Source organism: Natrinema sp. H-ect4 (genome assembly GCF_041894845.1).
In the GTDB taxonomy this organism is placed as follows: Archaea; Halobacteriota; Halobacteria; order Halobacteriales; family Natrialbaceae; genus Natrinema.
Map to the genome: position 1 here is coordinate 282,962 of NZ_JBHDYC010000003.1, position 43,593 is coordinate 326,554.

Genomic DNA, 43,593 nt, shown 5'->3' on the forward strand with positions numbered 1-43,593 from the left:
TCTACGCGGTCAGCGACAACGACGCTCGCTGGTTCGGCATCGAGCACGCGAAGGCAGTCCTCGGGTACGAACCGAAGGACAACGCCTCGGAGTGGGACAGCCCGCCGGCCCCCGACGACGAGTGACCGAATCGGTACGACACTGGATCGCCAACGGCACGCGATGGTTGCGATCCGCGAACTATCGACCGAACGGCGAGTAACCGCGGGTACGAACCGAACTGTACCGGCCGTCTCGTTCGCTCGAGCCCCGCCGAGAACGAGTCGACGCCGTCGGATTACGCCTTCCTCGCGATCACTTCGATTTCGTCGTTACCGTCGCCGGGCCGTCGAACCGGAGCAAGACCGATTGTGCGATGTCGCCGAACAGCGCCTTGCCCGTCGGCGACCGCTTCCGTCCCGAGACGAACACGTGATCGCAGTCCTCCTCGTCCGCGACCTCGATGATCTTCTTCGGCAAGCTCCCCGCCGCACCGAGCGTTCTGACGGTCACGTCGTCGCTGAACGCCCGCTCGGCAACCGCCGTCGCGTCGGCCTTCGCCTCCTCCTCGATGATGTCGATGGTCGTTGCCTGGTTTCCCTCACGCGCGTCGTTGCGGGCGTCCTGCTGGTACTGGTCCCGGTCGATAAACATGCAGACGACGAGCTCGGTATCGGTGCCGGTCGCGTACCGGTTCGCGGCGTCTAGCAGCCGTTCATCTCTGTCTTCGTCTTCGTCTCCGTCGGTTAGCACGACTAATGCGCTGTGCATAGTGGCAGTTCGGCCGTTAGTCATAAAAATCTACGTTTCCGCTCACTGTCGGCTCGACCGACGGATAGCCGGGAACGGGACGCCTCACTCGAATACGTTCCCGCCAACGTTTACGGTGAGTCTCAACATAGCAGTCGGTATGAGCACCCGACGCAAGACGGACAGCTGTTCCTCCTGGGACAACGCCGAGTGCGAGGGAACCCCTCACTGTCCCCCGCGGTGTCCACGGTTTACCGACGGGCGGGGCGTTCCGTCACTGGTTCGGCCGTACCGGGCGACCGATTTCGAGGCGCTCGCGGCGATGTACGAGGAGTTCGACGAGTCGGTCTCGACGATGGGACTACCCCCGCTCACCCGGTCCCGGATCGAGGACTGGCTCGCGACGTTGACGGCCGACGGCTGGAACCTGGTGGCACTGTCTGGCGATCGGCTCGTCGGCCATCTCGCCGTTACCCCGGCCAGCGCCGTCGAGCCCGAGTTTGTCGTCTTCGTCCACACGGACTTTCAGAACCGGGGTATCGGCACGGAGCTGCTCGAGCAACTCGTCGCGTACGCCGACGCTGGCGGTCACGAATCGCTCCGGCTCACCGTCGCGATCGACAATCGGCGGGCGATTACCGTCTACGAGAACGTCGGCTTCGAGACGATCGACCGATCGGGACTGAGCGCGGAAATGTGTCTCCCCCTCGAGTCACCCCTCGTCGATCGTGTCCGGCAGCCGCCGGCCGATCGCTACCGTCGATCCCACTCGTAGCAGATGCGTTCTGGCGGTGGAAAAAAAGTGCGGTTGTTCGTCGTTATGCGCGGACCGCTCGGATCGCCGGCAGGGCGATCGCCGCCGTGCTCAATAGAAGCACGACGACGACGATCGGACTGGTGTAGAAGATGTCGAGCGAGCCGTTGGAGAGCTCGAGCGAGCGACGCAGGTTCGACTCGGCGATCGGTGCGAGGATCAGTCCGAGCACCATCGGTGCGAGCGGATAACCCTGCAATCGCATCACGTATCCCAGGGCGCCGGCCGCGAGCATGATCCACACGTCGAAGACGTTCCCGTTGAGTGCCATCGCTCCGACGATACAGAGGATCAAAATCACGGGCCAAAGCAGGGACTGCGGGATCGTGATCAGGCGCGCCCAGTAGTTCGCCCCGAAGAGGCCGAACAGCAGGATGAAGACGTAAATGATGAGGAAGCCGACGAAGATCGTGTACAGCAGGGCGGGCTCGTCCTGGTAGAGCGCCGGTCCAGGGTTCACGTCGTGGACGAGCAACGCGCCGATGAGGATCGCCGAGACGGAGTCGCCTGGGATCCCGAGGGTGAACGTCGGGATCAGCGCACCGCCGGTGCTCCCGTTGTTTCCGGCTTCCGCTGCTGCGACGCCCCGAATGTTGCCGTCGCCGAACGCCGGCGTCGCGTCTTTGAGCCACCGCGTGGCCTCGTTGTACGTGATGAAGGCGGCGATGTCGCCGCCGGCACCGGGAATCGAACCGATGAGGGACCCGATAACACCCGATCCGACGGAGACGGGCGCAATCGCCTTCAGATCCCCTATCGACGGGAGATAGCCTTCGATTTCTTGATCGACCTGATTCTGGTCGTCACTGATGCCCTGCGAGTACTTCCGGAGCCCCTCGGCGATCCCGAAGAGGCCGATCATCACGGCGATGAATTCGACGCCGGTGAGCAGTTCCGGAACGTCGAACGTGAACCGCTGGTATCCCGTCACCGAATCGATACCCACGGTCGCGACGAGCATGCCCAACAGTCCGGAGATCATCCCCTTCGTGACCGAATCGCCGCTCACGCTGGCGATGACCGTCAGGCCGAAGACGGCCAGCGCGAAGAACTCCGGCGATCGAAACCGAAGTGCCGCGTCCGCGATGATGGGGGAGAAGAACATGAGCATGAAGACGCTGATGACCCCCCCGACGAACGACGCGATCGTACTTACCCGAATCGCTCGCCCGGCATCCCCGTTCTGGGAGAGGGGATAGCCGTCGAAGATCGTCGCCGCGGCCGACGGCGTCCCCGGTGTCCGGATGAGGATTGCCGGAATGGATCCCGCGTAGACCGCGCCCCCGAAGATACCCAGCAGGAGCATCATTCCGTTCGCCGGATCCATCGTATACGTAAACGAGAGCATGACCGCGATGGTCATCGTCGCGGTCATCCCGGGGATCGATCCCATGAGGATCCCCAGCAGGACCCCCGCGATCATGAGGGCCAACGTGACCGGATCCATTACGTTCGCGAACCCCTGAACGATGTGTTCGATCGCCATTATATCACCCCGAGGGGCAGTTGCGGAAGGAGTCTCGAGACGGGGATGATCCCTTCAGGTAACGGAACCATGAAGATTCGGTCGAAGACGTAAAACAACACGATCGGAAAGCCGATCGAGACGGCCGCGATCGTAGGTTTCGAGCGGACGCCCGAGTAATATAGTATGACCGGCAGGAACGCCATCGATCCGACGACGAAACCGGCGATCGATATCACGAATATGTATCCGACCAGGGATACCAAGACGATCGCCGGGGGCGCCAGTTCATAGTCACTAAGATCGAGTTCGCTGTCGTCGTCAACGACGAGATTCACGATCGCGAAGACGATAATTCCCGCGGACAGCATAATGGGGAAGAATCCCGGCCCGAGTTCCCCATCCTCGGGGAACTGGTTCGCTTGAGCGATAACAGCGAGCGCTAACAGTATAAACACTATCGAAAGCGGATTCGATTTCACGTTACCCACGTCGATTTGTTGAACACGCCGTGTTATTCGTTTTATGACCATCAGTTTTCCGCCCTTGTTATAGCGTAACTCCCACAGCTCACTATAAATTTGCTGGTGTCGATCGATGAGGGGTGACAGGGTGGTGACTGCGTTCCGATTGCTCCCCAAAATTCGGATCCCGCGGCCCGCAGATCGAAACGGGCCGGTGGGCTTCGAATTACTCCGCTACTCTCCGAGCGCGGTTTCGGTCGCTCCTCCTCGTCGAACGCCCGCCGAACTCCGCCGGCCGACGGCTTCGGGCCACCGATACATTTAATTAGAGCTGCGCCGCAAACGGTAACTGACAATGACTTTGAGCAGTGTAACCGACGGCATCGATCAGATACAGTTCGATCACGTTCGAGTGCTGGTGCTCGAGGACGTCCCGGAGGGGAAGACGACGCTGATCGACACCGCCTTCGAGGAGAACGGTGCGGAACTCGTCGAGACGCTGGAAGCGGAGTACGGCGACGTCGACCGCGTCATCCTCACCCACGGTGACCACGGCCACCACGGCGGCCTCGCGCACGTGATGGATGCGTTCGACCCTGAACTCGTCCTGCCGGCGGACGAGACGAAGCTGTACGACCACCTCGAGGAGTCGGACCTCGACGTCGAACCCGATGTCGCCTACGAGGACGGCGATCTGCTGGCGGGGAATATCCGCGTCATTCAGGTGCCGGGTCACACGGAGGCGACGTCCGCCCTGTTGCTCGAAGATCGGGACATTTTGATCTCCGGCGATACGCTCGACGGAGCCGACCGCGGCGGGCTGCCGGCCGGATACCTTCTCCCGCCGCCGGCGCTGTTCAACGACGACCACCGGGCCGCCGAGCTCAACCTCTACAACCTGCTCGAGTACGACTTCGAGACCCTGCTCGTCTTCCACGGCTCGCACGTTTTCGAGGACCCAAAACAGAAGCTCGACGATTTCCTCGTCGAGCGAGAGTGGAACGAGTGGGACCCGCGTACCGACGAGTGAGCGGTCTAATCGACGGGCGAACTGCCACGTCCCTCGGAATCGATCTCGTTTCGACGAACTGGTTTTGAAATCGGGAGTCGACGTCCCCGTGGTATGGGTAGTCGATGTTCCCGTGGTATGCAACGTCCGTCGCGCGTTCGCTCGAGCGGTCGTGAATTGGGACCGGATCGACCGTCGGTCCGCTCACTCGACGCCACGACGGAATCGGTGCCACGTTCGAAGAGAGAATGCTCCGTCTTCGCGGGTACTCGTCCGGGCCGTCCGGCGGTCGTACTGCCGTACTGACGGACTAGTCGCGCAGCACTGAGACGTCGAAAATCGGCTTGCAAGTTTCGCCCTCGAGGAACGTCTCGAAGGCCTCCTCGGCCTCGAGCAGGCTGAACCGATCGTCGAGGAACGTCTCGTGATCGACATCGCCTGAGCCGATGAGCCTGAGCGCGCGCTCGAAGTCTTCGTACATCGCACTGTAGGTACATTGAAGGTCGATTTCCGATCGAACGAGCGGCGTGAAGTCCATCGTTGCTTCGCCTGTTTGCCCGACCAGAACGATCTGGCCGCCTTTTCGGACCTCCTCGGCTGCCATTGGCAGTCCCGAGGGGTGACCCGTCGTATCGAAGACGACGTCGTAACCGACGCCGTCGGTCAGGGCGTCGCGATAGTCCTCGAGGTCGTCGTCCTCGATGTTGAGCGCCGGGAAGCCCAATTTCTCGGCGAGGGGCAGGCGATAGGAGGTGTCCCGTCCGACGCCGGCGACGACGACTTCGGCACCCTGAGCGTCCGCGACCTGCGCCGTCAGAACGCCCATCGGTCCGGGGCCGGCGACGAGGACGCGATCGCCCGGCGCGACTCGCGAGTTGCGGATCACCGCTCGAGTCGTGATGGCGGTCGGTTCGACGAGCGCTGCGTGTCGCGGCTCGACGTCGTCAGGAACGGAGTGGAGGGCCGACTCGGGGGCAGTGACGTATCCCGCGTACGCGCCGTTGTGGTCGATACCGGTGAGCGCCATGTTCTGGCAGACGTTCTCCTGCCCGATTTCGCACTGATAACAGTCGCCACAGCCGCGGATTGGCCGTTCGACGACGCGGTCGCCCGGTGCGAACTTCGTGACCTCGGCGCCGGCCTCGACGACTCGGCCAGTGTACTCGTGTCCGATGATCGTCGGTAGCTCCATCCGCTCGAACGCCGATTTGAATCGGTAGATACCGGCGTCGCTCCCACAGAGCCCCGCGTAGTCGACTTCGATCAGTACCTCGTCGCACCCCGGATTCGGTCTCTCGATGTCGATGAGTTCCATATTCCCGGAGCTACGACTGGTCTTGGCTAGTCCGCGCATATTCTCACCACATCGCCGTCGGTGTATAAACTTACGGATCGTGCGGAACTTCTCGATCGGCGGACGCGGACCGACTCGACTACGGGGACTCGTCGGGTGTTTCGGGTCGACGCGTGTGCCGCAATGGCGGGTCCACTGAGCGCTCGATCGAACGGGAGAACCGTCGGGATTCGCCGACGATCCGGAACTCGGAGGACGAGCGTTAGTCCCGACGACCGTCGCGTCTCGGCGGTACTCGGCGTCCGAAGCCGACCGGGCGGACGCGGAACACGGTCAGCTTCGAGAGATCCGATTCGGATTCCGCTATCTCCCACCGAGCCGACAACGCCGACCAAAAATTATAAATGATAACAGATCCACGACTTGGGTAGAATGGTACAAGATGCCAATGGGGATAGTAGCGATCGTACCGTGTTGAACCGCCGAAACGCCATCAAGTCACTCGGTGTGACGGGGGTCGCGCTGACGGCTGGCTGCATCGGTGATCTGAACGAAGACGAAGAGTGGCCGTCGCGACCGGTCGAAATCGTCTCGCCCTGGGCGGCCGGCGGTGGGGCCGACAGAACGAGTCGAGCGGTCGCGGATGCGGCCGAGAACCACACCGAAGTCAGCTGGAACGTTTCGAACCAGACCGGCGGCTCCGGCTCCGTCGGGATGAACGCAGCGGCCAACTCGGAGCCCAACGGCCAGACGATCGGCTGTACCGCGCCCGAAATCGCGCTCTTCGAGCACCTCGGTATCGCCGAGCTCAGCCCCGACGACATCACGCCAATCATGCAGTACACGGAGATGCCGGCGGCGCTGGTCGTCAACAAAGACGCAGAGTACTCCACGTTAGATGAGTGGATCTCGTACGGCGAGAGCAACGAGTTGCAGATGGCGAACTCGGGGAATGGCTCCTCGTGGCACATGGCCGCGGCCGGCATCGCCGACGAGGCGGGAGTTCAGGTTGAACACGTCTCCTACGACGGTGCGGCACCCGCTATGACGGCCGTCGCCAACGGCGAGGCCGACTGCACGGCGGCTGGGGCGGCCGAAGTCGCACCGCAGGTTCAGGACGGCAACCTGCAGGCGCTGGGCGTCGCGTTCGAGGAGCAGGTCGATGCGCTCCCCGACACGCCGACGCTGCAGGAACAGGGACTCGACATTCAGATCGGCTCCTGGCTGGGTCACTTCGCTCCGGCCGGCATCGACGACGAGACGAAATCTGCGATCGTCGACGTCTACGAATCGGTGTACGAGGACGACCAGTTCGCGGAGTTCATGAACAACAACGACTTCATGCGGGTTCAGCGCGGTCCCGACGAGTTCAGTAGCTTCCTCGATGAGCAATACGAGTACTACGGCAACCTCGTCGAGGAACTCGACATTAGCGGGTAGGACGCGTTCGAACGTCGCGCCGTTTCCAATTTTTGTCATCCGCGAGTGCCGCCGTCGGTGTACTGTTCCTCGTCAGTTTACGGAAATTCGGGACGCGCTCTGCCCCGGACTGACCCGCTGCCGAACGTGTACACAATCTCGATCAGCTGACGCGTCACTGACGACGGCAGCCGTCGGAGATCTCTAGTCGTAGGCGAGGGTCCACTCACGATCGAGCAGCCAGTCGTTGAGCTTCCCGAGCGGGTCCTCGTGGACGCTGGTCCCGTGGTGGACCAGTATCGCGTCGATGTCGTAGTCGAACAGTTTGACCAGGTTCCGTTCCGCAGCGGCGTGGCTGTCGTCGTTGAACTGTTCGGCCGGCGGTACGAGGTAGCCCGGCGGCAGACCGCGTCGGTCCGACCCCTCGAGCGCGTCGCCGGCGATCACCGTCTCGTCGTCCTCGAGCAACAGGGCGGTCGTCGCGACCGTATGACCTGGGATTTCGATCGCCCGGATATTTCCGTCCAGCCGGTCCTCGTCGCCGAACTCGACGTCGGGGTCGACGTCCAGAGCCTCGTAGAAGTGCTCGGCACCCGCCGGCACGGCGAGTTCCGGCTCGAATCGATCTAGCAGTGCCGGAACGCCGCCGAAGTGTCCCTCGTCCCCGTGCGTGATGATGACGCGATTGAGACCGCCGAACTCCGACTCGACGATCTCGGCCAACTCCTCGCCGTCGTCGGGGAATGCCGCGTCGACGAGCGTCACGGTGTCGTCGGGTCGGTCCTCGAGGGCGAAGACGCGGATATGGTCGAACTCGATTGCGTGAATCCCGTCGGTGATTTCTTGAACGGACATCCGTACCCGTTCGTTCGGGGGAGACACGAAAGGGAGACACGAAAATTCCCACCGATCGGTAATTCCCGCCAGTCCAGTTTCGCGTGATCGAGCCGTCCGCTCCCGGCTGATACTGCACCTCGAATGTAACACGGATTCGGAAGTCACCCGACGCTCGCGACCGACTATCGCTGTCCGAGCGACGGTTCGGTGGATCGGCAGATTAAGGTGCGCCGCTCTCGTCGACTCGATCATGCACACGATAGAGCACGACGTAGAGCGACCGGACCGCGACGTCGTATCGGGTTTCAAAGAGATTCCGAGCACCATCGTCTCGGACGTGACCGGAAATATCGGGCTAACCATGGACTCCGGAATCCGACCCGCGTACAGCGGCATCGAGATGGCCGGGACCGCGATCACCGTGAACGCCGCACCCGGCGACAACCTGATCATTCACAAGGCGATCACGATGGCGGAACCGGGCGACGTCCTCGTCATCGACGCCGAGGGATTCACCGAGACCGGCCACGTGGGCGAACTCATGTGTACCTCCTGTCAGGCCAACGATCTCGCCGGCCTCGTCATCGACGGGAGCTACCGCGATAGCAGGGAGCTCGGCGAGATGGAGTTCCCCGTCTACGGCCGCGGTACCCATCCCCGCGGGCCGCTCAAGCAAGATCCCGGCTCGATCAACGTCACCGTCTCCTGTGGCGGCGTCACCGTCGACCCCGGCGACGTCGTGGTCGGCGACGACGACGGTCTCGCCGTCGTCCCGAGCGAGAGCGCTGAAGCCGTTCTCGAGCGTTCATACGAGAAGCTCGAATCCGAAGACGATGTCCGCGAGGACGTCGTGGCGGGCGAGTACCTCTTCGAACGCAACGGCTACGACAAGTTGTTCGAGGACATGGAAGTCGTCGGCCCAGAAGACTCGATTCAGTAACCGCCTCGTCCGACTGTTTTCGCGTAATCTGTCGGTCCAAACTGGTCGCGATGACGAGTTAGTACACCATCCACTGGCTGATCGTAACTCGAGCGGATTCAACATAGTCGAAACGAGCCGCAGCGCTTATTAGACCGTGGGAGAATAGCACAGTATGGCCGACGGAGAAACAACGGATACACGACGGCTGAAGAGCGTTGGTCAGTCGTTCACAATTATCGAATACTTGCGGGAGGGCGAGGGGGCGACACTCTCGGAGCTGGCAGACGATCTCGAGTTGCCACCGAGTACGGCGCACATCCACCTCGCGACGCTCGTCGAGACCGGCTACGTGATCAAAGACGACGGGGAATACCGCTGTAGTTTTCGGTTCCTCGATACCGGGGGTCAAATGCGGGATCGCATGGCGCTCTATCAGGCGGCGAAGCCGGAGATCGACGATCTACGGCGCGATTCGGGCGAACACGCCAATATTACGGTTGAGGAGAACGGCTACTCGGTGCAGCTGTACAAATCCCAGAGCGCAGAGTCGATCGACGACAACGCGGAACTCGGTAAGCACCTCCACCTCCACTCGACCGCGACGGGCAAAGCAATACTCGCACAACTCTCCGAGGTGGAGCTCGACGCTATCATCGAGAAACGGGGATTACCGGCAGTCACCGATAGCACGATCACGGACAGGGGTGCACTGCTGGAGGAGCTAGCGGAGATTCGGGATCGAGGGTACTCGATCAACCGCGGCGAACACTTTCCCGGCGTCTGCGCCGTCGCAACTTCAATAACGTCGAAACCGGACGGTATGATCGGTGCGATCAGCATCAGCGGGCCTCTCAGTCGGATGGGGAGCAATCGGATCGAAGACGAACTCGCTCCTGCGATCCTGGACAAGAAGAACATCATAGATCTGAAGATTCGACAGTACGAGTGATCGCTGAACCGTCTGAAACGGGAGAATAGACGCTCTGAATGATACCGGCACCCCCTTACTGGTCCGATCATATCCGAAATCCATCCGGACATGACGCACGATGGCTTACATACATATGGTTGTAATTTTCCTGTGCCGCGGGAAACGAAGGGAGGTTCACGAATTGGCGTTCCGTTCGCAGTCGGTTTCAATACTATTGAAACAACAGTGGCTCGGCCGCTCGAGTCACCGACGAACGATTCAACCTCCTTCGCCGAAGCAGGGGCCGGTCCCGAGCTCGGATCAGTATGCAACTTCGATCAGAGTATTTTCACCTCAAAACAGATGATATATGGACATCTGCTCGAAACTATCATACTACTATAATAGTCTGAATTTTTAGATACTACCGGACGACGGAACACACTCGATTATCACACAACTACCAGATCTGTGAACTGATACTTATATGCGTATATAATCTATTTAAATAGACCTTTCGTGTTGCCAGTGACCTTTCTTCTGGACTCTATTCGAATTTGAGAACGACACCTGACTATACTTCCTCCATAGAAAATGGTATATAGTGTAATTTAGGGGGTGAAAACACTATAACCTCTCCCTATTTATGCTAAATAAAAATATTTGGCAACATTCGCAAAGCAGCAGTGGTAGTATATTATCTCAAACTGGTATATTCTCACAACTGATTTCTACTAACTATTTTCAGAAAAGTGGAATCTATGGCCCCTACTCGCTGAATCATCCATCGCTACCTGACCGCACAGTCGAGATGGAATCCTGCCAGGGTGAACGACGTGGGAGCGCCGTTCCAGACGGTCCAAATTGACGATGACCGTCGTAACTCCAGCCCCGACAGAGCGTGTTTCTCGAGCCGTCTGAGGCGGGTGTAAGTGGATCTATAACCTTTTACGTGGCCGCTACGGAGACGTATAGCATGCCTCCGATGACGATTTACCACGCACCGACAGGCGGTGATCCCAATGGATAACGAATCGAGCGGGCGGAGTGATCTCGGCATCGAAACCGACGGCGGCGTTCGCACGTACACTGTCCGCCTCGAACTGGTCGACGAGCCCGGCGAGTTGCTCAATGCCCTCGCACCGATCGCCGAGAACGGCGGGAATCTCATGAGCATTCACCACGAGCGCGGTAACATCACGCCGCGTGGCCACATTCCTGTCGAAGTCGATCTCGGCTGTCCGCCGGATCGGTTCGACGATATCGTCGAGAGCCTACGAAAGACCGGCGTCAACGTCATTCAGGCCGGTGCCGAGCGCTACGGCGAGGAAATCACGCTCGTTCTTATCGGCCATCTCATCGAAACCGATCTCTCGGAGACGATCTTGCAAATTGAGAACAAAGCCAGCGCGGCAGTCCTTGACGTCTCGCTGGCCGCGCCGGAAGGGACCGGCGACATCTCGAGCGCGCGATTCCGAATCGCGATCGACTCCGGTCGGTCTGACGAAGTCTTCGAGACGATTCGCTCGATCGGGACGGAGAAGGAACTGACCGTCATCGAGCCGTTGATGGGAGGTGATGCGTAATGCGACTCGCTATTCTCGGAGCCGGTGACGTCGGCCGCTCCGTGGCCACTCTCGCCGGCGAGTACGGCCACGAGGTCGTCGCGCTCGCCGACTCGGCGAGCGCCGCGATCGATCCAAACGGTATCGACGTCGACAGTGCCGTCGGACGAAAACTCGGCTCCGAACCGATCGGACGGGACGATCCCGACGCGGTCTTCGAGACCGAGTACGACGTACTGGTCGAGGCCACGCCGACGACGCTCGGCGACGCCGAACCCGGCTTCTCCCACGTCGAGCGCGCGCTCGAGGACGACCGCCACGCCGTGCTGGCGAACAAGGGGCCGGTCGCCGAACGCTACGAGGAACTGCGTGCGCTCGAGGCCGAGAGCGCCGGCTCGATTCGATTCGAGGCGACCGTCGGCGGCGCGATTCCGGTGATATCGACGATCGAAGACGCGGCCCCGAAAAACGTGACGGCGGTTCGAGGCGTGCTCAACGGCACCGTCAACTTCATCCTCACTCGGATGGCCGTCGAAGGGCTCGACTACGAACACGTCCTCGCGGAAGCACAAGACCTGGGCGTCGTCGAGTCTGATCCCAGCTTCGATGTCGAGGGAACCGACGCCGCGCTCAAGTTCGTTATCCTCGCGAACGTCCTTGCAGACGGCGGTTTCGACCTCTCGGATGCCGCGGTCGACGGTATCGAGGGGATTCCCGGTAGCGCGCTCAACCTCGCCGCGGAGGACGGACGCACGATTCGGCTCATTGGAGAGGCAACCCGAGAGGGCGTCCGCGTCGGGCCGCGGCTTGTCCCCGAGAACGGTGCGCTTGCAGTCGGCGGAACGCGAAACGTCGTCCAGATCGAGACCCGGAACGCGGGGTCGATACATGCGAGCGGTCGCGGGGCCGGCGGTCCCGAGACCGCGACGGCGGTACTCTCAGATGTCGGCCGTCTCTCCTCCCGCTGAGCGGTTTTCTCCCACGGATCCACCCACCTCCGAATCCGAGTGACTAACCGCGTGCCTCGAATACGGGACAGCAGTTCTCGAAATGCTTTTACGGAGAGGATTGGTAGTTCGTATCATGACTGCCGACGAGTTCGCCCTTGCTGCCACAACCAACGATCTCACACGGGAGCCGAAAGCCCGGGAGAACGCTGATCTTATCGAATTTCGAATGGACAGTGCGGAGGAACCGATCGAACAGTTGCGCAATTACGATGGGGAACTGCCGATTCTCGCGACGAATCGATCCCGATGGTTCGGCGGTGAGGCGGCCGATCGGGGGCGACTGGATCAGTTGATGGCGGCCGCCGAGTTCGACGCCGTCGAGCGGGTCGACGTCGAACTCGAGACGGCGCGCGGAATGGAGTGGGTACTCAACGAGTTCCGCGAACAGGGCGTGGAACTGGTAATCTCCTTTCACGAATTCGAGGAGACGCCGGACCAGGCGACGCTCGACGCGATCATCGCAGAGTGCGATCGGTACGGCGATATCGCTAAGGTGGCCACGTACGCGAACGACCGATCCGACTGCCTGCGGGTCCTCACGGCGATCGATACGGCGACCAGAAACGGAATTCGCGCGGCCGGAATCGCGATGGGTGAACTCGGCAGTCACACGCGAATCATCGGCCCGCTTTACGGCTCGAAACTCGGCTACGCGCCGCTCGAGTCGGATACTAGCGACTACGCGCCGGGCCAGGTCTCGCTGTACCGTCTCGATTCGCTGATCGAGATGATTCGCGAGAGCGGGAAGAGCACCCGGTTGCTTCGCGAGTTGGACGAGGAGTATCCGACCCAGCAGGAAGTCACGCAGACGGAGTGACCGTTCTCTCTCGACTTCGGCGATATCCCGGACGAGCTATTTGAACTCATTGTTCTGTTGCTATGTGGCTTCGATGTCCGAGAAACCCAGGTCCGTACGCGCCGGTCCCGCGAAAGCCCACGCCGGGCCAGTCCGATCGGCAAACGACTCGCGAGATTGATGGCACGACTCGAGTGACCTGAAAAACAATCGAAATCGGAATGTTAAGGGCGGGGGTCCCCTACCATCCCCACGTACAATGACATGGCTCCGCGCGATCCTCGCTGCCGGCCTCTCGGTAATCATGCCCGGCGCAGGCCACGTCCTCGTTCGCGATTGGCTTCGCGCCGCCGCCTTTGCCGCTCTCTTCTTTACGGCGAGCGCGCTCTTTCTCCCGATCGACCAGCTCACAGCAGCCGGACCGATGACGAGCGTCGACCAGGCCCTCGAGCAGGCGACCGTCATGGCCGAGAACACCGACCCGATGGCTCAGTTCCTCCTCTCGTTTATCGCCCTGTTCGCTGCGATCGACGCGACCTTTCGCGCGCTCGGCTACTCCTCAGCCGGGGACACCGACACGGACGGACTGGCCTGTCCGGAGTGCGGGAAAGAGATCGACGAGGACCTCGAGTTCTGCCACTGGTGTACGACGCGACTCGAGCCCGTCGAGCCGGAGGCGGAGACGAACGACGCATAACGCGGCCACCGGACGGCTCTCGCGACGTTACTTTTCGATAATACTCTCTTCGACGGCCTCGCCGAAGTGACGGGCCGTGTCCTCGGCGTACAGCAGAATCTCGTCGCCGGCCTCGAGGTCGGTCACTGCCGTTCGCCCCTCCGCGGTGGCGACCTTGATCGTCTCAGCGTTCTGGAGCAGGGTCTCGACGCGGTCGCCGCTCTCGGTCTCGAGGGCGATCCGGAACATGGGTCGCTGCTCGATCTTGGCCCGGCCGACGATGGCCTCGCGGGTGTTCCCGGCGAGGTCGACGATCTGTACCTCGTCGCCGCTCTGGAGTTCGGAGAGATACTTCGTGCCGCCGTCGGGCGTGCGGACGTAGGCGTGGACCGCGCCCGCGTTGACCCGGAACGGGCGGGAGGCGACGTACGGCGATTCGGCGGTCTCGGCGTGGACGAACACCAGCCCGCGGCTCATCGAGCCCACGAGCATCCCCTCGTCGTGCTCGAGCAGGGTGCCGGTGTCGACGCAGACCCGATCCGCGCTGCCGGCGCGCTCGACGGCAAGCACTTCCGCGTACTCGAGGTCGAGGCTCTCGCGTTCGGCCTCGTCGCGGATCTCGACCGTCCGTCGGATCTCGTCCGGATCGTCCGAGTCGAGCAAGACCGCGTCGGAGCCGATCTCGAGGGTTTCGAAGGCCGTCTTCGCCTCCTCGGCGCTGGTCACGCCCGCCACGAGGTCGGTCTCCTCACCGATGCGGGCGATCAGGTTTTCCAGCGGGATGATCGTCCAGTCCTCGCCAACGACGATCGTGTGGTCGGCCTCCTCGGCGGCGGTTTCGGCGAAGCGCTCGTACTCTTTCCCGAGGATGCGGACGTACGCGCCCCGATCGAAGTCGCCCTTGCGCCGCAACGTCGAGAGATCTGCCGAGCCGGAGAAGTCCTCGGGGAGGTCGATCGTCGCGTCGCCCTCGCCGTCCTTGCCGACGATCATCGCGTCCGCCTGCGGGGCCGACACGGTGTCGTCGCTTTCGGCGTCCGCTTCGGCGTCGTCGATATCGTCAACCAGCGTTACGTCGCCGTCGGTCCGAAACGCCGCGACGTTGATGTCGCCGAGTTCGCGAACGCGCGCCACGTCGTCTTCGTCGACCAGTACCCAGTCCGCACCCGCCTCGAGCGCTGCGGTGATCCGCGCCCGGCGGTCGTCCCAGTCGCCGACGGTGTCGTCGGCTTTTACCCAAACAGATCGCGTCATGAATCGACCCTCGAAGGGAACCGGCTTGAACGTGGCGGATCAGGCAGGGGGGCGGGTCGATCGGCAGTCGTCGATGGGGGCGGCCCTACCGTATCCCCGCGGCGGCGGCCCGTCATCACAGTTACCGTGACCGCAATTGTAACGAAACTCGCGATACTCGCGATACTCGCGATAGTACCGATAGTAGCAATACCTTCTCAGAAGTCGATAATACCCGTCCGGCCGATCGTTCAGTCATGGGTCAGCGCCACCTCGAGACGAACGTCGAACTGACGATCGACCGTGTCGCCCGTCGGCTCGAGGTGGAGTCTGCGGCCGACGTCGCTCGAGCGGTGTTCGAGCACGCGGGCCAGATGGCGACGCTCGAGTATGGCCGATCGGCGGCCGTGTTGGGTGCCGTCCGGCTTGCGTGTCGCCGAACCGGCGTCGGCGAACCCGACCGCGAGCGGGTCGCGGAGATGTTCGACATCGATCCCGCTCGAGTCGTCGCGGCCGACGAACTGCTGGCACGATACCTGTGTCCGCCCGCCGATGCCGACGAGATCCGGTCGCTGCGCCGGACGCTCGTCGTGGCACAGGAAGTGCTGGCCGCGGTCGAGCGCGGGCGAAACGCTGGCCCCGAGTTACCGGGCTCGCGCCTCGCTGACGCCGCGCCCTTCCTGCTCGCTCGCGCGAGCAGCCATCTCGATTCCCGCACCGACCGCGAGGTCCCGGGGCTCGACGCGGCCGCCCTTCGCGATCACATCGAGCGGCTCGAGGCCGACCTCGAACTCGCTCGCCTGGGGACGAGGCTCTACACCCTGGTCCACCGCGAGGACTGAGCCGTCTCCGTCTCATCTCGTGCCCACCTCGCGAGCGGCACTCTCCCCGCTGACGTTCCTCCCTCCCAAGACGTTTTTCCCCCACGTCCTTCCTCCCCGGTGGCACCTCCTATCGAGGCCCGCCGCCGTCGTCCATGAGCTTGTGATGGAACGCTCGGTAGGCGTTCTCGCCCCGCTCGGTCAGTTCGACCACGCGCCGGCGACCGACCGCCTCGATCGTGACGTAGCCGTCCTCGGCGAGCGGCTCGAGGACGTGGGTATCCAACACTCGAAACGCGCCTTTGTCCTCGCCGGTACGCTCGTCGGGCGAGCGGCGATCGGCCATGAAAGAGAGTTCCTGCTCGCGGGCGTACTCGATGAGGTCTTTCTTTTTGGGCGGTGCCGTCCGATCGTCGTGGTAGCCATCCCACGCGGCCGGATCGGCGAGAAACTCCATGATCGCGACCTGGTCGCGCGTCGGTGACTCGATCGGGTAGGTCGGAATCTGCTCCATCTCGTCGAGACCGAAGGAGATGGGCTCGCGGATTCCGTCGTGTGCGTATTCCGACGGCTCGACGTAGTAGGCGTGGGCGTCGGTCGAGACGTCCATGCACGCGATCGTCGCGCCGATCGCGGGAATCGTACCGGCCCCGGAGACGTTGACGTACACTTGATCGTCGGCGTGGATGTCGGCGATCGTCGTCACGTCGCCGAGCACCGCGTAGACGTCCGTCAGATCGCACTCCCACGTCCGAACCTCCGGGACGATCGACTCGAGTGCGGCGCGCAACTCGTCGTGATAGTCCGCGTCCGCGGTCGCGTTCCGCGCGGCGGTACCGTCATCGCCCTCGCTCGTTCGGTCAGTATCCGTTCCCCCATCGTCCGCGCCGTCGTCCTCGAGCAGGTAGACCAGATCGGCCCGCTGGGTCCGGATCGGCTCGAGGATCCGATCGAACTCGTAGCCCAGCGGCACGACGTGCACTCGCTTGACGACCTCCATACACCACACGGCGTGTCAACAAAAATAACTGCTGCGGAATCGGCGGTGGGGGCTCGAGTCGAACCCACCCCAATCAACCGGCAGATTTCTGCTGCCCGATCCAACCACCAGTCGGGTGGGACTGAAAGGGGCGACGCGCTCGTCGAGCGAAGCGACGCAAGAACCGCAACCGAGCGCAGCGAGGTGAGGATCACAGCGAGCTGCAGCCGACGAGCGCGTCGGGGCTTTCGGGCTGTTCGTAGCGGTACTGATTGCACGTTTAGAACTCTCATCTAGTCGGCGAAACGTTGAGAACGCCCCCGCTCATAGAACAGAGCAGATGGCCGCCTACGACGCGATCTGTTTCGATCTCGATTCCACCCTCTGCGAGCCGACCCGGGACGCCGCGACCGTCCTCGAGTCGACGTTCGAGCGCGCCGGCTGCGAGCAGTTCTGTACGCCCGCGGATCTCCGGGCCGCGGTGCCCGATCTGCCGACCGCCGAGACGGACCGCGAGTTCTACGAGCACCTCTTTACCGAAGTCACAGGGCGCGCCGGAATCGATTCTGGTATCGCCCCGACGCTCGCCGCGGCACACCTCGAGGTGCAGGATCCGACCGCCGTCGAGTTCCGGCCCGGCGCGGAAGCCGCGCTCGAGCGCGCCCGCGATCTGGGGCGGGTCGGCCTCATCACGAACGGCGGGCGACCGACGCAGACGCAGAAACTCGAGGCGCTTGGCATCGCGGACGCCTTCGACGCCCGAGTGTTCACGGAGCCGAGCGCGGGCATCCTTCCGAAGCCGAACGCGGCCCCCTTCGAACGCGCGCTCGCCGAACTCGAGGTCGCGCCCGACGCGGCGATCCACGTTGGCGACTCGCTCCACGCCGATATCGCGGGTGCGAACGCGATGGGACTCGATTCGGCCTGGCTGGATATCGGCCGCGACGACGCGTCCGGCGAGCACGTGCCGACCTACGAACTCGCGTCGCTCGAGGCGTTCGAGACGATCGTCTAGAGAGCGACCGCTGCGCTATTCGTCCGGCAGGAGATCCGTATGTACCAGCGCGCGGTACTGCGTATCGGTTCCCTCCTCGAGTCGCTTGAGCAGCGCCGCCGCGTCCGGGAAGGTCTCGGGGAGGTCAAACGGATCGCCGTCGTCCTCGTCGCGTTGCTTGCAGAACTTGACGAACGCCACCAGGTTCTCGTAGGCACCCACGCGGGCGTAGACGACCCCGATGTCCCGCTCGATCGTTTCGGACCAGGTCTCGATCATCGGCTCGATCGCCTCGCGGGGCCGGCTCATCTGGTCGGTCAGTTCCTCGGCGTCGATGCCACCCTCGCCGACCAGCCCGTCGAAGACCGACTGCAGGTCGTCGCCCGCGTCCGCGAGCGGCGGCGCGTCCGCTTCGGCCGCGAGCAACTCGGCGAACGCCGCCACCTCCTCCCGACGGACCGCGACGGGGTAGACGAAGTCGTGCGTCTCCTTCGGGAGCGCGTAGGACTTGCCCTCGACGCCCTGTTCGCCGGGCTCTGAATTACCCAGCATCAACTCGAGTATTCCCATACCCGAAACAGGTCGTGTGAGGCGAATAAGTGTTCCGCGGTCGACTAGGTGTCCTTGTCAGCGGGTATCTCAATTTGCTTCGCCTACTCAATACCCTGAAAGCCCCTTTCATTCCCACCCCGGGGTAGCAACGGATGCTGTCGCATAATTCAGGTCCGAAATAGGCGCATCCCGTCTCACTACCAGTCGTCGCCGAGCGCCGCTTTCGCGCCGCCGTAGCCGCTCGCGGTCGTCCACGTTCGGCCGCTGGCCGCGTGTTCGACCTCGAGCGCACCGGTGCAAGCCCCACACCGATACTGATCGGGCGACTTCACCGGCTTCGAGGCGCGGTGGCGCTTCGCGCGCCAGTCGCAGTCGGCCGTGAGACACTGGAGGACGTAGCGGGGCTCGGTGAACGCCTCGCAGTAGCGCGGGGCCTCGAGCGCCGCGGCCCGCTCGCGAAACCGCGAGCCGTGTCCGGACTCGCCGAAGCGCTGGAACTCCCACGCGTGGATGAGCTCGTGGCGGACGATCTCGGCGAACGCGGGCCACTCGTAGGCCTCGTAGGCCTTCCGAGCGAGCACGATCGTCGCCACCTCGCGGTCGGCGTGCCAGCGACACGCCCCCGCCCGGCGGCGCGCTCGCGTCGACACCTCCCACTCGAGGGCCTCGAGGTTGACTGCCAGCTCGTACTCGTCGACGACCTCGCGGGCGTGAATCCGCGCACGAGCGACGATCTCGTCCGCGAGCGTGTACTCCTCGCCGTCGGTCACAGACTCGAGAAGGCAGACTGCCGCTGAAATTCTTCCGATTCGGTGGATCGTGTGTGATGAACCGCGAGACGCGACGCGGAAGTTAACAACTCACTCTGCTATTTTTGTTATGATTAGCATAGAAAACGCCGTCTGATAGCAGCCGAATTAATAAGTTCGAACCGATGAGTTCGACCTACGATGAGTCACACCGAGTCGGCGCACAGCCACGACGACTCGCAAGACGGTCACGACCACGGTAGCCACAGCCACGATCACGGCGGCCATAGCCACGGTGGGGCGTCGACGAGTAGCCGCAAGCTCGCCGCCGTCTCGCTGATCAACGTCGTCGGCTTCGTCGTCGAGCTCGCGGGCGGGCTGGCCTTCGGCTCGGTCGCACTCATCAGCGACGCCGTCCACATGCTGTTCGACGCCCTCGCGTACGTGATGGCCTTCGCCGCCGCCCACGTCGCCGAACACTACGGCGAGGGCGACCGCTGGTCGTACGGTCTCCACCGCCTCGAGCCGTTCGCCGCCTTTCTCAACGGACTGCTCCTCCTGCCGATGGTCGGCTTCATCCTCTGGGAGTCGTATCAGCGGTTCCTCGAGCCCGTCGCCATCGGTGCTGGCCCGACGATCGCCATCGCCATCGGCGGACTGCTGGTCAATATCGGCTCGGTCTACGTCCTCCACGGCGACGCGATGAGCCTCAACGAGAAAGGGGCGTTCTACCACCTGCTGGGCGACGCCGGCGGCTCGGTCGCCGTCATCGTCTCCGTGGTCGCCATCGAGGTGACCGGCATCAGCGTCATCGACCCGCTCACCGCGGCGCTCATCGCCGCCGTGGTCGCCTGGTCGGCGATCACTGTACTGCGCGGCAGCGGCGAGATATTCTTCCTCAAGACGCCCCTCGAGAGCGACGACATTCGAGCCCAAATCCGCGAGATAGAGGGCGTCACTCGCGTCGACGACTTCCACGCCTGGCAGATCTGCAGCCAGATCACGGTCGCGACGGTCCACGTCGAAACGGACGTCGAACTGATGACGGACGCCGAGGCGGTCGTCGGCCGCGTTCACGACGAACTCGCTCACCACGGCGTCGATCACGCCACCGTCGAGCTATCGCCCCGCTACGCCGACCGCGACGTCCATCTCGATACGCACTGTCACTGAGCGATCCAACGGCTGCTGTGAGCGCTGAGAGACAGCCCGCTACAGAAAAGACGGGGCCGTCAGCTCTAGATCTCGAGTGCCAGTCCCGCTTCGGCCAGTGCCTCGTCGGTCGAGAGATCGTCGTGGACGACGCCGGCGACCGCCCGCGCGATCGCCTCGGGCTCTTCGTGCTGGAAAATCGAGCGCCCCATCGAGACGCCGGCACCGCCGGCGTCCATCACGCCGCGGACCATCTCGATCGTCTGGCGGTCGGATCCCTTCGAGCCGCCGGCGATGACCACCGGAAGCCGAGTCGACTCGACGACGTGCTGGAAGCTCTCGGCGTCGCCGCTGTAGCCCGTTTTGACGATGTCGGCACCCAGTTCCTCGGCGAGGCGGACCGCGTGGCCCAGCGCTTGGGGGTCCTCGGGATCGACGCCGGGCCCGCGGGCGTAGGCCATCGCGAGCACCGGGATTCCGAACCGCTCGGCCGTCTCGGTTACCTCCGAGAGCTCGCTGAGCTGGTCGGGTTCGTGGTCCGAGCCAACGTTGATGTGGAAGGAAACGGCGTCGGCACCGACCCGGATCGCTTCCTCGACGGTTCCCGTCATGCGTTTATCCTCCTCGTCGGGCCCGATCGTCGTCGAGCCGTTGAGGTGGACGATGTACCCCCGTCCGTTCTTGTTGTCGTGGACGCGCGGTGCGATCCCCTTCTGCGTGAGGACGGCGTCCGCTCCGCCGCTGGTCACGCCGTCGATGGTCGATTCGATGTCTTTCAATCCCTGGACGGCACCCATTGTGATGCCGTGATCCATCGGGACGATCACGTAGGATCCGTCTGTGCCGATTCGGTCGAGTCGCGCGTCAGTTCCGGTGGTCATTGCGGGAGTGTAGCAAGCTTGTAGTTATGGGTGTTCTGTTTCCGGTGGATCTTCCACCGCGTCTGCCGCGGCATCAGTCGCACCGCGCTGCGCACCGCGTTTGAGTTCACGGGCTTTCGCCTCGAGTGCGTCGACCGCTGCCTCGGGCGTCTCGCTCGAGGCTAGTATGTCGACTAAGGCGCTGCCGACGATGACGCCATCCGCGCCCGCCTCGATGATTTCGGCGGCGTGATCGCCCTTACTGACGCCGAAACCGACGGCTTTGGGCACGTCGTACTCCGACAGCCGCGCGAGGCTGTCGTGGGTCGCACCCGAAACGTTCGCGCGCGCACCGGTCGTCCCGAGCCGGGCCTGGACGTAGGCGAAGCCCGAGACCTGCGACATGATTGTATCGAGGCGTTCGCCCTCGGTCGTCGGCGCGATGATGAAGACGAGATCGAGGCCGTTGGCGTCGCAGGCCTCGCGAAGCGGGTCGGCCTCCTCGGCGGGGAGGTCGGGGACGATGATCCCCGAGAGGCCCGCTTCGGCGGCCCGCTCCACGAACGGCCGCACGTCAGGCTCGTCTCCGAATTGGAGGATCATATTATAGTACGTCATCACCAGCAGCGGTGCCTCGGTCTCGAGGTCGTCGACCAACTCGAAGAAGCCCGCGGGGGTCGTCCCGGCCTCGAGCGCGCGGTTGATCGCGGCCTGAATCGTCGGTCCTTCCGCGATCGGCTCCGAAAAGGGGAGGCCGAGTTCGATCAGGTCCGAGCCACCGCGGTCGAGCGCCTCGACGTACGCCTTGGTGTCCTCGAGCGACGGATCGCCCGCGGTGATGTAGGTGATTAGCGCGGGATGGTCCTCGCGGATGGCGGCTTCGACGTCGCTGTCGTACTCGGTCGGCTCGTCGGTTGCGGGTCGTTTGTCGTCGTCAGTCATCCGTCGAACACCTCCACATCCGGCGCGGCCTCGAGATCCCGTTTCTCGGTCTCCTCGAGCACCGTTTCGAGGTCCTTGTCGCCGCGGCCGGAGACGTTGACGACGACGAGGTCGCCAAGATTCTCGTATTCCTCCTCCAAGTACCCCAGTGCGTGACTCGACTCGAGGGCCGGAATGATCCCTTCGAGTCGCGAGAGCCGGTGGAAGCCGTTGAGCGCGTCCTCGTCGTCGACGCTCGCGGGCGTTACGCGGCCGGTCTCGACGAGATGTGATAGTTCGGGGCCGACGCCGGCGTAGTCCAGCCCTGCACTGACGCTGTGGGACTCCATGATCTGGCCGTCGCCGCTCTGGAGGAGTTTCGTCATCGCGCCGTGGAGGACGCCGTCGGTGCCCGTCGAGAGCGTCGCGGAGTTGGGCGCGACGCCGTCGGCCTCGTCGATCTCGAGGCTCGAGCCACCGGCCTCGACGGCGTAGAGGTCGACCTCGTTATCGGGAACGAACGCATCGAAGGTCCCCATCGTGTTCGAGCCGCCACCAGCGCAGGCGACGACGCTGTCGGGGAGTCGTCCAGTCTTCTCCCGAATCTGTTTCCGGGCCTCGTCGCCGATCACCGCCTGAAAGTCCCGGACCATCTGTGGGAACGGGTGCGGGCCGACGACGGAACCGATCACGTAGTGGGTCCGCTCGACGGTAGTCGCCCAGTCGCGCATCGTCTCGTTGATCGCTTCCTTCAGGGTCCCGCTGCCGGCTTCGACCGGATTCACTTCGGCCCCGTTCATCCGCATCCGGTAGACGTTGGGCCGCTGGCGGTTGACGTCGGTCCGGCCCATGTAGATCTCGCAGGGCATGTCGAGGTGGGCCGCGGCCATCGCGGTCGCGGTGCCGTGTTGGCCCGCACCGGTCTCGGCGATGATCCGCTCTTTGCCCATGTACTTGGCCAGCAGCACCTGTCCGAGTGCATTGTTCAGTTTGTGCGCGCCGCCGTGGACGAGATCCTCCCGTTTGAGGTAGATCTCGCGATCGTAGCGCTCGCTCAACCGATCCGCGCGCTGGAGCGGCGTCGGCCGACCGCCGAAATCGCGCATCCGCTCGCGGAACTCGTCCATGAAGCCATCTTCGTTCTCGAGGACGTATCGCTCGTAGGCGTCCTCGAGTTCCTGGAGGGCCGGCATCAACGCTTCGGGGACGTACTGGCCGCCGTAGTCGCCGAACGTGCCGGTGCGTCCGGATTCACTCTCGCCGTCGTGTTCGCGTTCCGTGCTCATGTGTGGGTGTCTCCGTCGTGCTCGCTCATGTCTGGTCCGTCTCCGTCCTCGAGTCCGCTTGGCCCGTCGCCTCCGCCGATTCCGCCCGCGTGAGTCGTCGCGTGTTTTCCGTCACGTCGCTGTCGCCCGCACCGTGGTCCATGATGGCGCTGCCGACCAGCAACGCGTCGGCACCCGCCTCGCGCATCCGACGAACGTCCGCCGGCGACGACACGCCGCTCTCGGCGATCAGCGTCACGTCGTCCGGCACCTCGGGCGCGACCGACTCGAAGGTTTCGAGGTCGACCTCGAGGGACGCCAGATCGCGGTTGTTGACGCCGATGAGTTCGGCCCCCGCCTCGAGTGCGGTCTCGAGTTCAGCGCGGTCGTGGACCTCCACGAGGGGTTGAAACCCGCGCTCGCGGGCCGCGTCGACGAGCCCCTCGAGATCGTCCACGAATCTGACGATCAACAACAGGAGATCCGCTGCGACGACGTCGATTCCGTCCGCATCGAGGACGAAGTCCTTGCGCAGGACGGGAACGTCGACGGCCGCTCGAATGCGGGTCAGCGCATCGGACGAGCCGCCGAAGTGAGTCGGTTCCGTCAGAACGGAGATCGCCGCCGCGCCGCCCTCGACCATCGCTTCGGCCAGTTCGACGGGATCGTCGGCTCGAGTTCCCTCGGCCGTCGGACTCGTCGGTTTCACCTCCGCGATTACCGGGACTCGCCCGTCCGCCTCCGCCCGCGCCAGTGCGTCGGGCAGCGAACGCGCATCGACGTTCACGTCGTCCTCACCGCCAGCGCGCTCCCGGGCGGCCTCGAGTATCGACTGCACCGCGGGAGCGAGCTCCGTATCGGAGTTCATTATTGTACATCGACGTACTCATATGTACATAAGGCTTGCGTCATCGCGATTCGTCGGACGCCGAGCGGCGAACGGGCTCGGATGGTGTTCCCCTCCAGAGGAACAGTGTCCGAGGAAGCCAATACAACGGCTGCGAAACGGACACGGAACGCGAAAACAAAATCATACGGCTCGCCATCGAACCGGCCGCGGGCGCTCACCGTACGTCTGCGCCGCCGTTCTCGCCGGCGTAGCGCTACCCGAGTTGGTAGGGTTCGTCCTCGTCCTCGTCGTCTAACTCGTCGAGCAGCAGTACCTCCTCTTCCTCGTCCTCGAGGCGGTCTTGTAGGTCGTTGACGTACCCTTTGTACTCGTCGAGTTGCTCCCGGAGGTGCTCGGCCTCGAGTTCCAGTCGCTCGTGTTCGCGGATGAAGCGCTTTGGGACTTCGACGGTCGGTGGGAACGAGACGTCCTCCTCATCGCCCGCTCCGCCGGTCCGAGCCTGTAGCTCGGTTTCGGGAACGACCTCGACCCGGCCGTCGTGCTCGACGAGCTGGTCGACGTAGTCCCGGAAGACGGCGGACAGCGAGATATCGCGCTCCTCGGCGATCGCCTGGAGCGCCTCGAACGCGTCCTCGTTGACCCGAAACGAGATGGTCTTATTCTTGTTCCCCATGGATACCCCTAGTCGTCGTTCACGACACTTAACCATTTGTCAGACAGGAGGTCGGTCGCTCGACCCGTCGGCAGACCCGGCAGGCTATTCACTTCGAGCCCGTACAGACGCCCCATGCTGTCCGACACGCCGGGACTCCACCACGTGACGGGAATCGTCGGGGACGCCCAGGCGGCGATCGACTTCTACAGCGGCGTGCTCGGTCTCCGACTCGTCACACAGACCGTAAACTTCGAGGACATCCTCCAGCATCACCTCTACTTCGGTGATGCGAACGGGACGCCAGGAACGGTTCTCACGCACTTCCCGGATCCCCACGGCGACCCCGGCCGGCCTGGGACCCCCCAGATCGAATCGGTTTCGTTCGTCGTCCCGCCCGACGCGCTCGAGTACTGGAAAACGAGACTCGAGGATCGCGACATCGCGGTTGAGGGGCCACTCGAGCGGTTCGACGAGCGGGTCCTGCGGTTCGAAGACCCCGCGGGCACGGGAATCGGACTCGTGGCCAGTCCGCCGATTCCGAGCGGCGTCGAGATCTGGACTGCGGGGCCGGTACCGGCGGAACACGCGATCCGCGGCCTCCACGGCGTCACGACGCTGTCGGTCAATCCCTACGCGACCGCGGGCACGCTCGAGACGCTGGGGTTCGAGCACGACGCGGAAGACGGCGATCGGATTCGGTACCGCGCCTCCGGGTCGCGAGCCACGGTCGTCGACGTGCTCGACCGGGACGCGCCCTTCGGCCGCGAAGGGCAGGGGACACTCCACCACGTCGCGGTCCGCGTCGAGTCCGAAGCCGACCTCCACGAGTGGCGCGAACTGTTCGACGATCGCGACTACGACGTCTCCCGCGTCAAGGATCGCCACGTCTTCCACTCGCTGTACGTCCGCGAGCCCGGCGGCATCCTCTTCGAACTGGCGACCGAAACCGACGGCATCGCGGCGAGCGAAGGCAGCGAAGAACCCGGCGAATCGCTGTTCCTTCCCGAGTGGTTCGAGGCGGACCGCGACCTGATCGAAAGCCAACTGCCGGAACTGACGGTTCCGACGGATCGAGCGCCGACGGGACGGGGCGAGAACCGATGACGAGGGCGGAGTCAGGCAGGCCGATGGACGCCGTCTCGGGACCCCACGCCAGCCAGCCGCTGCTCACCGCTGGTGCGCCCGCGCTGGCCGCAGACGCGGCGCTCGTGCTCTGTCACGGCCGCGGCGCGACCGCTCAGGGCATCGTCAACCTCATGGAACCCGTCCACCGACATGGCGTCGCAATCCTCGCACCGCAGGCCGAGCGAAGCCGCTGGTATCCGCGACCGTCGACGGCCCCGCGAGCCGACAACGAACCGTGGCTCTCCTCGAGCGTCGACTGCGTGGCGGCCGCCCTCGAGCGCGCGCGAGCGATCGACGTCCCACCCGAGCGGACCGTCATCGCCGGCTTCTCGCAGGGTGCGTGCGTCGCCGCGGCGTTCGTCCGCCGAAACCCGGCCCGCTATGGCGGCCTCGCCGTCCTCTCGGGTTCGCTCCCCGGCACGACCGAGGAGATCGATTCGAGCGACATCGACGGCTCGCTCGAGGAAACGCCGATCCTCCTCGGCTACGGCGAAGACGACCCGCACGTAGATCGCGACCAGGTTGCCACGACGGTCCGGCTGTTCGAGCGGGCGGACGCCGCGGTCGACGAGCGGTGCTATCCCGAGACGGGCCACGAAGTCACCGACGACGAGTTCGCGGCGATCGATGCGATGCTCGCGGCCGTTCGATAGCTCGCCGTGGCAATCGCTATCGGGCGAAAAACAAAGAATCGAGCCGGCCGCGTCAGATCGTCGCTTCCGGATCGTCCGCTTGTTCTTCCTCCTCGACAGTCTCGAGGCTCTCGAGTGCCTGGATGACGTCGTTGCGGTAGTTGACGACGGGAGAGTCGTAGCGCTCGCGGGCCATCTCGGCGTACTCGTTCGTCGGTGCGGTCGAGCCGCTTTCGGGCGCTTCCTGCTCGGCCTCCCACTCCTCGAAGGCCTCGATGCGATCGAGGGTGAGTTCGGCGGCTTCGACGACCCAGCGGTCGCGGGTCGCGTCGTCGACGATCGAGATGGACTCGGGTCGCAGGGAGACGTTGACGGTGCCGTCGTCGGTCTCGTAGGTGCGGGGTTTGCCGACGATGGAGACGTAGGCCGGCGGCTCCGTGTCCCGCAGGACCGAGGCGGCCTCGGGCTGGTACTGCCCGGCGTAGACGAAGAACGTCCCGGTCGGGTCGACGACCCGGCCGCGCCAGTACTCGCTCTCGTCGCCGACGTCTTCGGTTTCAGTGAGGGTGCCGACGACGAACACGCGGTTCGCGCGGTCGCCCGTCGGGAGCAGCGCGTAGTTGGGCGCGCGCTCGTTGTCGCTCTCTTTGAAGGTGTACGTCGAGTCGTTGAATTCGGAGGCGAAGACGCGGCGGGCGACTTCGCGGGTGAGTTCTGACTGGCTCATATCACATCGACCTCGCTTTGATCAGCAGTTCCTCTGCATCCACCGGCCCGTCGAGTTCCTCGACGTCGTCGGCCAGCACGTAGCGGCCGAACGTCGGTCCCTCGATGCGGTAGTAGGTGCCGACGATATCGTCCCTGATCTCGTCGGCGACGACGGTCGTATCGAGCGCGTCCATCGCCATGTCCTTGGCCTCCTCGAGGCTCAGCCCCGTCAGGTCCTCGGTGGCGTCCTTGTCGAAGATGACCTCGTGGGCGTCGATGCCGTCGTCGACGACGGCCTTGATGCGGAGATCGAACTCGCCTTCGCCCTCGCCGTGTTCGTTACAGCGGCCGTTCTGGAGAACGCGCGTGCAGTCTTCCTCCGGACAGCGCTTGATGAGGCCGCTGCCGCTTTGCATGTCGACCAGTGCGCCCTCGATCTCGCTGGTGTCGTTGCCGACCTCGAGGTCGTCGTCGAGTTCCTCGATCACTGTCGTCGAGTTGAGTTTGACCGAGTACCGGCCCTGGTACTCGTCGGTGACGACATTGCGAAGTTCGTAGACGCCGCCCTCCTCGAGTGCGGGGAGGTCGGATTTGGCCCACTTGGTGAACTTGATCGTCCCCGTTGGGTCGCCGAGCAGGCCGACCTGTGCGACCGAGTCGCTGCGGGGATCCCAGAGTTCGATGACTTTGGCCGTCAGGTCGATCCACTCCTCGGGTTCGTCGACATCCTCGACGTTGGCTTTCTCGCTGTCGCCACTCGAGATGTCCTCGCGCTCGAGGCCGGCCTCCTCGAGGTAGTGGTTGGTGACGCTCCGGCGCGCCTCGTCAATCGGTACTTTGTATTCGTCGACGAGCGTGGTCAGGCGCTCTTCGACGTCCTCGACGCTCACGTCCTCGAGGTGGTCCGAAAACTGCTCGTGTATGTCGTCCGCGTGTTGTCGTACGTCGCTCATTGTTTCTCGCCTCCTCTTTGGTTTCATTGGGAGGCATACGTCCGTTCGCGCCCGATAGTATTTAAAGTACCGCCACCGGAGCGGAAGTGAACGTCGGCGAAAGAAACCGCAAGCGGGCGTCGATGGGGTACCGTCAGTCTGGCGATCGGGTGGGATTCGCTTCAGTTGGTTCTCTTGCCAAGGTATCATAAAATTCGTCGCACACCACCTCTCTTCAAATTGATAAATCGCTCAGTACAGGTGACTCAGACCGATACAGGGACTTGGGAGGTACCGTCATTGATCCAGATGATTATCCAGTAGCGGAGGTTCACGGCAATAGCCGCATTTTCCTGGCAGCTATCGCACATCACGAATTACGTGGACTGTCCAACTACCTGTACTGGATATCACAGTGAGGGCCAGATTCAGTTTTTATTTGGCCATTTATGACTGGATAGAACCGTTATCGCCAGTAACTATCTCTAACCGATCTCATCACTTCTAATAACTTCATGAGAGATATATGTCTATATATAGGTACACAATTTTTATGCTAATTAGGACAGAAAATTTTAATGTTCTTTAGATTCTTTGTCTTCTTGATGGTAGAAAAAGATACCACGAGAAGTCGACGTTCAGTACTGAAAAATGCCTCAGGGATAGCAGTTGCTGGGGGAATTTCAAGCACGGCTATTGGGAGTGTCTCAGCTAGGGAAGACACTAGCAGTAAAATATCTACAAAGGGGTTAGAGAACGAGTTGGAAGACGTTAACAAATTAGATGGAATAGAGAAGTATAGAAAAATAGCTAAGATGAAGAATGAGGACGATATAATGAAGATTGCACAAGCCTGGAGAGATCAAGGATTCTCTCCCCGAATATGGAGTGCGACTGTCTGGGAAACGGTTTACTCGTCAGAGAAGGAAAATCATTACACTATTCGTATCCCGTTCGATGTACCAGAAGATGGTGGAGAGGCGCACATAACTTCCTCCAGCCTTGATTCTTTCCCCACAGTTGGGGATTATTATCCAAATGGGACTTCGGCTGAGGATACTGACGAATTAAAAGTGATCACTTACAAGGTGGATGGTTCAGATGTTGTAACTGAATCAGCTACTCTGGATTCGGAGGACATGAATCAAATACAGGGTGATGTTCAGGCCCAGGCATCTAACTGCTTCTGCAGTAATTGGGATCTGAAGTGCATTAGCACATCAGCAGCGATAGCAGCCGCCGGTGGCAATAATTGTGCAACGTGCGCCGCTACTCCTGCGAAATGGACTTGTATTAGTTGTGCCGGCGCTCTTACTGCCGCAGGGATCAATTTGACCAATTGTTGTGATGGTAATTATTATTGCGTAGACACTAACCCAATTTTCCCAGGCTTATAGAAACACCTATTATTATAGTTTTTAGCTATAAATCTGGGATAAGGCTGTGAAAAAGGCTGTTAGAAGCAGTATCACCGATATAATGTAGTTGGACTTGAGATACATATATATGCTCAGCAATAAGAATACTGTGATTGACGCTACGAGTCCAAGTTCTCTGTTGTCTCTGTAAAAAAACAGGTACAAACTAAGAACCGAGATCAAAAGCGTGATTGGGAGAATAATCCCTACATTTATCGTTGGCATCAGCCCATACAACACCATATCTATTAGAGAAATTAACGGCCGAAATTTAAGTATCTTTTGACAGAGGTGGATGAGCTGCTTCTAATAAAGTACTTAGAACTATAGCTCATATCCGAGTAAAACAAAGATGGTTCCCAAGTATATCATAGACGACTAATGCCGCTCTCGAGCAATTGGAGGGAAAATCTAGCGAATATCTTGCTACGTCCCCGCCCAGTTACGATGTCCCCCTCCGCAAATCCGGACCTTGAGGACGTTTTAAGCGAGGTCAGGGCTGATTTCTAAACGAATACCTCAATCTCCCATATTCTGTAGGGTCAAAACTGGACTTTGAGGACAACAGAGTTTGCTAAGTACAACTGAGATAGTGACTGCGAACCTATCAAGTAGTGTGAGGTGCAGTTCATTATCATTCGTGACGTATAGTGGGTGATCAGCGCCGATGCAAGTACAAGAAACTCGAGAAGTCGCGTGTCCCCAATGCGGAGAGCACAGTCGCATCCCAGTTCCGGAACGGGACGTGGAACTGAAAATCAGCCCGTACGTCGCTGCGTTCGGTGACCATACGGAACTCGAGTGTTCAAATGAACACACTTTTTGGGTCTACTACTGCTAATCGTCCGCTTTCTTTACCGGCCGCGCAGTTCTCTGACACACCCGCTCTCGCTACTACTCGCTGACTGCGAGCGTGGCCTCGAGCGCGCCACTGATCGCTTCGGTACCCGCGTCGTCGACGGCGACCAGCGGCGGGCGGACCTCGTCGGCGGGGATGACGCCGCGCTCGGCCAGCGCCGTCTTCGTCGCCGGGGCGAAGCCGTGGGTCGTACACGCCTCGAACAGCGGCGAGATCGCGTCGCGCTGGAGTTTGCGGCCGCGATCGTCCTCGGCTCGCTCGAACGCCGCTCGCAGGACTCCGGGGACGACGTTCGAGAGCGCGTTGATCCCGCCGTCGGCGCCCATCCGCAACGCGGGGACCAACAGCGCGTCGTACCCCTGTAGACACAGGAACTCGTCGGGCGTCTTCGCGAGCACGGACAGGAAGTACTCGAGGTCGCCGCTCGAGTCCTTGATTCCGATCGCTCGCTCGTGGGTCGCGACGGCGGCGACGGTCTCGGGCTCGATGCTCTGGCCGGTACACTGCGGAATGTTGTACAGCAGGACGGGGAGCGACGCGTCCTCGAGGACGGCATCGAAGAACCGCCGGTTGCCCGCGGGGGCGTTCGCGGTGGTGAAATAGGGCGCGACGATCGCGGCGGCGTCGGCCCCCGCGTCGGCGGCGCGATCGATAGCCGCGACCGTGTCGTCGACGCTCGTCGCCGCGGCACCCGCGACGACGGGTACCTCCGCGCGCTCGACGGTCGCCTCGACGACGCGTCGTTGCTCGTCGGCCGTCAAACTCGGAAATTCGCCGGTTGTCCCGCAGGGGAAGACGGCGTCGACGCCGCCCGACTGCAGGTGCTCGAGCAGGTCGGCGAGCGCCGCCTCGTCGATCGATCCGTCGTCGAAGGGAGTCACCGTCGGACAGGTGATCCCACGGAGCGCGTCGCGGATATCCATGTCCGTACTCGACGGGAGAGTCGGGCAAAGTCGTTGTCATCGACTCCGCGCGGCCGACTCCGACGGCCGCCGTTGGCGACGGGCCTATGTGCCCGCCGGTCGAACGGGTGTCCAATGGCGGATCGGCGTCGGCTCGAGCGGATCCTGCGCTCGACGCTGCAGGGCGCGGGCGAACAGTTCGAGGAGCTTCGCAGATCGACCGACGGCCAACTCGAGGAGGCCCGCGAGGCCTACGAGGTGGCGAAAAACGCCCGCGAGTTACCGTCGGACGAGGCGGGACGGGCGAAGATCGTCTGTCGGCGCTACGCCGAACAGCGGGCGGCGAAGCTCGACGACGAGTACCGGCCGGCCTGTTACGAAGCGGGCCATCCCGACTGCGAGGGGTGTGCAGAGGACGTCCGCGAAGGGCGAATCGAGACCTGGTAACATGGATCGGGCAATCGTCGCCTGCGTCCTCGCCGGCGGCATCGGCAGCCGACTCTACCCCGCGAGCCGAAGCGACCGGCCGAAACAGTTCTTCGCGTTCGATGGCGAGCGCTCGCTGCTCTCGGGGACGATGGCTCGGACTGCGTTTGCCGACGAACGCTACGTCCTGACCCGCGACGCTTTTACGGACGATATCCACGAACACGCGCCCGAGGCGGGCGTGCTGGTCGAACCTGACGGCAAGGACACCGGCCCGGCGCTGGTCTACGCCGCCTGGCGACTCCGCGAGCGGTTCGATCGGGAGCCGGTCCTGGTCTGTCTCCCCAGTGACCACCACGTCACCGACGACGCGGCGTTTGCCACACGGCTCGAGCGCGCAGCCGAAATCGCGGCCGAAACGGACGGGCTGGTCACGCTGGGCGTCGAGCCGACGCGGCCGGCGACGGGCTACGGCTACATCGTTCCCGAACGGAGCGAGTTCGGCGAGCGCGGTGACTTCGGCGTCGTCGATCGCTTCACCGAGAAACCCGACCGCGATGACGCGACGGGGCTCCTCGAGGCCGGCGCGTACTGGAACGCCGGAATCTTCGCCTGGACGCCCGGTGCGGTACTCCGGGAAGCGCGCGACTCGTCGCTCGCACCGCTGGTCGACGCGCTCGAGGACGGCGATCCGGAGCGGGGCTTCGACGCGATCGATCCGGTCAGCGTGGATTACGCGATCATGGAAGGGGCGACAGACGCGTTTGTGACGCCGCTATCGGTCGGCTGGGACGACCTCGGAACGTGGGACGCCGTCGGACGAGCGCTCGAGACGAGCGCTGACGACGACGCGGAGAACGATACCGTCGCGGGAGACGTCCTCTCGATCGACGCAACGAACAACGTCGTCGCCGCGCCCGATTCACACGTCTCACTGCTCGAGGTCGATGAGTTGATCGTCGCCGCGTTCGACGACCGGATCCTCGTCGCGCCGCGGGGAGCATCGCAGCGGGTCCGAGACGTGGTCGATCGGCTTCGGGAACGCGACGCGTTCTGAGAGGGTGTATCGTCGCCACCCGGGGGCGGTTTGTAATTCTCGATTCGATCGTGTCTCTTGGTCCTGTATTCCGAACCGATGACCGTCTCCGATACTCCCGATGCGTAGTAAACGGAGAACCGAGCAAGAAACAGCGCGAGCCTCAGTTCGAACTTGAGGGCTCGGCCTCGGCGTCACCGTTGGGCGGCCACACCGCCCAGAGCACCAGCCCGAGGATGAGCACTACGCTCAGCCCGAGCGACTCGAGGATGGACAGTTCGATGCCGAACCACGAGAGGGCCGTTCGGAGCTCGACGATAACTGGCACGAGGACGGCGATAACGACCAACAGCGCGCCCTTCGAGATGCGCATCTAGGGAACCACCTCCCGGATGGACTCGAGGACGAGTGCGCGACCGGTCTCGATGCCGAGCTGGAAGCCGTCGATACCGGAGCCGAACAGACCGCCCCCGTCGATGATGCTCGCCAGCGGGAGCGTGTACGCGAAGATCACGAGGACGACGGCGATCGCGGTCCAGAGCGCGAGGTTGTCGAGGATGGCCGGCGAGTCCTCGGGGCCCGAGAGCGTGCCGGCAAAGGTGTTGTCGGGGATCGCGTCGCTGGTCTCGTTGAACGAGGTCATGACCATGTTCAGGAGGAACAGGGCCAGCGACACGGTCAGTAACACCGCGCCGAGGGCGACCTGCGCGTTGATCTCGCCGACGGTGCCCACGGCGGGCTCGAACTCGAAGCCCTGGTACTGCGGTTCGGCGGTCCGGCGGGGCATCCCGAACAGCCCGGATCGGTGCATCGCGTTCGACATGAACGTCATCCCGATAAACCAGAGCAGTACCTGCCCCAGCGCGACCGAGCGGTTCCAGAGTTCCTTGCCGGTCAGCTGCGGAATGAACCAGTAGGCGGCCGCCATGAAGGTCAACGCGACGGCGGTGCCGACGGTCAGGTGGAAGTGGCCGACGACCCACCACGTGTTGTGGACGAGGTAGTTGATGTTCATCCCCGCGTTGATCATGCCGGAGAAGCCGGCCGCGGCGAACATCAGCCCCGCGAGCGCCATGCCGGTAAAGATCGGATCGCGCCAGGGCAGCGCCGTGAGCCAGCCGACGTAGCCCTCGCCGCCGCGCTGGCGCGCACCGTGTTCCATGCTGGCGACGACGGTAAAGGCGGTGAGCAGGCTCGGCAGCAGGAGGAACATCGTGTTTGTCATCGCGATGAACTTGAACCCTTCAGCGATGCCCGGATCCAGATACTGGTGGTGGATTCCCAGCGGCGTCGAGAGCAACAGGAATAGCACGAAGACGACGCGTGCGAGCGGGTCGCTGAACAGTTTGCCGCCGGAGAACTTCGGCAACATCGTGTACCACAGGATGTACGTCGGCATGAGCCAGAAGTAGACGACTGCGTGGCCGAAGTACCAGAACAGCGTTCTGGTCAACAGCGGATTGACGGAGTCGACGAGCCCCAGCGACCACGGCAGCAAGAAGACGAGGATCGACAGCGCGACGCCAAGCGTACAGATGTACCAGAACAGCGTCGTCGTCAACACCATGAACGTTGGGAGCGGGATCCGTTCGTCGGGGTTCTCGCTCCGCCAGGCCCACCACGTTCGGAACCAGTCGACCCCGGCGAGCCAGGAGCCGACGACGAACAGCACCAGCCCGATGTAAAAGAAGGGGTGTGCCTGCAGCGGCGCGTAGAACGTAAAGAGGACGTCTGCGTACAGTTCCGAGCCGAGTACCACGGGCGGTTCCTCGAGGAATCCGGCGAAGATTGTGACGCCGACCAGCACCGTTCCGACCACCATCATGGCGTACCAGCCCCACGTGAATCGAATGTCTTCGACACCGCGATCGAGGCTGGTCGTCACCGCCCAGGTAAAGACTCCCACGAGGAAGAAGATCGTGAACGAGATCGCCAGCAAGACGCCGTGGGCGGTCAGAACGGTGTAGTAGTCCGGCGACTCGAGGAACCGGAAGACGTCCGTCCGGTGGAGCGCCTGCACGAGGCCGAGCGAGCCGCCGATCGCCAGCGCGATGAAAGAGCTCCAGAACGCCGCCTTGATCACGCGCGCTTCGGTCGGGAACTGGTCGACGTAGGCGTTACGCATCGCCGTCACCTCCGTCGGAACCGCCGTCATCGCCGGCGGTCGCGTCGGTGACCGTGAGCGTTCCGGTCTCCTCGTAGCCGTCGACGGTGACCGTCCAGTCGTACTCGCCTGGCTCCAGTTCGGCGGTGTCGACCGGGAACTCCACGGTCTCGCTACTGTCGCCCGAGACCGTCACATCGCGTTCGTCCGTCTGGTCGCCGATCTCGAGGGTTGCGGTCGTCTCGAGGTCGGTTTGCATCCCGTTTGACACGGTCGCGTTGATCGTTGTCTCGTTACCCGCCGCGACCTCGTCGGGGGCCTCGACGGACAGCTCGGTCAGGTCGAACTCGTCTTCGGGGACGACGTTCAGTTTCCCCTCCATCGTGTGGTGGAACTCCCCGCAGTACTCGTTACAGAGAATGCCGTACTCCCCCGTTTCGTCGAACTGGACTGTCATCTCCGAGACCTGCCCAGGGACGACCATCGTGTTGACGTTCGTCCCGACGACGGAGAAGCTGTGTGTCACGTCTAGGCTCGTGACGTAAAACGTGACCTCGCTGTTGGCCGGCACTTCGATCTCGCTCGGTGAGTATGACCACGCCTGCGCGATGACGGCCACCTCGTACTCGTTGCCGCCGACGTGTTCGACGCCGGGGTCGTCGAACCGCTCGTCGTCGGCGACAGCGTCCGGACTGATGTCACCGCCTTCGTCGTTTATCATCGCGATGCCGGGGCCGATCGCGCCGTACGTGATCGTCGCGATGAAGCCGACGATCAACACCATCGACGCGACCAGCCAGACCTTCTCGTAGGTGTGAATGTTCATGCCAGCCCCACCACCGTGAGGAGCGCGCCGATCACGGTCGGGCCGTTCCCGAGGAACTCAACGAAGTACATGAACAGCCACAGCAATACAAGTATCACGAAGTAGATCGCGATCAGGATCAGCGTCCCGATCGGATCATACTCGTCGTGACCGATCGTCCGAACGTGTTCGGGATCCTGTTGATGTGTTCCAGAATCCTGTTGGTGTGTTTGAGAGCTCATACGGATGAGTAGGGTAAGGGGGTGACTTACGGCCAGCCGTTATTCCCGAACCGTGAAAATAGCAGGGGGTATTAAACGTCAGTCCTTCCCAGTACCGGTATGGCCCTCGAGACAGTTACGCCCCGACTCGCGGCGACCGTGGGGCTACTCGCGATCGTCCCGGTATTCATCTACGGCGTTACCGACTCGGGACTTGCCGGTGCCGTCAGCGCGATTAACGTGGTTCTCATCATCGGCTCGCTGTACCTCGCGATGTCGCCGGTCGAGGGAACGCACGGCGCCGACCACGGACACGATCACGGTGGCGACGGAAACGGCACAGCCGGCTGATTCGTCCCGCCGGATGACACCCGTTGTACTCGAACCGACACCGCTCGTGACCGCTCGTAACCCTCGCACGCGTATCGACACCGCTCGTGACTCTGCCCGTAACCGTTCGTAATCGTTCGTGATATCATGTCAGCCGCATCGACCGCCCCCGTACTCGGCGCGCCACTCGAATACGGCCGGCTTTCGGCCGTCCCTCCGCTGATCGAAGCCACGGGATCGGGGACCGGACTCGAGCGTGTAAACCTGCTCGTGCTCTTCGTCGTCGGACTCCTCGCGGGTGCACACTGCCTGGGAATGTGCGGGCCGCTTGTGACGACCTACGCCGACCGAATCGGTGCCGCGAGCGACAAGCGCCGCGACGATACGCTCACCGGCTACGAGGTGCGCCAGCACGCCCTGTTCAACCTCGGTCGAACGGCCAGTTACGCGGCCATCGGCGGCCTGTTCGGCCTGCTGGGCGCGGTCACGATCGCCTCGAGCGAGGCCGTCGCCGCGGTCGGCGATGGCGTCAGGGGCGTGACAGGGATCCTCGTCGGGATTGCGATCATCGCGAGCGGGCTCTACTACGTGCGGGGGCGGACCGCCGTCCCCGGCCACGATCTCCCCGTCGTGGGCGCGCTGTTCCGTCGCCTCTCGGGGCTGCTCTCGAGTCGGGTCGATCGACTCGCGACGTCGCCGGGGATCGTGGCGCTCGGCGCGGTCCACGGGCTCATGCCGTGTCCAATCATCTACCCGGCCTACCTCTACGCGTTCTCGCTCGGCTCGCCGACGCGCGGAGCGCTCTCGCTGGCCGTCCTCGGACTCGGGACGATCCCCACGCTGTTCGCCTACGGCACCGTCATGACCACGATCGGCGCGGAGACGCGCGTGCGGCTCCACCGCGGGCTAGGCGCAGCGTTCATCGTTCTCGGCTACATTCCCCTCTCGCACGGGCTGATGCTGTACGGAATCCACCTCCCGCACCTGCCGCTGCCGTACACCCCACTGTTCTAACGATGGCACAGGACTCACCGCCGACCGCGCGCTCGTCCGGATCCGCAACGGAGACCGACGGCTCGAGCGCGGCCGGCGAACCGAGCGCCGGTACCGACGCTGACACCGACACCTGCGACCTCTGTGACCTGCCGACTCCCGCGGAGCCGATCGTTGCCTCCGACGTGAACGGAACCTTTTGCTGTCGGGGCTGTCTCGAGGTCCACCGAACCCTCGAGCGAGCGGACGATGCGCCGGACGAGTCGGCGGTGCAATCGAGGCTCGACCAGCGAGACCGGGCCGGGGACGACCGCGATCGCGACCGCAATCTCGACGATCTCGACGGCGAGGACGCCTTCCTCGCGGTCGATGGCATGCACTGCTCGACGTGCGAGGCCTTCCTCGAAACGACCGCCGAGCGCGAACCGGGTGTTCTCGGCGCGACGGCGAGCTACGCGACGGACACGATCCGGCTCGTCTACGATCCCGACCGGCTCGCAGCCGACGACCTTTCCGATCTCGTCTCCGGCTACGGCTACACCGCGTCCGATCGATCGGCCGCCGACGGTGACGCGGGAGCCGACGACGGCCTCGCCCCGCTCTTGCTGGGCGGCTTCTTCGGGATGATGGTCATGGTGTGGTACGTCCTGTTTCTCTACCCGACCTACTTCGACCTCGAGCCGGTCGCCGACTTCGGCGGCTACGAGACCGCGTTTCTCTCGGCGAACATCTGGCTGTTCACGTCGTTTATCCTCTTCTACACCGGCTACCCGATCCTCCGGGGCGCGTTCGTCAGCCTCCGGGCGGGACGGCCGAACATGGACCTGCTCGTGGCGACGGCCGCGCTCGGCTCGTACGGCTACAGCGCAGTCGCCGTACTGCTCGGTCACAGCCACCTCTACTTCGATGTCACCGTCGCGATCGTCCTCGTCGTCACCGCGGGCACCCACTACGAGACGTCGGTCAAGCGCCGCGCGACCGGACTGCTCGCCGAACTAACCGAACGGCAGGTCGACGAGGCCCGCCTCGAGAGCGGCGAGACCGTCCCGCTCGAGGCCATCGAGCCCGGCGACCGGCTCCTCGTCCGACCCGGCGAGCGGGTTCCCCTCGACGGCGAGATCCGAGAGGGATCCGCCGCCGTCGACGAGTCGCTGATCACCGGCGAATCCCTGCCCGTCGGGAAGGGGGCGGGTGATTTCGTCCGCGGCGGCACCGTCGTCACCGACGCCCCGATCGTCGTCGCGGTCGGCGACGAGGCCGAGAGCACTCTCGATCGGCTCGTCTCCCTGCTCTGGTCGATTCAGAGTTCGCGGCCGGGCGTCCAGCGGCTCGCTGACAAACTCGCGACCGTCTTCGTTCCGCTGGTGGTCGTCCTCGCCGTCGGGACGGCCGCCGTCTCGCTCGCGACCGGCTCGAGCGCGTCGACGGCGCTGCTGCTCGGGCTGACGGTCGTTATCGTCTCCTGTCCGTGCGCGCTCGGGCTCGCGACCCCGCTGGCGATCGCCGCGGGCGTCCAGACCGCCGCCGAGCGGGGGATCGTCGTCGCCGCAGAGACGATCTTCGAGGACGCGCCAGACATCGACGTCGTCGTCCTCGACAAGACGGGGACGCTCACGACGGGGACGATGGCCGTCGAGAGCGTTCACACGGTTGACGACGGCGACGAGGGCGTTCACATGGCCGACGGCGGCGACGAGGGTGTTCACACGATCGACGACGGCGATAGGGGTGTGAGTGACCGAGTCGCCGACGAACTGCTCCGGCGCGCCGGCGCGGTCGAAGCGCTCTCCGAGCATCCGATCGCGCAAGCCGTGGCCGACGCCGCAGCCGACCGCGCGGCGAGCGACACCGTCGCGAACAGCGCCGTCGAGGCATTCGAGCACACCGACCGCGGCGTCAGCGGCCTCGTCGACGGCGAACGCGTCGTCGTCGGCCACCCCGACTTCCTTCGGGAGCGTGGGCTCGCGGTTCCCGACTCCCTCGAGCCTCGGATCGACGACGCTCGCGCGGCCGGCCGCGTCCCGGCCGTCGTCGGCTGGGGCGGTCGCGTCCGCGGGCTGATCGTCGTCGGGGACTCGCCCCGCGAGGAACTGGACGATGCCCTCGAGACGCTCGCCGACGGACGCGAGGTCGTCGTCCTCACCGGCGACGAGGGACCGGCGACCGAGGCGTTTCGCGCGCTTGCGGGCGTTGACGAGGTCTTCGCCGGCGTGCCGCCGGAAGCGAAGGCCGAAACCGTCGACCGGCTTCGGGCTCGAGGAACGGTCGCGATGGTCGGCGACGGGAGCAACGACGCGCCCGCGCTGGCCGCTGCAGACGTCGGGATCGCGATGGGCGGTGGGACCCAGCTCGCGACCGACGCGGCCGATGCGGTGATCGTCGGCGACGATCTCACGGCCGTCGCGGAGACGTTCGACATCGCGACGAGCACCCATCGGCGGATCCGCCAGAACCTCGGCTGGGCCTTCGCCTACAACGCGGTCGCGATCCCGCTGGCGGTCGCCGGCCTCTTGAACCCGCTCTTTGCCGCCGTCGCGATGGCTGCGAGCAGCGCGCTGGTCGTCTGTAACTCCGCGCGTTCGATGTGAGGGTCTCGATCACGCGAGTGACACAGCGGACTCGAGTTCCGACGCGGTGAGTCGATCGTCGCGGGACTACTCGTCGCTGCTATCGGTCGTCACGACTCGCTCGACTTCCCGGCGCTCGCCGTCCTCGTAGACGTAGGTTGTTCCATCGTCCTCGTCGATCGTCGCCCGATGGCTGCCGTCACAGAACGGAAACGAGTCCGACAATCCGCACTGGCAGACCGCGATATCTCCCTTTTCATCGTCGATATCGGACGGCTCGAGTCTGCGTGGCCCGCTCTCCTCGAGTTCGACCAGTCGTGTCATCGGGCACGTCTCGGGCCGCCGCGTTCAAAACGCTTCGCTCGAGTGGAGATCACGCTCTCGAATCCGGTTTAGCCGCTCACTATCTCCTGTGAATGGAACAGTGGGTTCTGCGAGTGACTGAGTGAGATGAAGCGACCTGCTATCGTGGCAACAGGGAATCGCCACGCCCTCCCCAGCCGATTCGCTCACGCCTCCGGCGTTCGCTCATCCCTCGCGCAATGTCATCGGCCACCCTCACTGACGTTCGGCCGGCCGACAGCGCGCGCCACCGCATGCCGGTTGGCTGGTATCGAGTGATCCGCGGTTTCCCCGTACTCACCGGTAGTCTCTCATCCGCTGCTTTTCAGTGGCTCCTCTCGTCTCCGTCACCGAGGCCCTCGAGCGAAACGGCCGTCGCATCGCCGACCAGCGCGTCCTCAATCGCGGTCCGAACCCTTGCTGGATCGGCGGGGCCGCCCGCATTCGCGATAGTCCCTATCGACGCCGACTCGAGGGGCACCCCGAGCGCGTCGTAGACCGGCTCGAGCACGCCCGCGAGTTCCTCGCGGTTCGCGACGAGGACGACGCCGGCGACGAGGGCAGCGCCCCGTCGGACGCGCTGGGCGATGCCAACGACCTTCCGTCGTTGCCGCCCGCCGGTGTTCGCGTCCACCACCGACAGCGAGTGCGTCCCGGGACAAAACGAGTCGTCGGGTTCGCCTCGAGTCGGCTCGAGGCCCAGCGTATCGAGTGCTCGCTCGAGATCGACTGTCACACGCTCGTAGCGCTCGGTCGTTCCGGTTCGGTCGTCCGCGAGCGGTTTGGCGCGAGCGAACGCCAGCGTCGTCTCCCCGTCGTAGGCGACTGCTCTCCCCCCGACATCGCGCTCGAGGGGTGGAAATCCGAGCCCGCGTGCGGCCCCGCAAGCGAGATCGTATCCCTCGAGACGGGCGTCCCGACGACCGAAGGCGACCTGCTGGTGTGGCGTCCAGACGCGGACGGCTGGCTCGCCGTCGGCGGCGATCGAGAGCAGCCGTCGACTCGCGTCTCGGTCGGCCGCGAGCGTGTCCCTCCGTCCGCGAACGACGCGCATACCGAACCGTTGAACCCGGTGAGACTAAACGCTCCCGCCGTCCAGATCACGATGAACGATGGCCGTCACGCTTCCCGAGACCGTGCTGGCGCGCTACGAGCGATTTTCGCTGTACAACTCGCCGTACCCCGCCCACGACGGGGGCTGTGCGATCGATCTATATCCCGGGACGCTGACCGACGGTCGAACCACCGCTGCGCCGAGCCCGGTCGCCGGCACCGTCCGGGAGACGCGCACCGTCCGCGCGCCGCCAAAACCCTACGCGCCCGAGCACGATCACCTGATTCTGCTCGAGCCCGCGGATTCCGGCCCGCTGTCCGGGCTGACGGTCCGAATCCTCCACGTCGACCCCTCGGTCCAGGCGGGCGACCGGGTCGAACCGGGCGACTCGCTGGGCCGACTCGTCCGGGCTGGCTTCTTTGCGCCGTGGGTCGACAACCACCTCCACGTCGGCGTTCGCGGGCCGGATCAGAACCCCTATCGAGCGACTGGATCGCTCCCGATCGAACTCGGGGTGTCGGTCCGCCCCCTCGAGTGGGACGGCACCGGCCGAGTCGTCTCGAGCGGCGACACGTACGCGGTCCTCGACGCGCCCGCACACCCCGACCCGGGAACCGAGTTCGTCGGCGTGCGAGCCGACGGCGGCGGCGTTCTCGACGGCGGACTGCCACACTACGACGGCGGCGGACTGCTCGAGCCGACCGATTCGCCCGCGGGGAACGGAGCCGATCACGTCGTCTCGCTGAACGGCGACCGACTCGGCGTGGCCGACGGCCGCACGATCGCGTGGGACGACGTGACCGTCACGGCGAACGGCGAGACGATTACCGGACTCTCCGTGTTTTGCGCTCGAGACGAGGACTTCGGTGCAAAGCTGATCTGTCCGGATCGCGAGTTCGAACGCGGCGAGCGGGTTCGGGTGCGCGTTCGCTCGAGCGGAGACCGTTGACGTCCCCGACTGAGTCCGTCCGCCGCCGCAGGACCGACGATGGTATAGTAGCCACTGAAACGATTCACACACTGATCAGACAGCTGTCGGTCGAGCAGGCGTGCAATGACTTGCAGTGGCTACTATAGCGTCTCCCCGGCCCGTCCGCTTGAGCGTCGTCTCCAGTTCGCGGCCGAGTGAACGCCCGACAACGGACAGGTCTGGAAACGTAGCTGTCAAGAACGTCGCCGACAGACGGATGGCTATGACCGACGGCGCGCCGACGATGGATGCAGTCGACGAGTTCGACGACCCGGAGGCGATGCTCCAGTACTTCCTCGAGGAGAATCAGGAGTTCCTCTCGTGGCTCGGCACGACCGTCGACAACGTCGGCGAGGGGACGATGACGATGTCGATCCCCTACGACGAGAAACTGACGAACACGCGGCCGAACGCCGCGCCCGACGAGCAGGCGGATCTCCACGGCGGTGTCGCCGCCACCCTCATCGACACCGTCGGCGGCCTCTCGCTGCGGACGGCGATGGACGATCCCTTCGGGACGCGGATCGCGACGATCAACCTGAACGTCAACTACCTCCGGCCGGCGACGGGCGATCTCGTGGCGACCGCGGACGTGATCCGGGTTGGCGGCAGCGTCGGCGTCAGCGAGATCACCGTCGAGAGTACGGCACCCGACGGCGAGACGAAAGCTGTCGCGATCGGACAGGGCGCGTACCGGGTCTTCCGCGAGAACTCGACGTAGCCACTCTCCGTTTCTCGGATCGTCCCGGCGGTTCACCGTTTCGGTCTCACCTCATTCGGGTCCGTTCCCGCGGATTCGCGAGCGTCTCGACGCTCGGCTGTCAGGAGTCGGCGGTCAGTACCCGAAGGCGAGCGATGGAGAACGCGACCACGAGCGCGAACGGGACGGCGTACAGATAGTCGCCGAGCGAGGCAAAGTACCAGAACGCGTACGCGCTGATCCCGACGCCGATCAGATACACCGGTCGTAACCGTCGTTCGTTCATTCGAAATCCCTCAATCCGATCTCGAGTCGCAGTTCGCTCACCGGTTCGACAGGCTGCGATCGACGCGCTCTCATACGCCCCCGTTCGATCGGCGGCATTGAAAAGGGATGCATTGGCCGCGGGGATGGCGTGACGCGCTGCACACCCGATTCCACGACAGGAGCGCGGTTCTCGGTCACGGTTCTCGCTCACTGCGTTCGCTCACGGCTCACTTCGCTCGCCGTTCGCGTTTCCGCGGTTCT

The 43,593-nt window shown here is 63.7% G+C and carries 47 protein-coding genes (1 of these 47 running past the window's edge); 23 read left to right on the forward strand and 24 right to left on the reverse strand.

The genetic code is table 11. The annotated features are described in order from the left end of the window. Nucleotides 1–125: the 3' portion of an NAD-dependent epimerase/dehydratase family protein gene (locus ACEWFR_RS06710; RefSeq protein ID WP_374060294.1), read on the forward strand. It extends 787 nt beyond the left edge of the window; 125 of the gene's 912 nt are visible here — the last part of the coding sequence; its start codon lies beyond the left edge, outside the window; its stop codon occupies nucleotides 123–125. Nucleotides 126–294: 169 nt separating this feature from the next. On the opposite strand, the gene ACEWFR_RS06715 is transcribed toward ACEWFR_RS06710, so the two are convergent. Further along, complete coding sequence (locus ACEWFR_RS06715) at nucleotides 295–750, reverse strand: universal stress protein (RefSeq protein WP_374060295.1); 456 nt, start codon at nucleotides 748–750, stop codon at nucleotides 295–297. Between the two features lie 139 nt (nucleotides 751–889). Here ACEWFR_RS06715 and ACEWFR_RS06720 point away from each other — a divergent pair, with 139 nt between their 5' ends. Continuing rightward, nucleotides 890–1,504 (forward strand): N-acetyltransferase family protein, encoded by a 615-nt coding sequence (locus tag ACEWFR_RS06720; RefSeq protein ID WP_374060296.1) that lies wholly within the window; start codon nucleotides 890–892, stop codon nucleotides 1,502–1,504. A 43-nt stretch (nucleotides 1,505–1,547) separates the two neighbouring features. Here the strand turns inward: ACEWFR_RS06720 and ACEWFR_RS06725 are convergent, their stop codons facing one another. Together ACEWFR_RS06725 and ACEWFR_RS06730 are read right to left on the reverse strand one after the other, a co-directional pair. Beyond that, nucleotides 1,548–3,029 carry a tripartite tricarboxylate transporter permease gene (locus tag ACEWFR_RS06725; RefSeq protein ID WP_374060297.1) on the reverse strand — a complete coding sequence of 494 codons (1,482 nt, stop codon included), beginning with the start codon at nucleotides 3,027–3,029 and terminating at the stop codon, nucleotides 1,548–1,550. Next, on the reverse strand, nucleotides 3,029–3,649 hold the full coding sequence (locus tag ACEWFR_RS06730; RefSeq protein ID WP_374060298.1) for a tripartite tricarboxylate transporter TctB family protein: 621 nt from the start codon (nucleotides 3,647–3,649) through the stop codon (nucleotides 3,029–3,031). The genes ACEWFR_RS06725 and ACEWFR_RS06730 overlap by 1 nt, the downstream gene beginning before the upstream one ends. A gap of 178 nt (nucleotides 3,650–3,827) precedes the next feature. Here ACEWFR_RS06730 and ACEWFR_RS06735 point away from each other — a divergent pair, with 178 nt between their 5' ends. Continuing rightward, entirely contained in the window at nucleotides 3,828–4,502 is a 675-nt protein-coding gene (locus ACEWFR_RS06735; RefSeq protein WP_374060299.1) for an MBL fold metallo-hydrolase, read from the forward strand. 289 nt (nucleotides 4,503–4,791) lie between these two features. On the opposite strand, the gene ACEWFR_RS06740 is transcribed toward ACEWFR_RS06735, so the two are convergent. After that, complete coding sequence (locus ACEWFR_RS06740) at nucleotides 4,792–5,835, reverse strand: zinc-binding dehydrogenase (protein WP_374060300.1); 1,044 nt, start codon at nucleotides 5,833–5,835, stop codon at nucleotides 4,792–4,794. A gap of 372 nt (nucleotides 5,836–6,207) precedes the next feature. Here ACEWFR_RS06740 and ACEWFR_RS06745 point away from each other — a divergent pair, with 372 nt between their 5' ends. Continuing rightward, complete coding sequence (locus ACEWFR_RS06745; protein ID WP_374060301.1) at nucleotides 6,208–7,215, forward strand: tripartite tricarboxylate transporter substrate binding protein; 1,008 nt, start codon at nucleotides 6,208–6,210, stop codon at nucleotides 7,213–7,215. 183 nt (nucleotides 7,216–7,398) lie between these two features. On the opposite strand, the gene ACEWFR_RS06750 is transcribed toward ACEWFR_RS06745, so the two are convergent. Continuing rightward, complete coding sequence (locus ACEWFR_RS06750) at nucleotides 7,399–8,049, reverse strand: MBL fold metallo-hydrolase (RefSeq protein ID WP_374060302.1); 651 nt, start codon at nucleotides 8,047–8,049, stop codon at nucleotides 7,399–7,401. A 232-nt stretch (nucleotides 8,050–8,281) separates the two neighbouring features. Here ACEWFR_RS06750 and ACEWFR_RS06755 point away from each other — a divergent pair, with 232 nt between their 5' ends. From ACEWFR_RS06755 to ACEWFR_RS06780, 6 genes are all read left to right on the forward strand, one after another. Further along, nucleotides 8,282–8,971 (forward strand): 4-carboxy-4-hydroxy-2-oxoadipate aldolase/oxaloacetate decarboxylase, encoded by a 690-nt coding sequence (locus ACEWFR_RS06755; protein ID WP_374060303.1) that lies wholly within the window; start codon nucleotides 8,282–8,284, stop codon nucleotides 8,969–8,971. Nucleotides 8,972–9,125: 154 nt separating this feature from the next. Then, nucleotides 9,126–9,902, forward strand: coding sequence for an IclR family transcriptional regulator (locus ACEWFR_RS06760; protein WP_374060304.1), 777 nt, complete (start codon nucleotides 9,126–9,128; stop codon nucleotides 9,900–9,902). 983 nt (nucleotides 9,903–10,885) lie between these two features. Then, the gene (locus tag ACEWFR_RS06765) at nucleotides 10,886–11,449 is read left to right on the forward strand and encodes an amino acid-binding protein (protein ID WP_374060305.1); all 564 of its coding nucleotides are present in this window, start codon (nucleotides 10,886–10,888) and stop codon (nucleotides 11,447–11,449) included. Further along, nucleotides 11,449–12,396: a homoserine dehydrogenase gene (locus tag ACEWFR_RS06770; protein ID WP_374060306.1), complete on the forward strand. Its 948-nt coding sequence runs from the start codon at nucleotides 11,449–11,451 to the stop codon at nucleotides 12,394–12,396. Before ACEWFR_RS06765 ends, ACEWFR_RS06770 begins: the two co-directional genes overlap by 1 nt. A 115-nt stretch (nucleotides 12,397–12,511) precedes the next feature. After that, entirely contained in the window at nucleotides 12,512–13,255 is a 744-nt protein-coding gene (locus ACEWFR_RS06775) for a type I 3-dehydroquinate dehydratase (RefSeq protein ID WP_374060307.1), read from the forward strand. Between the two features lie 238 nt (nucleotides 13,256–13,493). Continuing rightward, nucleotides 13,494–13,931: a zinc ribbon domain-containing protein gene (locus ACEWFR_RS06780; protein WP_374060308.1), complete on the forward strand. Its 438-nt coding sequence runs from the start codon at nucleotides 13,494–13,496 to the stop codon at nucleotides 13,929–13,931. 27 nt (nucleotides 13,932–13,958) lie between these two features. On the opposite strand, the gene ACEWFR_RS06785 is transcribed toward ACEWFR_RS06780, so the two are convergent. After that, nucleotides 13,959–15,164 (reverse strand): 3-dehydroquinate synthase II, encoded by a 1,206-nt coding sequence (locus ACEWFR_RS06785; RefSeq protein WP_374060309.1) that lies wholly within the window; start codon nucleotides 15,162–15,164, stop codon nucleotides 13,959–13,961. Nucleotides 15,165–15,400: 236 nt separating this feature from the next. Between ACEWFR_RS06785 and ACEWFR_RS06790 the strand changes: the two genes are divergently transcribed. Beyond that, the gene (locus ACEWFR_RS06790; protein ID WP_374060310.1) at nucleotides 15,401–15,985 is read left to right on the forward strand and encodes a hypothetical protein; all 585 of its coding nucleotides are present in this window, start codon (nucleotides 15,401–15,403) and stop codon (nucleotides 15,983–15,985) included. 109 nt (nucleotides 15,986–16,094) lie between these two features. On the opposite strand, the gene ACEWFR_RS06795 is transcribed toward ACEWFR_RS06790, so the two are convergent. After that, a complete protein-coding gene (locus tag ACEWFR_RS06795) occupies nucleotides 16,095–16,964 on the reverse strand; it encodes a DUF6293 family protein (protein WP_374060311.1) in 870 nt (289 codons plus the stop codon). Between the two features lie 319 nt (nucleotides 16,965–17,283). On the opposite strand from ACEWFR_RS06795, the gene ACEWFR_RS06800 reads away from it, so the two are divergent. Beyond that, a complete protein-coding gene (locus ACEWFR_RS06800; RefSeq protein ID WP_374060312.1) occupies nucleotides 17,284–17,958 on the forward strand; it encodes an HAD family hydrolase in 675 nt (224 codons plus the stop codon). A 15-nt stretch (nucleotides 17,959–17,973) separates the two neighbouring features. On the opposite strand, the gene ACEWFR_RS06805 is transcribed toward ACEWFR_RS06800, so the two are convergent. Together ACEWFR_RS06805 and ACEWFR_RS06810 are read right to left on the reverse strand one after the other, a co-directional pair. Further along, nucleotides 17,974–18,507: a hypothetical protein gene (locus tag ACEWFR_RS06805; RefSeq protein ID WP_374060313.1), complete on the reverse strand. Its 534-nt coding sequence runs from the start codon at nucleotides 18,505–18,507 to the stop codon at nucleotides 17,974–17,976. A 179-nt stretch (nucleotides 18,508–18,686) separates the two neighbouring features. Further along, entirely contained in the window at nucleotides 18,687–19,259 is a 573-nt protein-coding gene (locus ACEWFR_RS06810; protein WP_374060314.1) for a SprT-like domain-containing protein, read from the reverse strand. A gap of 180 nt (nucleotides 19,260–19,439) precedes the next feature. Between ACEWFR_RS06810 and ACEWFR_RS06815 the strand changes: the two genes are divergently transcribed. Next, nucleotides 19,440–20,411, forward strand: a complete 972-nt coding sequence (locus tag ACEWFR_RS06815; RefSeq protein WP_374060315.1) for a cation diffusion facilitator family transporter — start codon at nucleotides 19,440–19,442, stop codon at nucleotides 20,409–20,411. Between the two features lie 65 nt (nucleotides 20,412–20,476). Here ACEWFR_RS06815 and ACEWFR_RS06820 read toward each other — a convergent pair whose 3' ends face one another. From ACEWFR_RS06820 to ACEWFR_RS06840, 5 genes are all read right to left on the reverse strand, one after another. Then, nucleotides 20,477–21,271, reverse strand: a complete 795-nt coding sequence (locus tag ACEWFR_RS06820) for a 2-amino-3,7-dideoxy-D-threo-hept-6-ulosonate synthase (protein ID WP_374060316.1) — start codon at nucleotides 21,269–21,271, stop codon at nucleotides 20,477–20,479. Nucleotides 21,272–21,295: 24 nt separating this feature from the next. Next, nucleotides 21,296–22,192 (reverse strand): tryptophan synthase subunit alpha, encoded by an 897-nt coding sequence (gene trpA / locus ACEWFR_RS06825; protein WP_374060317.1) that lies wholly within the window; start codon nucleotides 22,190–22,192, stop codon nucleotides 21,296–21,298. Then, nucleotides 22,189–23,457, reverse strand: coding sequence for a tryptophan synthase subunit beta (gene trpB, locus ACEWFR_RS06830; protein WP_374060318.1), 1,269 nt, complete (start codon nucleotides 23,455–23,457; stop codon nucleotides 22,189–22,191). The genes trpA and trpB overlap by 4 nt, the downstream gene beginning before the upstream one ends. Before the next feature lie 25 nt (nucleotides 23,458–23,482). Beyond that, entirely contained in the window at nucleotides 23,483–24,304 is an 822-nt protein-coding gene (gene trpC, locus ACEWFR_RS06835; RefSeq protein ID WP_374060319.1) for an indole-3-glycerol phosphate synthase, read from the reverse strand. 235 nt (nucleotides 24,305–24,539) lie between these two features. Continuing rightward, nucleotides 24,540–24,959 (reverse strand): ribbon-helix-helix protein, CopG family, encoded by a 420-nt coding sequence (locus ACEWFR_RS06840; protein ID WP_374060320.1) that lies wholly within the window; start codon nucleotides 24,957–24,959, stop codon nucleotides 24,540–24,542. Nucleotides 24,960–25,073: 114 nt separating this feature from the next. Between ACEWFR_RS06840 and ACEWFR_RS06845 the strand changes: the two genes are divergently transcribed. Both ACEWFR_RS06845 and ACEWFR_RS06850 read left to right on the forward strand, forming a co-directional pair. Then, nucleotides 25,074–26,045, forward strand: coding sequence for a VOC family protein (locus ACEWFR_RS06845; RefSeq protein ID WP_374060321.1), 972 nt, complete (start codon nucleotides 25,074–25,076; stop codon nucleotides 26,043–26,045). After that, the gene (locus tag ACEWFR_RS06850; protein WP_374060322.1) at nucleotides 26,042–26,719 is read left to right on the forward strand and encodes an alpha/beta hydrolase; all 678 of its coding nucleotides are present in this window, start codon (nucleotides 26,042–26,044) and stop codon (nucleotides 26,717–26,719) included. The genes ACEWFR_RS06845 and ACEWFR_RS06850 overlap by 4 nt, the downstream gene beginning before the upstream one ends. Before the next feature lie 52 nt (nucleotides 26,720–26,771). On the opposite strand, the gene ACEWFR_RS06855 is transcribed toward ACEWFR_RS06850, so the two are convergent. Both ACEWFR_RS06855 and ACEWFR_RS06860 read right to left on the reverse strand, forming a co-directional pair. After that, complete coding sequence (locus ACEWFR_RS06855) at nucleotides 26,772–27,425, reverse strand: RPA family protein (protein WP_374060323.1); 654 nt, start codon at nucleotides 27,423–27,425, stop codon at nucleotides 26,772–26,774. 1 nt (nucleotide 27,426) lies between these two features. After that, nucleotides 27,427–28,359, reverse strand: coding sequence for a replication factor A (locus ACEWFR_RS06860; protein WP_374060324.1), 933 nt, complete (start codon nucleotides 28,357–28,359; stop codon nucleotides 27,427–27,429). A gap of 584 nt (nucleotides 28,360–28,943) precedes the next feature. Between ACEWFR_RS06860 and ACEWFR_RS06865 the strand changes: the two genes are divergently transcribed. Next, on the forward strand, nucleotides 28,944–29,735 hold the full coding sequence (locus ACEWFR_RS06865) for a hypothetical protein (RefSeq protein WP_374060325.1): 792 nt from the start codon (nucleotides 28,944–28,946) through the stop codon (nucleotides 29,733–29,735). Between the two features lie 915 nt (nucleotides 29,736–30,650). Here the strand turns inward: ACEWFR_RS06865 and ACEWFR_RS06870 are convergent. Next, nucleotides 30,651–31,538 (reverse strand): dihydrodipicolinate synthase family protein, encoded by an 888-nt coding sequence (locus ACEWFR_RS06870; protein WP_374060326.1) that lies wholly within the window; start codon nucleotides 31,536–31,538, stop codon nucleotides 30,651–30,653. A gap of 114 nt (nucleotides 31,539–31,652) precedes the next feature. Here ACEWFR_RS06870 and ACEWFR_RS06875 point away from each other — a divergent pair, with 114 nt between their 5' ends. Further along, nucleotides 31,653–31,964 (forward strand): hypothetical protein, encoded by a 312-nt coding sequence (locus ACEWFR_RS06875; protein ID WP_273740668.1) that lies wholly within the window; start codon nucleotides 31,653–31,655, stop codon nucleotides 31,962–31,964. Nucleotide 31,965: 1 nt separating this feature from the next. Further along, entirely contained in the window at nucleotides 31,966–33,000 is a 1,035-nt protein-coding gene (locus tag ACEWFR_RS06880; protein WP_374060327.1) for a mannose-1-phosphate guanylyltransferase, read from the forward strand. Nucleotides 33,001–33,142: 142 nt separating this feature from the next. On the opposite strand, the gene ACEWFR_RS06885 is transcribed toward ACEWFR_RS06880, so the two are convergent. Genes ACEWFR_RS06885 through ACEWFR_RS06900 form a run of 4 tightly spaced genes read right to left on the reverse strand, consistent with a single transcriptional unit; the run spans nucleotide 33,143 to nucleotide 36,130 of the window. After that, a complete protein-coding gene (locus ACEWFR_RS06885) occupies nucleotides 33,143–33,352 on the reverse strand; it encodes a CbaC protein (RefSeq protein ID WP_374060328.1) in 210 nt (69 codons plus the stop codon). Beyond that, entirely contained in the window at nucleotides 33,353–35,104 is a 1,752-nt protein-coding gene (locus ACEWFR_RS06890) for a b(o/a)3-type cytochrome-c oxidase subunit 1 (RefSeq protein ID WP_374060329.1), read from the reverse strand. It abuts the gene before it with no gap. After that, nucleotides 35,097–35,909 (reverse strand): cytochrome c oxidase subunit II, encoded by an 813-nt coding sequence (locus ACEWFR_RS06895; protein ID WP_374060330.1) that lies wholly within the window; start codon nucleotides 35,907–35,909, stop codon nucleotides 35,097–35,099. The genes ACEWFR_RS06890 and ACEWFR_RS06895 overlap by 8 nt, the downstream gene beginning before the upstream one ends. After that, nucleotides 35,906–36,130: a hypothetical protein gene (locus ACEWFR_RS06900; RefSeq protein WP_098724617.1), complete on the reverse strand. Its 225-nt coding sequence runs from the start codon at nucleotides 36,128–36,130 to the stop codon at nucleotides 35,906–35,908. Before ACEWFR_RS06900 ends, ACEWFR_RS06895 begins: the two co-directional genes overlap by 4 nt. Before the next feature lie 99 nt (nucleotides 36,131–36,229). Between ACEWFR_RS06900 and ACEWFR_RS06905 the strand changes: the two genes are divergently transcribed. From ACEWFR_RS06905 to ACEWFR_RS06915, 3 genes are all read left to right on the forward strand, one after another. Next, nucleotides 36,230–36,460, forward strand: coding sequence for a cytochrome-ba3 oxidase subunit (locus ACEWFR_RS06905; protein ID WP_374060331.1), 231 nt, complete (start codon nucleotides 36,230–36,232; stop codon nucleotides 36,458–36,460). A gap of 126 nt (nucleotides 36,461–36,586) precedes the next feature. After that, nucleotides 36,587–37,453 (forward strand): sulfite exporter TauE/SafE family protein, encoded by an 867-nt coding sequence (locus ACEWFR_RS06910; RefSeq protein ID WP_374060332.1) that lies wholly within the window; start codon nucleotides 36,587–36,589, stop codon nucleotides 37,451–37,453. A 2-nt stretch (nucleotides 37,454–37,455) separates the two neighbouring features. Continuing rightward, on the forward strand, nucleotides 37,456–40,020 hold the full coding sequence (locus ACEWFR_RS06915) for a heavy metal translocating P-type ATPase (protein ID WP_374060333.1): 2,565 nt from the start codon (nucleotides 37,456–37,458) through the stop codon (nucleotides 40,018–40,020). 66 nt (nucleotides 40,021–40,086) lie between these two features. On the opposite strand, the gene ACEWFR_RS06920 is transcribed toward ACEWFR_RS06915, so the two are convergent. Together ACEWFR_RS06920 and ACEWFR_RS06925 are read right to left on the reverse strand one after the other, a co-directional pair. Continuing rightward, nucleotides 40,087–40,323: a CDGSH iron-sulfur domain-containing protein gene (locus ACEWFR_RS06920; RefSeq protein ID WP_374060334.1), complete on the reverse strand. Its 237-nt coding sequence runs from the start codon at nucleotides 40,321–40,323 to the stop codon at nucleotides 40,087–40,089. A 343-nt stretch (nucleotides 40,324–40,666) separates the two neighbouring features. After that, nucleotides 40,667–41,395 (reverse strand): lipoate--protein ligase family protein, encoded by a 729-nt coding sequence (locus tag ACEWFR_RS06925; RefSeq protein WP_374060335.1) that lies wholly within the window; start codon nucleotides 41,393–41,395, stop codon nucleotides 40,667–40,669. 58 nt (nucleotides 41,396–41,453) lie between these two features. Between ACEWFR_RS06925 and ACEWFR_RS06930 the strand changes: the two genes are divergently transcribed. Further along, nucleotides 41,454–42,344: a hypothetical protein gene (locus ACEWFR_RS06930; protein WP_374060336.1), complete on the forward strand. Its 891-nt coding sequence runs from the start codon at nucleotides 41,454–41,456 to the stop codon at nucleotides 42,342–42,344. 244 nt (nucleotides 42,345–42,588) lie between these two features. Continuing rightward, nucleotides 42,589–43,086, forward strand: coding sequence for a PaaI family thioesterase (locus ACEWFR_RS06935; protein WP_098724610.1), 498 nt, complete (start codon nucleotides 42,589–42,591; stop codon nucleotides 43,084–43,086). A 100-nt stretch (nucleotides 43,087–43,186) separates the two neighbouring features. Here ACEWFR_RS06935 and ACEWFR_RS06940 read toward each other — a convergent pair whose 3' ends face one another. After that, the gene (locus ACEWFR_RS06940) at nucleotides 43,187–43,351 is read right to left on the reverse strand and encodes a hypothetical protein (protein WP_374060337.1); all 165 of its coding nucleotides are present in this window, start codon (nucleotides 43,349–43,351) and stop codon (nucleotides 43,187–43,189) included. Nucleotides 43,352–43,593 lie beyond the last annotated feature (242 nt).

Excerpts from the sequence above, each read along its gene's own strand:
- ACEWFR_RS06715 (WP_374060295.1), bottom strand. The coding sequence starts at position 750 with ATGCACAGCGCATTAGTCGTGCTAACCGACGGAGACGAAGACGAAGAC.
- ACEWFR_RS06720 (WP_374060296.1), top strand. The coding sequence starts at position 890 with ATGAGCACCCGACGCAAGACGGACAGCTGTTCCTCCTGGGACAACGCC.
- ACEWFR_RS06725 (WP_374060297.1), bottom strand. The coding sequence starts at position 3,029 with ATGGCGATCGAACACATCGTTCAGGGGTTCGCGAACGTAATGGATCCG.
- ACEWFR_RS06735 (WP_374060299.1), top strand. The coding sequence starts at position 3,828 with ATGACTTTGAGCAGTGTAACCGACGGCATCGATCAGATACAGTTCGAT.
- ACEWFR_RS06740 (WP_374060300.1), bottom strand. The coding sequence starts at position 5,835 with ATGCGCGGACTAGCCAAGACCAGTCGTAGCTCCGGGAATATGGAACTC.
- ACEWFR_RS06745 (WP_374060301.1), top strand. The coding sequence starts at position 6,208 with ATGGTACAAGATGCCAATGGGGATAGTAGCGATCGTACCGTGTTGAAC.
- ACEWFR_RS06750 (WP_374060302.1), bottom strand. The coding sequence starts at position 8,049 with ATGTCCGTTCAAGAAATCACCGACGGGATTCACGCAATCGAGTTCGAC.
- ACEWFR_RS06755 (WP_374060303.1), top strand. The coding sequence starts at position 8,282 with ATGCACACGATAGAGCACGACGTAGAGCGACCGGACCGCGACGTCGTA.
- ACEWFR_RS06760 (WP_374060304.1), top strand. The coding sequence starts at position 9,126 with ATGGCCGACGGAGAAACAACGGATACACGACGGCTGAAGAGCGTTGGT.
- ACEWFR_RS06765 (WP_374060305.1), top strand. The coding sequence starts at position 10,886 with ATGGATAACGAATCGAGCGGGCGGAGTGATCTCGGCATCGAAACCGAC.
- ACEWFR_RS06770 (WP_374060306.1), top strand. The coding sequence starts at position 11,449 with ATGCGACTCGCTATTCTCGGAGCCGGTGACGTCGGCCGCTCCGTGGCC.
- ACEWFR_RS06775 (WP_374060307.1), top strand. The coding sequence starts at position 12,512 with ATGACTGCCGACGAGTTCGCCCTTGCTGCCACAACCAACGATCTCACA.
- ACEWFR_RS06780 (WP_374060308.1), top strand. The coding sequence starts at position 13,494 with ATGACATGGCTCCGCGCGATCCTCGCTGCCGGCCTCTCGGTAATCATG.
- ACEWFR_RS06785 (WP_374060309.1), bottom strand. The coding sequence starts at position 15,164 with ATGACGCGATCTGTTTGGGTAAAAGCCGACGACACCGTCGGCGACTGG.
- ACEWFR_RS06790 (WP_374060310.1), top strand. The coding sequence starts at position 15,401 with ATGGGTCAGCGCCACCTCGAGACGAACGTCGAACTGACGATCGACCGT.
- ACEWFR_RS06795 (WP_374060311.1), bottom strand. The coding sequence starts at position 16,964 with ATGGAGGTCGTCAAGCGAGTGCACGTCGTGCCGCTGGGCTACGAGTTC.
- ACEWFR_RS06800 (WP_374060312.1), top strand. The coding sequence starts at position 17,284 with ATGGCCGCCTACGACGCGATCTGTTTCGATCTCGATTCCACCCTCTGC.
- ACEWFR_RS06805 (WP_374060313.1), bottom strand. The coding sequence starts at position 18,507 with ATGGGAATACTCGAGTTGATGCTGGGTAATTCAGAGCCCGGCGAACAG.
- ACEWFR_RS06815 (WP_374060315.1), top strand. The coding sequence starts at position 19,440 with ATGAGTCACACCGAGTCGGCGCACAGCCACGACGACTCGCAAGACGGT.
- ACEWFR_RS06820 (WP_374060316.1), bottom strand. The coding sequence starts at position 21,271 with ATGACCACCGGAACTGACGCGCGACTCGACCGAATCGGCACAGACGGA.
- trpA (WP_374060317.1), bottom strand. The coding sequence starts at position 22,192 with ATGACTGACGACGACAAACGACCCGCAACCGACGAGCCGACCGAGTAC.
- trpB (WP_374060318.1), bottom strand. The coding sequence starts at position 23,457 with ATGAGCACGGAACGCGAACACGACGGCGAGAGTGAATCCGGACGCACC.
- trpC (WP_374060319.1), bottom strand. The coding sequence starts at position 24,304 with ATGAACTCCGATACGGAGCTCGCTCCCGCGGTGCAGTCGATACTCGAG.
- ACEWFR_RS06840 (WP_374060320.1), bottom strand. The coding sequence starts at position 24,959 with ATGGGGAACAAGAATAAGACCATCTCGTTTCGGGTCAACGAGGACGCG.
- ACEWFR_RS06845 (WP_374060321.1), top strand. The coding sequence starts at position 25,074 with ATGCTGTCCGACACGCCGGGACTCCACCACGTGACGGGAATCGTCGGG.
- ACEWFR_RS06850 (WP_374060322.1), top strand. The coding sequence starts at position 26,042 with ATGACGAGGGCGGAGTCAGGCAGGCCGATGGACGCCGTCTCGGGACCC.
- ACEWFR_RS06855 (WP_374060323.1), bottom strand. The coding sequence starts at position 27,425 with ATGAGCCAGTCAGAACTCACCCGCGAAGTCGCCCGCCGCGTCTTCGCC.
- ACEWFR_RS06860 (WP_374060324.1), bottom strand. The coding sequence starts at position 28,359 with ATGAGCGACGTACGACAACACGCGGACGACATACACGAGCAGTTTTCG.
- ACEWFR_RS06865 (WP_374060325.1), top strand. The coding sequence starts at position 28,944 with ATGGTAGAAAAAGATACCACGAGAAGTCGACGTTCAGTACTGAAAAAT.
- ACEWFR_RS06870 (WP_374060326.1), bottom strand. The coding sequence starts at position 31,538 with ATGGATATCCGCGACGCGCTCCGTGGGATCACCTGTCCGACGGTGACT.
- ACEWFR_RS06875 (WP_273740668.1), top strand. The coding sequence starts at position 31,653 with ATGGCGGATCGGCGTCGGCTCGAGCGGATCCTGCGCTCGACGCTGCAG.
- ACEWFR_RS06880 (WP_374060327.1), top strand. The coding sequence starts at position 31,966 with ATGGATCGGGCAATCGTCGCCTGCGTCCTCGCCGGCGGCATCGGCAGC.
- ACEWFR_RS06885 (WP_374060328.1), bottom strand. The coding sequence starts at position 33,352 with ATGCGCATCTCGAAGGGCGCGCTGTTGGTCGTTATCGCCGTCCTCGTG.
- ACEWFR_RS06890 (WP_374060329.1), bottom strand. The coding sequence starts at position 35,104 with ATGCGTAACGCCTACGTCGACCAGTTCCCGACCGAAGCGCGCGTGATC.
- ACEWFR_RS06895 (WP_374060330.1), bottom strand. The coding sequence starts at position 35,909 with ATGAACATTCACACCTACGAGAAGGTCTGGCTGGTCGCGTCGATGGTG.
- ACEWFR_RS06900 (WP_098724617.1), bottom strand. The coding sequence starts at position 36,130 with ATGAGCTCTCAAACACACCAACAGGATTCTGGAACACATCAACAGGAT.
- ACEWFR_RS06905 (WP_374060331.1), top strand. The coding sequence starts at position 36,230 with ATGGCCCTCGAGACAGTTACGCCCCGACTCGCGGCGACCGTGGGGCTA.
- ACEWFR_RS06910 (WP_374060332.1), top strand. The coding sequence starts at position 36,587 with ATGTCAGCCGCATCGACCGCCCCCGTACTCGGCGCGCCACTCGAATAC.
- ACEWFR_RS06915 (WP_374060333.1), top strand. The coding sequence starts at position 37,456 with ATGGCACAGGACTCACCGCCGACCGCGCGCTCGTCCGGATCCGCAACG.
- ACEWFR_RS06920 (WP_374060334.1), bottom strand. The coding sequence starts at position 40,323 with ATGACACGACTGGTCGAACTCGAGGAGAGCGGGCCACGCAGACTCGAG.
- ACEWFR_RS06925 (WP_374060335.1), bottom strand. The coding sequence starts at position 41,395 with ATGCGCGTCGTTCGCGGACGGAGGGACACGCTCGCGGCCGACCGAGAC.
- ACEWFR_RS06930 (WP_374060336.1), top strand. The coding sequence starts at position 41,454 with ATGGCCGTCACGCTTCCCGAGACCGTGCTGGCGCGCTACGAGCGATTT.
- ACEWFR_RS06935 (WP_098724610.1), top strand. The coding sequence starts at position 42,589 with ATGACCGACGGCGCGCCGACGATGGATGCAGTCGACGAGTTCGACGAC.
- ACEWFR_RS06940 (WP_374060337.1), bottom strand. The coding sequence starts at position 43,351 with ATGAACGAACGACGGTTACGACCGGTGTATCTGATCGGCGTCGGGATC.